This window comes from Microbispora hainanensis, from assembly GCF_006874475.1.
GTDB lineage: Bacteria > Actinomycetota > Actinomycetes > Streptosporangiales > Streptosporangiaceae > Microbispora > Microbispora hainanensis.
Window position 1 is genome coordinate 1 of record NZ_VIRM01000042.1, and the last position, 55,379, is coordinate 55,379.

58 protein-coding genes (1 of these 58 running past the window's edge) are annotated in these 55,379 nt (G+C 71.0%); 26 read left to right on the forward strand and 32 right to left on the reverse strand.

Annotated elements, in window-relative coordinates; translation table 11 throughout:
- The first annotated feature begins 208 nt into the window (after positions 1 to 208).
- Entirely contained in the window at positions 209 to 1,066 is an 858-nt protein-coding gene (locus FLX08_RS27925) for a phosphotransferase family protein (RefSeq protein WP_167530602.1), read from the forward strand.
- Positions 1,067 to 1,123: 57 nt separating this feature from the next.
- Here FLX08_RS27925 and FLX08_RS27930 read toward each other — a convergent pair whose 3' ends face one another.
- From FLX08_RS27930 to pstS, 5 genes are read right to left on the reverse strand one after another with little or no spacing between them, the layout of a single operon-like run.
- Entirely contained in the window at positions 1,124 to 1,828 is a 705-nt protein-coding gene (locus FLX08_RS27930; protein WP_244312934.1) for a response regulator transcription factor, read from the reverse strand.
- A 36-nt stretch (positions 1,829 to 1,864) separates the two neighbouring features.
- Positions 1,865 to 2,641, reverse strand: a complete 777-nt coding sequence (gene pstB, locus FLX08_RS27935) for a phosphate ABC transporter ATP-binding protein PstB (RefSeq protein ID WP_142623023.1) — start codon at positions 2,639 to 2,641, stop codon at positions 1,865 to 1,867.
- A 3-nt stretch (positions 2,642 to 2,644) separates the two neighbouring features.
- Positions 2,645 to 3,529 (reverse strand): phosphate ABC transporter permease PstA, encoded by an 885-nt coding sequence (pstA, locus tag FLX08_RS27940; RefSeq protein WP_142623149.1) that lies wholly within the window; start codon positions 3,527 to 3,529, stop codon positions 2,645 to 2,647.
- A 32-nt stretch (positions 3,530 to 3,561) separates the two neighbouring features.
- On the reverse strand, positions 3,562 to 4,503 hold the full coding sequence (gene pstC, locus FLX08_RS27945) for a phosphate ABC transporter permease subunit PstC (RefSeq protein ID WP_244312936.1): 942 nt from the start codon (positions 4,501 to 4,503) through the stop codon (positions 3,562 to 3,564).
- Between the two features lie 42 nt (positions 4,504 to 4,545).
- Positions 4,546 to 5,658, reverse strand: a complete 1,113-nt coding sequence (pstS, locus tag FLX08_RS27950) for a phosphate ABC transporter substrate-binding protein PstS (protein ID WP_208761707.1) — start codon at positions 5,656 to 5,658, stop codon at positions 4,546 to 4,548.
- Between the two features lie 163 nt (positions 5,659 to 5,821).
- Here pstS and FLX08_RS27955 point away from each other — a divergent pair, with 163 nt between their 5' ends.
- Together FLX08_RS27955 and FLX08_RS27960 are read left to right on the forward strand one after the other, a co-directional pair.
- On the forward strand, positions 5,822 to 6,280 hold the full coding sequence (locus FLX08_RS27955; RefSeq protein ID WP_142623029.1) for a low molecular weight protein-tyrosine-phosphatase: 459 nt from the start codon (positions 5,822 to 5,824) through the stop codon (positions 6,278 to 6,280).
- A complete protein-coding gene (locus tag FLX08_RS27960) occupies positions 6,267 to 7,073 on the forward strand; it encodes a fructosamine kinase family protein (RefSeq protein ID WP_142623031.1) in 807 nt (268 codons plus the stop codon). Before FLX08_RS27955 ends, FLX08_RS27960 begins: the two co-directional genes overlap by 14 nt.
- A 30-nt stretch (positions 7,074 to 7,103) precedes the next feature.
- On the opposite strand, the gene FLX08_RS27965 is transcribed toward FLX08_RS27960, so the two are convergent.
- The gene (locus tag FLX08_RS27965) at positions 7,104 to 7,853 is read right to left on the reverse strand and encodes an NPCBM/NEW2 domain-containing protein (RefSeq protein WP_167530603.1); all 750 of its coding nucleotides are present in this window, start codon (positions 7,851 to 7,853) and stop codon (positions 7,104 to 7,106) included.
- A gap of 253 nt (positions 7,854 to 8,106) precedes the next feature.
- On the reverse strand, positions 8,107 to 8,892 hold the full coding sequence (hisN, locus tag FLX08_RS27970; protein WP_142623035.1) for a histidinol-phosphatase: 786 nt from the start codon (positions 8,890 to 8,892) through the stop codon (positions 8,107 to 8,109).
- Positions 8,893 to 8,973: 81 nt separating this feature from the next.
- On the opposite strand from hisN, the gene FLX08_RS27975 reads away from it, so the two are divergent.
- From FLX08_RS27975 to FLX08_RS27985, 3 genes are all read left to right on the forward strand, one after another.
- Positions 8,974 to 9,417: a DUF4442 domain-containing protein gene (locus tag FLX08_RS27975; protein ID WP_142623037.1), complete on the forward strand. Its 444-nt coding sequence runs from the start codon at positions 8,974 to 8,976 to the stop codon at positions 9,415 to 9,417.
- 114 nt (positions 9,418 to 9,531) lie between these two features.
- Positions 9,532 to 10,128, forward strand: coding sequence for a TetR/AcrR family transcriptional regulator (locus FLX08_RS27980; protein ID WP_142623039.1), 597 nt, complete (start codon positions 9,532 to 9,534; stop codon positions 10,126 to 10,128).
- A complete protein-coding gene (locus FLX08_RS27985; protein WP_142623042.1) occupies positions 10,125 to 11,438 on the forward strand; it encodes a glycosyltransferase in 1,314 nt (437 codons plus the stop codon). Before FLX08_RS27980 ends, FLX08_RS27985 begins: the two co-directional genes overlap by 4 nt.
- A 136-nt stretch (positions 11,439 to 11,574) precedes the next feature.
- Here the strand turns inward: FLX08_RS27985 and FLX08_RS27990 are convergent, their stop codons facing one another.
- Positions 11,575 to 12,933: an aminotransferase-like domain-containing protein gene (locus FLX08_RS27990; RefSeq protein ID WP_244312937.1), complete on the reverse strand. Its 1,359-nt coding sequence runs from the start codon at positions 12,931 to 12,933 to the stop codon at positions 11,575 to 11,577.
- 142 nt (positions 12,934 to 13,075) lie between these two features.
- Between FLX08_RS27990 and FLX08_RS27995 the strand changes: the two genes are divergently transcribed.
- On the forward strand, positions 13,076 to 13,708 hold the full coding sequence (locus FLX08_RS27995; RefSeq protein WP_142623044.1) for a LysE family translocator: 633 nt from the start codon (positions 13,076 to 13,078) through the stop codon (positions 13,706 to 13,708).
- Positions 13,709 to 13,724: 16 nt separating this feature from the next.
- Here the strand turns inward: FLX08_RS27995 and rsgA are convergent, their stop codons facing one another.
- On the reverse strand, positions 13,725 to 14,756 hold the full coding sequence (gene rsgA, locus FLX08_RS28000) for a ribosome small subunit-dependent GTPase A (RefSeq protein WP_142623046.1): 1,032 nt from the start codon (positions 14,754 to 14,756) through the stop codon (positions 13,725 to 13,727).
- A gap of 25 nt (positions 14,757 to 14,781) precedes the next feature.
- Positions 14,782 to 16,176, reverse strand: a complete 1,395-nt coding sequence (gene aroA / locus FLX08_RS28005; RefSeq protein ID WP_142623048.1) for a 3-phosphoshikimate 1-carboxyvinyltransferase — start codon at positions 16,174 to 16,176, stop codon at positions 14,782 to 14,784.
- Between the two features lie 79 nt (positions 16,177 to 16,255).
- On the opposite strand from aroA, the gene FLX08_RS28010 reads away from it, so the two are divergent.
- Both FLX08_RS28010 and FLX08_RS28015 read left to right on the forward strand, forming a co-directional pair.
- Complete coding sequence (locus tag FLX08_RS28010) at positions 16,256 to 17,017, forward strand: SOS response-associated peptidase (protein WP_142623050.1); 762 nt, start codon at positions 16,256 to 16,258, stop codon at positions 17,015 to 17,017.
- A 179-nt stretch (positions 17,018 to 17,196) separates the two neighbouring features.
- Positions 17,197 to 17,529, forward strand: coding sequence for a TraR/DksA family transcriptional regulator (locus FLX08_RS28015; protein WP_142623052.1), 333 nt, complete (start codon positions 17,197 to 17,199; stop codon positions 17,527 to 17,529).
- A gap of 52 nt (positions 17,530 to 17,581) precedes the next feature.
- Here FLX08_RS28015 and FLX08_RS28020 read toward each other — a convergent pair whose 3' ends face one another.
- The gene (locus tag FLX08_RS28020) at positions 17,582 to 18,322 is read right to left on the reverse strand and encodes a class I SAM-dependent methyltransferase (RefSeq protein WP_142623054.1); all 741 of its coding nucleotides are present in this window, start codon (positions 18,320 to 18,322) and stop codon (positions 17,582 to 17,584) included.
- A 318-nt stretch (positions 18,323 to 18,640) separates the two neighbouring features.
- Between FLX08_RS28020 and FLX08_RS28025 the strand changes: the two genes are divergently transcribed.
- From FLX08_RS28025 to FLX08_RS28060, 8 genes are all read left to right on the forward strand, one after another.
- Positions 18,641 to 19,213, forward strand: a complete 573-nt coding sequence (locus FLX08_RS28025) for a sigma-70 family RNA polymerase sigma factor (protein ID WP_239108967.1) — start codon at positions 18,641 to 18,643, stop codon at positions 19,211 to 19,213.
- Complete coding sequence (rsrA, locus tag FLX08_RS28030; RefSeq protein WP_142623056.1) at positions 19,210 to 19,476, forward strand: mycothiol system anti-sigma-R factor; 267 nt, start codon at positions 19,210 to 19,212, stop codon at positions 19,474 to 19,476. The genes FLX08_RS28025 and rsrA overlap by 4 nt, the downstream gene beginning before the upstream one ends.
- 171 nt (positions 19,477 to 19,647) lie before the next feature.
- Entirely contained in the window at positions 19,648 to 20,565 is a 918-nt protein-coding gene (locus FLX08_RS28035; RefSeq protein ID WP_142623058.1) for an NAD-dependent epimerase/dehydratase family protein, read from the forward strand.
- A gap of 60 nt (positions 20,566 to 20,625) precedes the next feature.
- Positions 20,626 to 21,540, forward strand: a complete 915-nt coding sequence (locus FLX08_RS28040; protein WP_142623060.1) for a hypothetical protein — start codon at positions 20,626 to 20,628, stop codon at positions 21,538 to 21,540.
- A 310-nt stretch (positions 21,541 to 21,850) separates the two neighbouring features.
- Complete coding sequence (locus FLX08_RS28045) at positions 21,851 to 23,206, forward strand: HD-GYP domain-containing protein (protein WP_142623062.1); 1,356 nt, start codon at positions 21,851 to 21,853, stop codon at positions 23,204 to 23,206.
- Positions 23,203 to 24,489, forward strand: coding sequence for an HD-GYP domain-containing protein (locus FLX08_RS28050; RefSeq protein ID WP_244312939.1), 1,287 nt, complete (start codon positions 23,203 to 23,205; stop codon positions 24,487 to 24,489). Before FLX08_RS28045 ends, FLX08_RS28050 begins: the two co-directional genes overlap by 4 nt.
- A 133-nt stretch (positions 24,490 to 24,622) precedes the next feature.
- Positions 24,623 to 25,957: an acetyl-CoA carboxylase biotin carboxylase subunit gene (locus tag FLX08_RS28055; RefSeq protein WP_142623064.1), complete on the forward strand. Its 1,335-nt coding sequence runs from the start codon at positions 24,623 to 24,625 to the stop codon at positions 25,955 to 25,957.
- A gap of 31 nt (positions 25,958 to 25,988) precedes the next feature.
- Positions 25,989 to 26,201, forward strand: a complete 213-nt coding sequence (locus FLX08_RS28060) for a biotin/lipoyl-binding carrier protein (protein ID WP_142623066.1) — start codon at positions 25,989 to 25,991, stop codon at positions 26,199 to 26,201.
- Positions 26,202 to 26,259: 58 nt separating this feature from the next.
- Here FLX08_RS28060 and FLX08_RS28065 read toward each other — a convergent pair whose 3' ends face one another.
- Positions 26,260 to 26,637 carry a thioesterase family protein gene (locus FLX08_RS28065; RefSeq protein WP_142623068.1) on the reverse strand — a complete coding sequence of 126 codons (378 nt, stop codon included), beginning with the start codon at positions 26,635 to 26,637 and terminating at the stop codon, positions 26,260 to 26,262.
- Between the two features lie 145 nt (positions 26,638 to 26,782).
- Between FLX08_RS28065 and bsaP the strand changes: the two genes are divergently transcribed.
- Both bsaP and FLX08_RS28075 read left to right on the forward strand, forming a co-directional pair.
- Positions 26,783 to 26,965: a biotin synthase auxiliary protein BsaP gene (gene bsaP, locus FLX08_RS43595; RefSeq protein ID WP_142623069.1), complete on the forward strand. Its 183-nt coding sequence runs from the start codon at positions 26,783 to 26,785 to the stop codon at positions 26,963 to 26,965.
- Between the two features lie 159 nt (positions 26,966 to 27,124).
- Positions 27,125 to 28,849, forward strand: coding sequence for a serine/threonine-protein kinase (locus tag FLX08_RS28075; protein ID WP_244312941.1), 1,725 nt, complete (start codon positions 27,125 to 27,127; stop codon positions 28,847 to 28,849).
- Positions 28,850 to 28,916: 67 nt separating this feature from the next.
- Here FLX08_RS28075 and FLX08_RS28080 read toward each other — a convergent pair whose 3' ends face one another.
- The 5 genes from FLX08_RS28080 to FLX08_RS28100 all read right to left on the reverse strand — a co-directional run bounded on the left by FLX08_RS28080 (position 28,917) and on the right by FLX08_RS28100 (position 34,491).
- A complete protein-coding gene (locus FLX08_RS28080) occupies positions 28,917 to 30,563 on the reverse strand; it encodes an acetolactate synthase (protein WP_142623073.1) in 1,647 nt (548 codons plus the stop codon).
- Positions 30,564 to 30,777: 214 nt separating this feature from the next.
- Positions 30,778 to 31,776 carry a biotin synthase BioB gene (gene bioB / locus FLX08_RS28085; RefSeq protein ID WP_142623075.1) on the reverse strand — a complete coding sequence of 333 codons (999 nt, stop codon included), beginning with the start codon at positions 31,774 to 31,776 and terminating at the stop codon, positions 30,778 to 30,780.
- Between the two features lie 34 nt (positions 31,777 to 31,810).
- Positions 31,811 to 32,533: a dethiobiotin synthase gene (gene bioD / locus FLX08_RS28090; protein ID WP_142623077.1), complete on the reverse strand. Its 723-nt coding sequence runs from the start codon at positions 32,531 to 32,533 to the stop codon at positions 31,811 to 31,813.
- 45 nt (positions 32,534 to 32,578) lie between these two features.
- On the reverse strand, positions 32,579 to 33,307 hold the full coding sequence (locus tag FLX08_RS28095; protein WP_030511441.1) for a GntR family transcriptional regulator: 729 nt from the start codon (positions 33,305 to 33,307) through the stop codon (positions 32,579 to 32,581).
- Positions 33,304 to 34,491: an 8-amino-7-oxononanoate synthase gene (locus tag FLX08_RS28100; RefSeq protein ID WP_142623079.1), complete on the reverse strand. Its 1,188-nt coding sequence runs from the start codon at positions 34,489 to 34,491 to the stop codon at positions 33,304 to 33,306. Before FLX08_RS28100 ends, FLX08_RS28095 begins: the two co-directional genes overlap by 4 nt.
- Positions 34,492 to 34,559: 68 nt before the next feature.
- Between FLX08_RS28100 and FLX08_RS28105 the strand changes: the two genes are divergently transcribed.
- Entirely contained in the window at positions 34,560 to 36,023 is a 1,464-nt protein-coding gene (locus FLX08_RS28105; protein ID WP_142623081.1) for a sensor histidine kinase, read from the forward strand.
- A gap of 250 nt (positions 36,024 to 36,273) precedes the next feature.
- Here the strand turns inward: FLX08_RS28105 and FLX08_RS28110 are convergent, their stop codons facing one another.
- Together FLX08_RS28110 and FLX08_RS28115 are read right to left on the reverse strand one after the other, a co-directional pair.
- Positions 36,274 to 36,528: a WhiB family transcriptional regulator gene (locus tag FLX08_RS28110; RefSeq protein ID WP_030511444.1), complete on the reverse strand. Its 255-nt coding sequence runs from the start codon at positions 36,526 to 36,528 to the stop codon at positions 36,274 to 36,276.
- 286 nt (positions 36,529 to 36,814) lie between these two features.
- A complete protein-coding gene (locus FLX08_RS28115; RefSeq protein WP_142623083.1) occupies positions 36,815 to 37,807 on the reverse strand; it encodes a diacylglycerol/lipid kinase family protein in 993 nt (330 codons plus the stop codon).
- A 99-nt stretch (positions 37,808 to 37,906) separates the two neighbouring features.
- Between FLX08_RS28115 and FLX08_RS28120 the strand changes: the two genes are divergently transcribed.
- Positions 37,907 to 38,308 carry a hypothetical protein gene (locus tag FLX08_RS28120; RefSeq protein WP_244312942.1) on the forward strand — a complete coding sequence of 134 codons (402 nt, stop codon included), beginning with the start codon at positions 37,907 to 37,909 and terminating at the stop codon, positions 38,306 to 38,308.
- Positions 38,309 to 38,458: 150 nt separating this feature from the next.
- Here FLX08_RS28120 and FLX08_RS28125 read toward each other — a convergent pair whose 3' ends face one another.
- The 3 genes from FLX08_RS28125 to sodN form a co-directional block, all read right to left on the reverse strand.
- Positions 38,459 to 39,259, reverse strand: coding sequence for an RNA polymerase sigma factor SigF (locus tag FLX08_RS28125; RefSeq protein ID WP_030511447.1), 801 nt, complete (start codon positions 39,257 to 39,259; stop codon positions 38,459 to 38,461).
- Positions 39,259 to 39,684: an ATP-binding protein gene (locus FLX08_RS28130; protein WP_142623085.1), complete on the reverse strand. Its 426-nt coding sequence runs from the start codon at positions 39,682 to 39,684 to the stop codon at positions 39,259 to 39,261. The genes FLX08_RS28125 and FLX08_RS28130 overlap by 1 nt, the downstream gene beginning before the upstream one ends.
- 212 nt (positions 39,685 to 39,896) lie before the next feature.
- Entirely contained in the window at positions 39,897 to 40,298 is a 402-nt protein-coding gene (gene sodN, locus FLX08_RS28135) for a superoxide dismutase, Ni (protein WP_142623086.1), read from the reverse strand.
- Between the two features lie 18 nt (positions 40,299 to 40,316).
- Here sodN and FLX08_RS28140 point away from each other — a divergent pair, with 18 nt between their 5' ends.
- Complete coding sequence (locus tag FLX08_RS28140; protein ID WP_425280646.1) at positions 40,317 to 40,697, forward strand: S24 family peptidase; 381 nt, start codon at positions 40,317 to 40,319, stop codon at positions 40,695 to 40,697.
- Between the two features lie 43 nt (positions 40,698 to 40,740).
- Here the strand turns inward: FLX08_RS28140 and FLX08_RS28145 are convergent, their stop codons facing one another.
- Positions 40,741 to 41,268, reverse strand: coding sequence for a CGNR zinc finger domain-containing protein (locus FLX08_RS28145; RefSeq protein ID WP_142623090.1), 528 nt, complete (start codon positions 41,266 to 41,268; stop codon positions 40,741 to 40,743).
- A gap of 295 nt (positions 41,269 to 41,563) precedes the next feature.
- On the opposite strand from FLX08_RS28145, the gene FLX08_RS28150 reads away from it, so the two are divergent.
- Both FLX08_RS28150 and FLX08_RS28155 read left to right on the forward strand, forming a co-directional pair.
- The gene (locus tag FLX08_RS28150) at positions 41,564 to 42,727 is read left to right on the forward strand and encodes an NAD(P)-dependent malic enzyme (RefSeq protein ID WP_244312944.1); all 1,164 of its coding nucleotides are present in this window, start codon (positions 41,564 to 41,566) and stop codon (positions 42,725 to 42,727) included.
- A 258-nt stretch (positions 42,728 to 42,985) separates the two neighbouring features.
- Positions 42,986 to 44,422, forward strand: coding sequence for an NsdA family TPR-like regulatory protein (locus FLX08_RS28155; protein ID WP_244312945.1), 1,437 nt, complete (start codon positions 42,986 to 42,988; stop codon positions 44,420 to 44,422).
- A gap of 42 nt (positions 44,423 to 44,464) precedes the next feature.
- Here the strand turns inward: FLX08_RS28155 and FLX08_RS28160 are convergent, their stop codons facing one another.
- From FLX08_RS28160 to FLX08_RS28175, 4 genes are all read right to left on the reverse strand, one after another.
- Positions 44,465 to 45,595, reverse strand: a complete 1,131-nt coding sequence (locus tag FLX08_RS28160; protein WP_244312946.1) for a trypsin-like serine peptidase — start codon at positions 45,593 to 45,595, stop codon at positions 44,465 to 44,467.
- Between the two features lie 187 nt (positions 45,596 to 45,782).
- Positions 45,783 to 46,076: a hypothetical protein gene (locus tag FLX08_RS28165; protein WP_142623094.1), complete on the reverse strand. Its 294-nt coding sequence runs from the start codon at positions 46,074 to 46,076 to the stop codon at positions 45,783 to 45,785.
- A gap of 68 nt (positions 46,077 to 46,144) precedes the next feature.
- Positions 46,145 to 47,326, reverse strand: a complete 1,182-nt coding sequence (locus FLX08_RS28170; RefSeq protein WP_142623096.1) for a trypsin-like serine peptidase — start codon at positions 47,324 to 47,326, stop codon at positions 46,145 to 46,147.
- A gap of 281 nt (positions 47,327 to 47,607) precedes the next feature.
- Positions 47,608 to 48,753, reverse strand: coding sequence for a trypsin-like serine peptidase (locus FLX08_RS28175; RefSeq protein ID WP_142623098.1), 1,146 nt, complete (start codon positions 48,751 to 48,753; stop codon positions 47,608 to 47,610).
- 211 nt (positions 48,754 to 48,964) lie between these two features.
- Here FLX08_RS28175 and FLX08_RS28180 point away from each other — a divergent pair, with 211 nt between their 5' ends.
- Positions 48,965 to 49,528, forward strand: a complete 564-nt coding sequence (locus FLX08_RS28180) for an SSI family serine proteinase inhibitor (RefSeq protein ID WP_142623100.1) — start codon at positions 48,965 to 48,967, stop codon at positions 49,526 to 49,528.
- 148 nt (positions 49,529 to 49,676) lie between these two features.
- Here FLX08_RS28180 and FLX08_RS28185 read toward each other — a convergent pair whose 3' ends face one another.
- Positions 49,677 to 50,858 carry a trypsin-like serine peptidase gene (locus FLX08_RS28185; RefSeq protein ID WP_167530604.1) on the reverse strand — a complete coding sequence of 394 codons (1,182 nt, stop codon included), beginning with the start codon at positions 50,856 to 50,858 and terminating at the stop codon, positions 49,677 to 49,679.
- Between the two features lie 349 nt (positions 50,859 to 51,207).
- Between FLX08_RS28185 and FLX08_RS28195 the strand changes: the two genes are divergently transcribed.
- Entirely contained in the window at positions 51,208 to 52,170 is a 963-nt protein-coding gene (locus FLX08_RS28195; protein ID WP_142623104.1) for a zinc-binding dehydrogenase, read from the forward strand.
- A gap of 49 nt (positions 52,171 to 52,219) precedes the next feature.
- Here FLX08_RS28195 and FLX08_RS28200 read toward each other — a convergent pair whose 3' ends face one another.
- From FLX08_RS28200 to FLX08_RS28210, 4 genes are all read right to left on the reverse strand, one after another.
- Positions 52,220 to 52,960, reverse strand: coding sequence for a helix-turn-helix transcriptional regulator (locus FLX08_RS28200; protein WP_142623106.1), 741 nt, complete (start codon positions 52,958 to 52,960; stop codon positions 52,220 to 52,222).
- Positions 52,961 to 53,024: 64 nt separating this feature from the next.
- Positions 53,025 to 53,846, reverse strand: coding sequence for a DUF4097 family beta strand repeat-containing protein (locus FLX08_RS28205; RefSeq protein ID WP_142623108.1), 822 nt, complete (start codon positions 53,844 to 53,846; stop codon positions 53,025 to 53,027).
- Positions 53,847 to 53,984: 138 nt separating this feature from the next.
- Positions 53,985 to 54,158, reverse strand: coding sequence for a DUF6104 family protein (locus FLX08_RS40870; RefSeq protein ID WP_167530605.1), 174 nt, complete (start codon positions 54,156 to 54,158; stop codon positions 53,985 to 53,987).
- A 93-nt stretch (positions 54,159 to 54,251) separates the two neighbouring features.
- On the reverse strand, positions 54,252 to 55,379 hold the 3' end of the coding sequence (locus FLX08_RS28210) for a multifunctional oxoglutarate decarboxylase/oxoglutarate dehydrogenase thiamine pyrophosphate-binding subunit/dihydrolipoyllysine-residue succinyltransferase subunit (RefSeq protein WP_142623110.1). It continues 2,577 nt past the right edge of the window; only the last 1,128 of its 3,705 coding nucleotides appear in the window; its start codon lies off the right edge, out of view; its stop codon occupies positions 54,252 to 54,254.

Genomic DNA, 55,379 nt, shown 5'->3' on the forward strand with positions numbered 1-55,379 from the left:
GGGGCCATCCCGTTGGGGTGGCCCTTCCGCATTTCCGGGATCTTTTTCCTGGTGGTGGTGGCCCCGGCCGGGTATGGCCGGGGCTTTCGCATGTCCAGGGACCGTTTTCCGGGGGCCAGGCCGGCGCGGTGACGTCCCAATTACAGCCGACCGTCACCCCGGCTCGACGGGCCCGATGGCGTCCCTGCTAATGGCTAGGGTTGCGGAGGTGACCGAGCACATCATCCGGCTGCTGAACCGCCATCTGTCCGGCTACGAGGTCAGAACCGTCGAACGGCTGGGCGAGGGACAGGACAACGCGGCGTACGAGGTCAACGGCGAGTTGGTCGTACGGCAGAGCAAAGCCGACGAGCCCGATGAGCGCGGCGAGGCGGTCGAGCGGGAGGCGGCGGTGCTCGCCGTCGTGAGCGAGCTCTCACCGCTGCCGGTGCCGCGGCCGATTTTCGTGGACGAGGAGGCAGGCGTGCTCGCGTATCGCAAGCTTCCGGGCCTTCCGCTGAACCTTCACCCGGTCAAAGAGCCCGCGCGTCTGGCGGCTCCCCTGGGTGACTTCCTGAGCCGGCTCCATGCGGCGCCGGTGGAGCGGATGGAGGCGTTCGTGCCGCGTGACATCTATCCGCTGGGCGAGCTCCTGGAGGAGGCCGAAGGGCACTACCGCGACATCGTGGCCCAGGTGCCGCCGACCGCCCGGCGACAGGTCGAGGAGTTCCTCGCCGCCGAGGCGCCCCCGGACCCCGAGACGCCGGCGTTCTGCCACAACGACCTGGGCAGCGAGCACCTGCTGGTGGACGTCGAGGCGAGCGCCCTGACGGGCGTCATCGACTGGACGGACGCGGCCATCGCCGATCCGGCGTACGACCTCGCGCTCGTCTTCCGCGACCTCGGGCCCGAGGTCTACGAGCGGACGCTGGCGCACTACCACGGCCGCCACGACGACACGGACCACGAGCGGGTCGTCTTCTACGCCCGGTGCGCGATCCTGGAGGACATCGCGTACGGCGTGCGTACGGGCATCAGGCCGTACGCGGACGCCGGTCTGGCCCATCTCGGCCATACCTTCGCCTAAGGGCTCCTGGCACCGCGGGATCAACCCGGTGACGGCGAGGATCACCCCCCGGTGAGGTCAGCCGCTGAGCAGCCGGTATCCGACTCCTCGGACGGTCTGGATCATCGTGTCCCCCATGTCGCCCAGCCGTGCGCGCAGGCGTTTGACGTGGACGGCGATGGTGTTGGTGGACGTCCCGTCGGACGAGTGCCAGACGTGGCGCATGATCTGCTCGCGGGTGACCGTCCTGTCCGCGTTGCGCATCAGATAGTGCAGCAGCTCGAACTCGCGCAGCGGCAGGTGCACGACGCGTCCGCCGACCTTCACCTGATAGGCCGTCACGTCGAGCTCCACGTCGCCGATCGTCAGCACGGTGCGGTGGCCGTCCTGCCGGCGGAAGGCCGCCTGGACGAGCGGGAGCAGTTCGGGCACGCGGTATGGCCTGGCCACGCAGGCGGTCGCGCCCGCCTCCAGCGCCTGCAGCGCCTGCCCGGCGTCGCCCCCGAAGTCGATGCCGAGCAGGACGGGCACGGCGCGCATGAGCCGTACGGCGCGGACGAAGTCGACGGGGCCGACAATGGGAAGGGAGGCGGAGACCAGCACGGCGTCGGGCCGGAGCGCCCCGGCCTGCAGCAGCGCCTGGGCGCCGTCCGACACGCCGGTGACGTCGACGCCCTCGGCCTGCATGGCCGCCGAGAGCTGCCGCACCAGCCCCGCGTCCGGATCGGCCACCAGGAGCATGGGCGCCGTCCGGGTGTCCCCCTCCACTGCGGGTGCCGTCACCCGGGTCCCTCCAATGCTGTCAGCCTGAAGCGGTCGTCAGCCGAAGCGGCCCGTGATGTAGTCCTCGGTCGCCTTCTCGGCCGGATTGGTGAAGATCTTCGAGGTCTCGTCCATCTCGACGAGCTTGCCGGGCTGCCCCTGCGCGGCCAGGTTGAAGAACGCGGTCTTGTCGCTGACCCGGGCGGCCTGCTGCATGTTGTGCGTCACGATCACGATCGTGTAGTCCAGCTTCAGCTGGGAGATCAGGTCCTCGATCGCCAGCGTCGAGATGGGGTCGAGCGCCGAGCACGGCTCGTCCATGAGCAGCACCTGCGGGCGTACGGCGATCGCGCGGGCGATGCACAGGCGCTGCTGCTGACCGCCGGACAGGCCCGCCCCGGGCTTGTTCAGCCGGTCCTTGACCTCGTTCCAGAGGTTGGCGCCCTTGAGCGACTCCTCGACGATGCCCTCCAGCTCGGACCGTGAGTAACGGCCGTTGAGCCGCAGGCCGGCCGCCACGTTGTCGAAAATGGACATCGTGGGGAAGGGGTTCGGCCGCTGGAAGACCATGCCGATGGTGCGGCGGACCGACACGGGGTCGACGTCCGCGCCGTAGAGGTCCTGCTCCTCCAGGCGCACCTTGCCCTCGACCCGGGCGCCGGGGATGACCTCGTGCATCCGGTTGAGGGTCCGCAGGAACGTCGACTTGCCGCAGCCGGAGGGGCCGATGAAGGCCGTCACCGACCGCGGCTCGATCGTCATCGAGATGCCCTCGATCGCCTTGTGCGAGCCGTAGTACGCGTCGAGTCCCGCGACTTCGATCTGCTTGGCCATTCCTTACCTCCTCCTCGCGGGCGAACGCCACCAGGTGATGAGGCGCGCGACCAGATTGAGCAGCATGACGATCAGGATCAGCGTGAGCGCGCCGGTCCAGGCCCGGTTGATCGCGGTGTCCGTCGGACGGCCGGCCTGATCGAAGACGTACAGCGGAAGCCCCATCTGAGGACCGTCGAACGGGTCGACGTTGATGGAGTCGGTGATGAAGACGGTCAGCAGCAGCGGCGCGGTCTCGCCGGCGACGCGGGCCACGGCCAGCATGACGCCGGTCACGATCCCGGTGAACGCCGTGGGCAGCACGACCTTGACGATGGTGCGCCACTTGGGCACGCCCAGCGCGTACGACGCCTCGCGCAGCTCCCGTGGCACCAGGCGGAGCATTTCCTCGGCCGACCTGACCACGACCGGCATCATCAGGATCGACAGGGCGAGCGCGCCGGCGAAGCCGGAGAACGGCATGCCGAGCACGAGGATCCAGAAGGCCAGGACGAAGAGCCCGGAAACGACGGAAGGGACGCCGGTCATGACGTCCACGAAGAAGCTGATCGTGCGCGACAGCCGTCCGCCTTCGCCGTACTCGACGAGGTAGACGGCGGTGAGCAGGCCGATCGGGACCGCGATGAGCGAGGCCAGCAGGACCTGTTCGAGGGTGCCGACGATGGCGTGGTAGGCGCCGCCACCCGCGTCGCGCGCCCCGATGTTGCGCATCGAGTGGGTGAGGAACTCCATGTCGAAGCGGCCGATGCCGTTCTTGACGACGAGCCACAGCAACGACAGCAGCGGGATGACCGCGAGCGCGAACGCCAGGTAGACGAGCACCTGGACGAGACGGTCTTTGGCCCGCCGGGCCGCGGAGATGGGCTGGATTCCGGTTCTCGTCTTGATGGCGCTTCTTGTGTGGATTCCGGTATGTACGGTCACGCTGCGGCCCTCGCGTACTCCTTGCGGCGGGCGATGACGAATCGGGCGGCCATGTTCACCAGCAGGGTGATGAGGAACAGGACGAGACCCGAGGCGATCAGCGCGCCGCGACCCACTTCGGTCGCCTCGCCGAAGCCGTTGGCGATGTTGGCGGCGATGCTGTTGCCGTACGGGCCGAGGATCTGGAACGAGATCTTGAACGTGGCGGGGAAGATGAGCGCGACCGCGATCGTCTCGCCCATCGCGCGGCCGAGGCCGAGCATGGCGGCGCTGATGACGCCGGGCCGGCCGAACGGCAGGACCGACATCCTGATCATCTCCCAGCGCGTCGCGCCGAGCGCCAGCGCGGCCTCTTCCTGCATCTTGGGGGCCTGCAGGAAGACCTCGCGGGAGATCGCGGCGATGATCGGCAGGATCATGATCGCGAGTACGAGCGACGCGGTGAGCATGCTCTTGCCGACCACGGTGTCACCGCCGAAGAGCGGGATCCAGCCGAGGTAGTCGTTGAGGAACTTGGACGGGCCGAGCATGAACGGCACGAGGAAGGTGACGCCCCACAGGCCGTACACCACGCTGGGGACCGCCGCGAGGAGGTCCACCACGTAGCCCAGGACGGAGGCGAGCCGCCGCGGCGCGTAGTGCGAGATGAACAACGCGACGCCCACCGCCACCGGGGTGGCGATGAGCAGGGCGAGCAGCGAGCTCAGCACGGTGCCGAAGGCGAGCGACGCGATGCCGAAGACCGGCGCGGTGGCGTTCGGCTGCCAGGTCAGCTCGGTGAGGAAGCGGGACGTGTTCGCCTGAAGGGCGGGGACGGCCTTGACGACCAGGAACACCCCGATCGCCGCCATGATCGCCAGAAGGACGATCCCGGCCCCGGTCGAGGCGAAGCGGAACGGACCGTCACCGCGGCTGCGCCGGAAGGCGGACCGGCGCATGGCCGGCCCGCTCTTCCTGGTTCTGGTTGATGTCGCCATCTGTTAGGAAATCGCCTCGACGGCGGTGCGGACCTTCGTGAGCAGGCTCGACGGCAGCGGGGCGTAGCCGAGGCCGGTCAGCGCCTGCTGGCCCTCGTCGCTGCTGGTGTAGGTGAGGAACGACTTGACCAGCGTCGCGTCCTCGGCCGACAGGCCCTTCTCGCAGGTGATCTCGTACGTCACGAGGACGATCGGGTAGGCGCCCGCGGCCTTGGTGGTGTAGTCGATCTTCAGCTTGAGGTCGTTGCCGGTGCCCGCGATCTCGGCGGCCTCGACGGTCTTGCCCGCGCTCTCCGGCGTGAGCTCGACGTACTCGCCGGCGCCGTTGGCGACCTTGGCCTTCTGCAGCTGCGAGTTCTCGGCGAAGGACAGCTCGACGTAGCTGATCGCGCCCTCGGTGCTCTTGATGCTGGAGGCGATGCCGTCCGAGCCCTTGGCGCCCTGGCCCTGCGCCTCGGCCGGCCAGGCCTTGGCCGGCTCGTACGGCCAGCCGGCGTCGGCGGTTGCCTTCAGGAACTTGGTGAAGTTGTCGCTGGTGCCCGACTCGTCCGAGCGGTGGAACGCCTGGATGGCGGTCGAGGGCAGCTGCGCGTCGGGGTTGTCGGCCTTGATGGCCGGGTCGTCCCATTTGGTGATCTTGCTGTTGAAGATGCCGGCGATGGTCTTCGGCGAGAGCTGGAGACCGTCCACGCCCGGCAGGTTGTAGACGACGGCCACCGGGCCGGTCACCATCGGCAGGTTGATCGCCTTGCCGGTCTTGCAGCGGGCGTCGGCCTGGGCGGGCTCGCCCTTCTCGTCGTTCAGCGCCGAGTCGGAGCCGGCGAAGGCCACCGTGCCCTGGATGAACGCCTGGACACCGGCGCCGGAGCCGCTCGGGTTGTAGTTGATGCTGACGCCGGGGTTCGACGACTGGAAGTTCTTCTTCCACTCCGCGATGGCGTTCGCCTGGGCCGAGGAGCCGGCGGCGTTGATGGTGCCCTTCAGCGTGTCGTCGCCCTGCGCGGCGGCGGCGCTGGAGGTGCCCCCCGCGGTGCTCGTGTTGTCATCGGTCCCGCATGCGGCGAGCGAGAGCACGCCGACGATAGTGGCGGCGGCGAGCCGGCCTGCATACTTCACGGTCTTCCTCCCCATGTCTTCTCAACACGAGGGACGGTAGGGAGCCAAGGTGACTTAAAGCCCTGGTAAAGGTGAACGGGCAGTGAACGCCCCCGGTCGCTCTTGTGCGCTCCCGGAAGAGATAACGAGCAGGTCACGGGGGTTATGGGAGAGGATGGAGTTCATGAAGCGTGTATGTCTGGTCTGCATGGGGAACATCTGCCGATCGCCGATGGCCGAGGTCGTGCTGCGCCGTACGCTGGCCGAACGCGGGCTCGACGCGGAGGTGGACAGCGCCGGCACCGGCGGCTGGCACGCGGGGGAGCCGATGGACGAGCGGGCCCTGGCCACGCTGGCCGACCACGGCTACGACGGCTCGACCCACCGGGCCCGCCAGTTCGACCGGGCGTGGTTCGCCGAGCGTGACCTCATCCTCGTGATGGACCACGACAACCTGCGCGCCCTGCGGCGGATCGCCCCGCCGGAGGCGGACATCCGGCTGCTGCGGTCGTTCGACCCCGCCGCCCCCGAGGGCGCCGAGGTGCCCGACCCCTACTACGGCGGACGCGAGGGCTTCGCCGAGGTGCTGCGGATGGTCGAGGCCGCCTGCGAGGGGGTGGCGAAGCACCTTGAGGATCACTAGGGATCTCGGGGGCGGCCACGCCTGGACGCTGCACGAGGGCGTGCTCGACGACGGCCGCAGGGTGTTCGTCAAGAGAAGCCCGGACGCGTCCGCCGTGCTCGGCAGCGAGGCGGCGGGGCTGCGCTGGCTGGCCGAACCGGGAGCGGTCGGCGTCCCCGAGGTGGTCGCGGCGGACGGCGGCACGCTGGTGCTGGAGTGGATCGACACCGTCCCCGCCACGGCCGGGGCCGCCGAACGGTTCGGGCGTGCGCTGGCCGCCCTGCACGCCGCCGGGGCGGACGGTTTCGGCGCCCCCTGGCCCGGCTACATCGCCGAGCTTCCGATGGGCAACGAGCCCGCGCCCGACTGGCCGTCGTTCTACGTCTCGCGGCGCGTGCTCCCGTTCGTACGGCTCGCGCGCGACCGCGGCGCGTTGTCGGCCGTGGACGTGGAGCTGGTCGAGGAGGCGTGTGACCGGGTGGCGGAGGTCGCCGGGCCGGCCGAGCCGCCGAGCCGGATCCACGGCGACCTGTGGAGCGGAAACCTGCTGTGGTCGGCGGACGGGGTCGTGCTGGTCGACCCGGCCGCCCACGGCGGCCACCGGGAGACCGACCTCGCGATGCTGGCGCTGTTCGGGGCGCCGCACCTCAACACGATCCTCGCGGCCTATCGCGAGGCGGCGCCCCTTGCGGACGGGTGGCGCGAGCGGGTGCCCCTGCATCAGCTCCACCCGCTCGCCGTCCACGCCTGCCTGTTCGGCGAGGCGTACCGCGGCAGCCTCCTCACCGCCGCGGGCGACGTCCTCGCACTGTGACGGCCATAGGGGATCAGCCGGGGGATATTGTCAGCTGAAGGCGGGATTTATCCACGCGGACCGGAAAAAGTTGGAGCCCGAGACGCCGCTGCTCTTGACGACCGTCATTTTGAGGCGGATTCGCGGCACTCCCGAGACCCGGGCGGTGATGCTCGCCGCGTTCGTGTACGTCGCCACCTGTTGGGCGAGCACGTTGTCGGCAAGGTCGACGACGGAGAACCGCACCCTCGCGGACGTGTTGGGCGACGCGCGGTCGATTCCCACTTTCGCCGTGAACGTGGTCGCGCTCTGCGGCACCACGTAGTCGATATATCCGGTCACGGCGCCCGGCTTTTCGACGCGGCACGTTATGGCGTTGAACTGCTCGTCCGAACCCGCGAGGGCGACCGAGCGGTCGAGCCAGTCGTTGGTGAACCCTCCCGGCGGGCCGCAGCCCTCGACGTCGACGGCGTCGCGCCGGGTCAGGGACGTCGCGGCGCTCGCTCCTGTGGCGACGTCCGTGGCGCTCACCTGCGGGGAAGGGGCCGGCGGGCTGACGGTGACCGTGGCGGTGACCGTCGCCGTCGCCGTGGCCGTGTGGGTCACCGCGATCCTGTCGCCGACGACGTCCCGCACCGCGTCGGGGGAGGTGATGACGGCGACCGCCACCGCCGATCCGGCGGTGATGAGCGTGCCGGCGAAGGTCAGGATGCCGCTGATCCACGCTATTTTCCGGGCGTTTCTCTGTTCTTTGTCGCCCTGGTCGTCCTGTGCTTTCCCGGGCTTGGCTGGTGCGCTCATCGTCGGTGTTCCGGCTCTATCCATTCGTGGGCTGGGAAGGCCGCTTACGCGTCCGGTATTTCGACGCCATCCACGAGAAGCCGGTTGGCCGTACGGGTGTCACAAGAGGAACACGAATTCCCGCCGAGCCCGGCCGGAATTTAAACTGAAATATCCCGTTAAAAAGGGATTTTTTTGGGCAGTCCCGCCGGGCCGATATGGCGACGGCGGCGACTGCCCGGGAGACACAGGATCAGGAAGGCCGGGAAACGGCTCAGCGGGGGGACAGGAGTTTGAGGACCTCGCCGTGGAGCAGTCCGTTCGTGCAGACGAGGTTGCCGCCGTCGAGGGGCGGAGCGCCGTCGAGCGAGGTGCAGGAGCCGCCCGCCTCCTCGACGATGATCGTGAGAGCGGCCATGTCCCAGGGGGACAGCTCGGGCTCGGCGGAGATGTCCACCGCCCCCTCGGCGACCATCATGTGCGACCAGAAGTCGCCGTAGCCGCGCGTGCGCCAGCACTCCCTGGTGAGGTCGAGGAACGGGTCCAGCCGCCCGGCCTTCTCCCATTCCTCCAGGTCGGAGAAGGAGAAGGAGGCGTCGTCGAGGCGGCCGACCGAGGACACCTCGCAGCGCGTGGCCTTGCTCAGGCTCCGTCCGGTCCACGCGCCGCTCTCCTTGGCGGCCCACCAGCGGCGGCCGAGCGCCGGCGCGGAGACCACGCCCACGACGACCTTGCCGTGCTCCATCAGCGCGATCAGCGTGGCCCACACGGGCACCCCGCGCACGTAGTTCTTCGTGCCGTCGATCGGATCGATGATCCAGGAGCGCATGCCATATCCGGTCATCCCGAACTCCTCGCCCACGACGGAGTCGCGGGGCCTGGCACGGCGCAGCGTGCCGCGGATCGCCTCTTCCACGGCCCGGTCGGCGTCGCTGACCGGGGTGAGGTCGGGCTTGGTGTCGACCTTGAGGTCCACGGCCTTGAAACGGCGCATCGTGATGTCGTCGGCGGCGTCCGCCAGCAGATGCGCGAGGTGCAGGTCGTCGCGGTACTCCGTCACAGGGCCAACGTATCGTGCCGCGACCTGCTGACATCAGAGGAAGAATCACTCCGAACCATACCAGCCGGTAACATCCCGGCCATGGACATCGGCGCCTTCATGCTCGACAGCGTTCCGTTCGCGCGGCTGCTCGGCATCACGTTCGACTCGATCGGCTCCGGCACGGCGGTCGCCCGCCTGGCCGATCGCGGAGACCTGCACAACCACGTGGGCGGCCCGCACGCCGGCGCTCTGTTCACGCTCGCCGAGTCCGCCTCGGGCGCGGCCATGCTGTCGGCTTTCGGCGACCAGCTCTCCCGGGCCGTGCCGCTGGCCACCGAGGCGAGGATCGGCTATCGCAAGCTCGCGATGGGCGAGGTCACCGCCGCCGCCACCCTCCTGGCCGAGCGGGAGGCGGTCGTCGCCCGGCTGGACGCGGGGGAGCGGCCCGAGTTCGAGGTGGCCGTCGAGATCCGCAACGCAGACGACCTCGTCGTGGCGGAGATGACCGTGTCCTGGACCCTGCGCCCCAACCGCAGGGCCTGACACGGCACCCGCGGGGGCGGGCGTGAGCGGGGTGCGGTCCGGGGCTCTGGGGCCTGTGATACGCGTCCCCGTTTTGGCTTGACCCATGGCTCGATTGAATATAGTCATGACTCTATGGAAATTGAGGCCAGGCGTCCGTACCGCATGAACGCCCGCGCCGCGGCCGTGGAGGTCACGCGTGCGCGCGTGCTGGACGCCGCGGCCGCGCTGTGGATGCGGCACTGGTACGACGAGGTCACGCTGCAGCATGTCGCCGACGAGGCCGGGGTGTCGGTGCAGACGATCGTCAACCACTTCGGTGGCAAGGACGGGCTGGCCGACGCCGTCGCCGACCGGTTGGCGTCGCAGACGGAGGCCGCCCGGCAGGCGCCCACCGGTGACGTGACGGCGATCGTGGCCGTGCTCTTCGAGGACTACGAACGGCACGGCGACGCCAACGTGCTCTGGATCGCGCAGATGGACCGTGTCCCGGCGATGGCCCGGGCGGCCGCGTACGCCCGAGAGCGGCATCGGGCGTGGCTGGAACAGGTCTTCGCCGACCGGCTCCCGGCTTCGGGCCCCGCCCGCGAGCATGCGCTGCACCTGCACCACGCCGCCACAGACGTCTACCTGTGGAAGCTGTGGCGGCGCGACCTCGGCCTGTCGCGTGAGGACGCCGAACGCACCATGTGCGACCTGCTGACCTCGATCAATCCCCCGGAAGAGGCATGATGCGTAGGAACTTCCTGTTCGCCACCTGGTCCGGCGGCGGAGCCGTGCCTCCCGTCCTGTCGGTCGCCCGCGCGCTGCGGGAACGCGGCCACGGCGTGCGGGTGCTGGCCGACACGTCGCTGCACGAGGAGGTCGCCGCCGCCGGCGTGGAACCGATCGCCTGGACCACGGCGCCACAGGGTGACGTCACCGATCCGGCCAAGGACGTCATCAAGGACTTCGAGGCCCGCACCCCACTGGGCGCGTTCGCGCGGCTGAGAGATCGGATCGTTTGCGGACCCGCGGCCGGCTACGCCCGGGACACACTGGCCGAGTTGCGGGCCCGCCCGGCCGACGTGCTGGTCGCCGAACACATGCTGCTCGGCGTGTTCACCGCCGGCGAGGCCGCAGGGATCCCCGTGGCCGGGCTGGTGACGACCCTCTACCCGTTCCCCACGCCGGGGGCGCCGCCACCCGGTCCGGGCCTCGCCCCCGCGTCGGGCCCGCTGGGTCGCCTGCGTGACCGGATGCTGGCGCCGCTGGTGCTGAAACCCTGGGGGAAGGGATTGCCGGCGCTGAACGCCGCCCGCACCGCGCACGGACTGCCGCCGGTGCCCTCGGTGGCCGACGCGTTCCATCGCGTCGACCTGCTGCTCGTGCTGTCCCCGCGTGCGCTCGACTACCCCGGAAGGCGTTTCCCCGCCCATCTGCGGCACGTGGGCCCGCGGCTCGACGATCCGGCCTGGGCGGGGGAACTGGAGTTGCCGGAAGGCGACGCACCCCTCGTCCTGGCGAGCCTCAGCTCGTCGTACATGAACCAGCGCACGCAACTCGAGCGCATCGCCGAGGCCCTCGGTACGCTGCCGGTGCGCGGGCTGCTGACCACCGGCCCCGCCGTCGACCCGGCCACAATCCGCGCGCCCGGCAACGTCCTCGTCACCGCGGCCGCCCCGCACAACATCGCGCTGCGCCACGCCGCCGTGACGATCACACATGCCGGTCACGGGACGGCCGTCAAGTCCCTGGCCGCCGGGGTCCCGCTGGTCTGCGTACCGCTCGGGCGGGACCAGACCGAGGTCGCGCGGCACGTCGAGATCGCCGGCGCAGGGATCACCGTGAGCAAGAACGCCTCGCCCCGCACGATCGCCCATGCCGTCGAGCGTGTCCTCGGCGATTCCTCCTACCTGCGGGAAGCGCGGCGACTGGCGGCCGAGATCGCGGCGGAGACGGCCACCGACCGGGCGGTCGCCGAACTCGAGGCCCTCGCCGGAAGGGCGACCGGCAGGGACATGGGTGTCCCCGGGAGGGACACGGCCGCGCCGGCCGGGTAACCGCCGCCGACGCCGGGCCGACGCCGCGGCATCGCACCCCGGGCCGAGGCCGCCGCCCGGCGGGCTCGTCCATCCGCGGGCGTGCCGTCACGCGTCCCCGCCTGCTTTCCGAGACCTCCCGCTCCTTCCCGGGCCGTCACTCGGCCAGCAGGTCGTCCGGTGCGGACCGGGCGATCCCGGCGAGCGTGCCCAGGGCGTGCGCCAGCGTATCGGCCGGGGGTGAGGCCAGGCCGAGCCGTACGGCGTTGGGGGTGCGGTTGTCGCCGACGGCGAAGGCGGCCGCCGGTGTGACGGCGATGCCGTGCCGTGCGGCGGCGGCCACGAACGTGTCGGCCCGCCACGGCGGCGGAAGCTCCCACCAGCAGAAGTAGGACCGCGGATCCCCCCGGACGGCGAACTCGCCCAGGTGGTGTCTCGCGATCTCCTGGCGGGCCTCGGCGTCCCGCCGCTTGCCCCGGCTCAGCGATTCCAGGATGCCGTCACCGGCGAGCCGCACCGCCGCCTCCAGCGCGAACCGCGGCGGCGCGGAGCCTCCCGAATGCAGCGCCGCGGTCATGGCGGGCACGACGGCCCCGGGCACGACGGCGAATCCGACGGTCAGCCCGGGCGCGAGCCGTTTGGAGAGGCTGTCGACGAGGATCGTGCGCTCGGGCGCGACGGCGGCCAGCGGGGGCTGCTCGTCCCGGAGGAACGACCAGATGCCGTCCTCGATCGCGGGCACGTCGAGCCGCGCGAGCACGCCCGCGAGCTCGGCGCGGCGCCCGACCGGCATGGTGAACGACAACGGGTTGTGCAGCGTCGGCTGGAGATAGACCGCTCGCAGCGGGGCCTTGCGGGCGGCGGCCTCCACCGCCTCGGGCACCAGGCCCGCCTCGTCGACCGGCAGGGGCACGAGGGTGACCCCGAGCCGGGCGGCGATCGTCTTCACGACGGGGTAGGTGAGCTCCTCGACGCCCAGCCGCGCACCCGGCGGGACCAGCGCGGCGATGACGGCCGCGATCGCCTGGCGGCCGTTGCCGGCGAAGAGCACCCGCGCAGGGTCGGGGCGCCAGCCGGCCCGGGCGAGCATGTCGGCGACGGCCTCGCGGGCGTGCGGAGTGCCCGCCGCGCCCACCGGCCGCATGGACTCCTCCAGCACGTCGGGGCGCAGCAGTGGTCTGATGCCGTCCGCGAGCAGGCGGGCCTGCTCGGGGATGTCGGGATAGTTGAGTTCGAGGTCGATCCTGGTGCCGCTCGGTTCGGCCAGGGCGGTGCCGGGCCGCCGGGCGGAGGCGCGTACGTAGGTGCCGCGGCCGACCTCGCCGACCGTGAGGCCGCGGCGGGTCAGCTCCGCGTACACGCGCGCAGCCGTGGAGCCGGCGATGCCGCGCCGCCGGGCGAAGTGCCGCTGCGGAGGCAGCCGGTCTCCCGGCCTGAGCCGCCCGGCCGCGATGTCCGCGGCGACCTCGTCGGCCAGCGCACGGTAGTCCTCCACCACCGCGTAGTCCTCCACCACCGCCTCCTCTCCTTGCCACGGATCAAAACACAATATTGCTCCGAGAGCAATATTCAATATTGCACTGATTGTTCGGCATGAAATAGCCTGATGAGGCCGTCCGGACCGGCACTGAGAGGACCTGAGAGGAAAGGGCGGCGTCGTGGTCGAATCGCACGCGGTGCTGGGCGTCGTGTCCGTGGCGCTCGGAATGGTGCTTTCTCCTGGCCCGAACATGATGTATCTCGTGTCGCGGAGCATCAGCCAGGGGCGCCGCGCGGGGATCATTTCATTGAGCGGAGTCGTCGCGGGATTCCTCGTCTATCTGACGGCGACGAATCTCGGCCTGGCGGCGCTGTTCGCCGCGGCCCCGCAGCTTCTCACGGCGATACGGCTGGCCGGAGCGGCCTACCTGATGTGGCTCGCCTGGAAGACGATCGGGCCCGGCGGCGCTTCGGTGTTCACCGTGCGCGACGTGCCGCACGACCCGCCGCCGCGGCTTTTCGCCATGGGACTGATGACGAACCTGCTCAATCCGAAGATCGCCATTCTGTACATCTCCGTGATTCCGCAGTTCGTCGATATCCGTGCGGGAAACGTGCTGGCGCAGGGCATCGTTCTCGGCCTCTTCCAGATCGCGGTGGCCGCGACGGTGAACCTTTCGATCGTGCTGGCCGCCGGAAGCGTCGCGAGTTTCCTGGCGCACCGGTCGGCGTGGCTGCGCACCCAGCGGATCGCCATGGGGAGCATGCTCGGAGCACTCGCCGTGATGCTCGCCTTCAGCCAGAGCGCGTAGCCTTCGCCGGCACGATCTAGTCGTCGTCGGCGGAGCCCTCGCGGCTGGCGAGCAGCCGCCGCAGGGACTCCAGGCGGGCGGGATCCGCGTGCCCCTCCGCGACGTAACGGTCGAGGGCGCAGTCGTCGTCGCCGAGATGGGTGCAGCCCTTGGGGCATTCGGTCGTGGCGTCCACCAGATCGGGGAAGGCGGCGAGCACGGTCTCCACCGAGATGTGGGCGAGCCCGAAGCTGCGCACCCCGGGGGTGTCGATGATCCAGCCGCCCCCCGGCAGTTCCAGGGCGACCGCCGAGGTGGAGGTGTGCCTGCCGCGGCCGGTCACGGCGTTCACGTGGGACACCGCCCGGCGGGCATGTGGCACCAGCTCGTTGACCAGGGTCGACTTGCCGACCCCGGAGTGGCCGACCAGCACGCTGATCCGGTCGGCGAGCGCCTCGCCCAGGTCGTCGACCGGGCCGCCCTTGCGCACGACCACGTACGGCACGCCGAGGGGCTCGTACAGCGCGACGAGGTCGTCGGCCGGGGCCAGGTCGGCCTTGGTGAGGCACAGCAGCGGCTCGATGTCGGCGTCGTAGGCCGCGACGAGCATCCGGTCGATCATCCGGGGGCGCGGCGGGGGATCGGCGAGCGCGGTGACGATGACCAGCTGGTCGGCGTTGGCGACGATGGGGCGCTCGATGTCGTCCACGTCGTCGGCGCTGCGGCGCAGCATCGAGGTGCGCTCCTCCACGCGGACGATGCGCGCCAGCGTGTCGGGCCGCCCGGTCACGTCGCCCACCAGCGCCACGCGGTCGCCCACCACGATGCCCTTGCGGCCGAGCTCACGGGCCTTCATGGCCACGACGAGGGTGCGCTCGCCCCGCCGTTTCTTCGGCGTCGTGGCGCGGGGGACGCCCTCACCGACCAGGCAGGTGTAACGCCCCCGGTCGACGGCCACCACGAAGCCCTCGACGGCCTCGCTGTGGGCAGGCCGGATCCGGGTCCGCGGCCGTGAGCCCTTGCCCGGCCGGACCCTGACGTCGTCCTCGTCGTAATGCCGCTTGCTCAGTGCCCGCGCCCCGATCGCCCGCCGTTCATGCCGTCTCCTCGCCCGGTGCGCTGCCCAGCATCGTGGCCCACATGCGCGGGAACTCGGGCAGCGTCTTGGCCGTCGTCGCGATGTTCTCGACCTCGACGCCCGGCACGACCAGGCCGATGACCGCGCCCGCCGTGGCCATGCGGTGGTCGGCGTAGGAGTGGAAGACGCCGCCGCTCAGCGGCCGGGGGTGGATCTCCAGGCCGTCGCCGGCCTCCCGGGCGTCGCCGCCCAGCCGGTTGATCTCCGTGGCGAGGGCGGTGATCCGGTCGGTCTCGTGCCCCCGGATGTGCGCCACACCCCGGATGCGGGACGGCCCGTCGGCCAGCGCGGCGAGCGCGGCGATCGTGGGGGTGAGCTCGCTGACGTCGTGCAGGTCGGCGTCGATGCCGTGCACCCTGCCCTCGCCGGTGACCCGCAGGCCCTCCGGCACCCGCTCGACCCGCGCGCCCATCTCGGCGAGCAGCCCGCGAAGCGCGTCGCCGCCCTGCGTCGTCTCCTCCGGCCAGTCGGGCACGACGACCGAGCCGCCGGTGACCAGGGCCGCCGCGAGGAAGGGAGCGGCGTTGGACAGGTCGGGCTCGACCGTGACGTCCCTGGCCCGGATCGGGCCGGGCAGCACCCGCCACACGTCGCGCTCGGAGTCGTCCACTTCGACCCCGGCCTGGCGCAGCATCTGCACGGTCATCTCGATGTGCGGCATCGAGGGGACGGGCGGCCCGTCGTGTCGCACCGTCACGCCCTTTTCGAAGCGCGCGGCGACCAGCAGCAGGCCGCTGACCATCTGCGAGGAGGCCGACGCGTCGAGGGTGACCTCACCGCCGGGAATCGGCCCGCGGATCGTGAACGGCAGCGCGTCGTTGTCCACCGACGCGCCGAGCGCGCGCAGCGCGCCCAGGATCGGGCCCATCGGCCGCTTGCGCGCGTGCGCGTCGCCGTCGAAGAAGACCGGTCCGTCGGCCAGCGCGGCGACCGGGGGCACGAACCGCATCACGGTCCCGGCCAGCCCGACGTCCACCGACGCCCCGCCGCGTACGGGATGCGGGGTCACCGACCAGTCCACGCTGTCGGCGCTCTCGTTGGACGGCGTCATCTCGGCGCCGAGCGAGCGCAGCGCGGCCGCCATCAGGTCGGCGTCGCGGCTGCGCAGCGCGAGCCGTACGGTGCCGGGGGCGTCGGCCAGCGCGGCGAGCAGCAGCGCCCGGTTGGTCACCGACTTCGAGCCGGGCAGGCGGACCGTCGCACGGACCGGCTCGGCCGCCACCGGGGCGGGCCAGAGCGGCGCGGCGGCGTTCTTTCCGACCCCGTGCTGATCGACCCCGTGCTGATGGGTGCCGTTCTGATCGATGCCGTGCGGCACGGCGCCGCCGGACGCGGACTGCGGAGAGGCCATGCCGCAAGCTTAGTCGCGCACACTTGTCCGCACCGTCGCGAGAGCGCGGGCGGCCCGCCCGAGTGGCAGTCTTGGGGGCATGTGCGGGAGGTACGCGTCTGCGCGCAAGAAGCAGGAGTTGCTGGAGGAGTTCCAGGTCGAGCTGGACGGGGTGCCCGACCAGCTGCCCGGCGGCGAGCTCCGGCCCGACTACAACGTCGCGCCCACGAAGAACGTGTACGCGGTCATGAGCCGGGTGCCGAAGGACGACGGCGGCGAGCGCCCGGGCGACGAGCCGGTGAGGCAGCTGCGGGTCGTCCGGTGGGGGCTCGTGCCGAGCTGGGCCAAGGACCCGTCCGTGGGCGCGCGGATGATCAACGCCAGGGTGGAGACCGTGGCGGAGAAGCCGTCCTACCGCAGGGCGCTGAAGTCGCGGCGCTGCCTGATCCCCGCGGACGGCTACTACGAGTGGATGCCGCTGGAGGGGAAGAGGAAGCAGCCGTTCTTCATCCATCCCGCCGACGGCGGCGTGCTCGCGATGGCCGGCCTGTACGAGTTCTGGAAGGACCCCACCCGGCCGGACGACGACCCGCTGAAGTGGCTGTGCACCTGCACGGTGATCACCACCACGGCGGCGGACAAGCTGGGGCGCATCCACGACCGGATGCCGATGATGGTCGAGCGCGACCGCTGGACGGAGTGGCTCGACCCGCGCGTGACCGACCCCACCGGCCTGCTCGTCCCGGCGGGCCCGGACCGGCTGGAGGCGTACGCCGTCTCCGACGCGGTCAACAGTGTCCGCCACAACGGGCCCGAGCTGATCGAGCCCCTCGAAGGGGACGACGTCCCGCGCCTGTTCTGACGTACGACGGCACCCGCTACCCGCGCCGGCGGCCGGTGGGCAGGTCAGGGGTGTAAGCGGCGCGCGAAGTGGGCATCCGTTCGAGAAAGCGGCCGCACGGTAGGTGATCGGCCGCGGACCTTCCAGGAGACCGGGGACTCCTGGACGGGTGACTCCCCCACTCCCGGAGGTGCGGATTCGTGGACGTCGCGACCGCGCGTATGCGCCTGGAAAGCATGCTCGCCGAGCTCGACCGGTCGATCAGCGTGCTGCGTGGGGATCCGGCCGCCGGACGCGACAGATCGCTCGCCGACGCGGGAGCCGACCTCACCGACGCCGACCGGACCCGGGCCATGCTCGACGCCGCCTCCCGGCAGCGTACGGCCGTGCTGGCCGCGCTGCGGCGGCTGGACGACGGCGGTTACGGCCGCTGCGTCGACTGCGGCACGCTCGTGCCCGAGGGCAGGCTGGAGGCCCGCCCCGAGGCGGCCCGCTGCGTGCAGTGCCAGTCGCGGGCCGAGCGCCGCCGGTGACGGGCGCCTCACCGCCCGGACGCCCGCCCAGGCGAGCGTCCGGGGGAGACGTTCACAAGGGCTTGCGGGCGCTGGCCACCAGGTGGATGCCGACGGTGTCGTCGCCGTCGGCCTCGGTCTCCAGCTCGGTGCGGACCAGCCACGACAGCGACTTGCTCTCCCCGCTCAGCACGTGGTCGACGGTGGAGGGGGACAGCACGGTGCGCGGGCGCACCCACTCCACCTCCAGGCCGGCCCCCGTGATCAGCTCGCGGATCTGCTGGCTGGTGAAGCAGCGGGTGATGCTGCCGTCGGGCCAGGGGATGAGCATGACCTCGCCCGTCTGGCACAGATGCGCCCAGTAGTTCTGCTCGGCCAGGATCGCCATGCCGAGGACCAGCGAGTCGACGCACAGCAGCGCCCGCCCGCCGGGCCGCAGCACCCGGGCCACGTCCTCGATGACGGACTCGGCCATGATCTCGACCGACAGCACGCGCTCCTCGGCGATCACGCCGTCCACGCTGCCGTCGGGCAGGAAGCCCAGGTTGTCGGCGCGCACCTTCTGTATTCGCTCGGAGGCGTCACGCAACCACGGTTCCGCCGGCCTGCGGAAGTCCATGACCTCGATCACCCGGTGCCCGCCGCGCGCCGCCTGGGCCGGCCACCGTCCCCGTCCGCCGGACAGGTCCAGCAGCAGAGAGGGGCGGCCGGGCAGCCACTGGCGCAACTGTTCGGCGACGACCGCGTGATAAAAGGTCCAGTACGGCCCCAGCGTGCCCGAGCCGTTGAGTTCGTTGGCCGGTATAGGCAGCACGAGCGACTCCTGGACTCTGGCTGCCCCGCGCATGGGCGTGCGACAGCGAAACTCGGTTTCCGGGCTACCAAGCCGGTGCTTACTTTTTTCCCCGCACCGGGTCGTTCGTCACCTCAATCTGCACCGGGAACAGACTCTACGCCCGCCCTGTTGCAGTTGGGCATGAAGACGTTGGTGCTGCCAGAAGGCCTCGACGGGCTGGACGTTGCCGGGCCGGTATCCTCGGCTGGGTACGGTGTCCTGAAGGGGGTGGGTCCGGTCTCCAAGACAGCCGAGGAGACTCTGGAGCAGCGCAGCGAGCGGTTCGAGCGCGACGTCATGCCGTTTCTCGATCAGCTCTACTCGGCCGCGCTCCGGATGACCCGAAACGCAGCGGATGCGGAGGATCTTCTCCAGGAGACCTTCGCCAAGGCCTTCGCCTCCTTCCATCAGTTCCAGGAGGGGACGAACCTCAAGGCCTGGCTCTACCGCATCCTCACCAACACGTTCATCAACAGCTACCGGAAGAAGCAACGGGAGCCCAAGCAGGCGGGCACCGAGGAGATCGAGGACTGGCAGCTCGCGCGGGCGGAGTCGCACACGTCGAGCGGGCTGAAGTCGGCCGAGATCGAGGCGCTCGAGCACCTTCCCGACAGTGACGTGAAGGACGCTCTCGCCGCGCTCCCCGAGGAGTTCCGCATCGCCGTCTATTTGGCGGACGTCGAGGGCTTCCCGTACAAGGAGATCGCCGACATCATGGGCACGCCCATCGGGACCGTGATGTCGCGCCTTCACCGTGGCCGCCGGCAGCTGCGCAACCAGCTTGAGGACTACGCGCGCGAGCGCGGCCTCGTGCGGTCGGACTCCCGCGGCGCGGGTCTCGGCGGGACGCTTGGCGAGGAGGAGCGATGAGCTGCGGGAAACACCACGACACCCCGTGTAGCGAGGTGCTCGACCGGGTGTACACCTACCTGGACGGTGAGCTGGACAACGACCGCATCGCCGTGATCAGGAAGCACCTCGACGAGTGCTCCCCCTGCCTGGAGGAGTACGGGCTCGAGGAGGCCGTCAAGCGGCTCGTGGCCAAGCACTGCGGGTGCGACCCCGTCCCGCACGACCTGCGCAGCAAGGTGCTCACCCGGATCGCGCAGGTACGCGCCCAGATGGTGGAGTAGCACAGGACTGGTCCGGGCTCGTTCGCCGGTTGTGGGAGGCTGAGGCCGGCGCGTCTTTTCGCCGCGCCCTGCCGCCGCCGCCGGCCGTGTCTCCACCGTGGGGGCGTGACCGGGCCGTGCCGGGGCAATGCTCGTTAGGATCTTCCGTTACGGGCGGGGAAGGACGGGGACATGCGGGCACTGATCACGGGCGGGGCGGGGTTCATCGGGTCCACCCTCGTCGATCGGCTGTTGGCGGACGGCCACGAGGTCGCGGTGGTGGACGACCTGTCGTCCGGCCACATGCGCAATCCCGACGCCCCCCTGCACGTCATGGACGTGCGCGACCCCGCGCTGGCCGAGCTCGCGGAGCGCTGGCGGCCGGAGGTCGTCTGTCACCTCGCCGCGCAGATCAGCGTGCGCAGGAGCGTGGCCGACCCGGTGACCGACGCCAGGGTCAACGTCGAGGGCACGGTGAACGTCCTGGAGGCCGCGCGCCGCGCTGGAGCCCGCAAGATCGTCTACGCCTCCTCCGTCGCCGTCTACGGCAGGCCGGCCGTGATCCCGGTGCCCGGCGACGCCCCCGCCGATCCCCGCTCGCCGTACGCCGCCTCCAAGCTCAGTGGTGAGCTGTACCTCGCCACCTACCGGGCGCTGTACGGGCTCGAATACACCACGCTCGTGCTGTCGAACGTCTACGGGCCGCGCCAGTCGCCCGAGGGCGAGGCCGGGGTGGTCGCCATCTTCACCGACGCCCTGCTCGCGGGAAAGCCCACGGTCGTGTTCGGCGACGGCTCCCAGACGCGTGACTACGTCTTCGTGGAGGACGTGGTGGACGGCTTCGCCCGCGCCTGCGGGCCGCAGGGCGACGGGCGCCGGATCAACCTCGGCACCGGCGTCCAGACCACCGACCGCGAGCTGCACCGCCTGATCGCCGCGGCGGCCGGAGCGCCCGACGAGCCGGGCTTCGAGCCGCCTCGCCTGGGCGACCTGCCCGCGATGGCCGTCGACCCCGCCCCGGCGTACGAGGCCCTTGGCTGGCGTCCCCGGCACGACCTGCCCACGGGCCTCAAGGCCACCGTCGAATGGGCCCGCCAGGCACTCGTCTGACCGGCTTCGGCCACCACCGGCCGTGAACCGGCCGTCCACGGCGGACGTCTCAGCGATGTGATGCGCCTGCGCCCGATCGTCGTTCTCGTCGCCGCTGCCGTGTGCGCGGGAGCCGTACTGGCCGGGTGCGCTGCGGAGCCGAAGGCGGTGCCGGACGCGTGCCCGCAGCGCTGGGGCGGGGAGGGCGTCGGCGCCTGGGTGCCGGACGCCGTGGACGTGGACGGCGCGGACGAGTCGCTGGTGCCCGGCTCGCCGGTCCGCGCGCTGGTCTGCGCCTATCCCGGCGTCAACACCGACCCGGGCGGCGAACGGCTGGGCGGGTCGCGGACGCTGACGGACCAGGCGGCGGTGATGGCCCGCGACCTCGCGTATCTGCCGGTGACCACCGGCAAGGCCGATGGTTTGTGCACGCTGATGGGCGGGCCGATGACGAACTACCTGGTCCGGTTCGCGTACGCCGACGGCTCGGCGCTGTGGGTGGGCAGCGCCGAGGAGGTGAACTCCTGCGTCACGACGACGAACGGCACAGTGCGGACCCGCTCGTACGTCGGGAAGGCCCTGACCACCGCCTACCGGGAGGGCGCGTGGCGGATGCCGCGGCCCGACGACCCCTGCCGGGCCGTCAACGACCGCCGGGGCCGGCAGGACACCATGGTCCCGGAGGGTCCGCAGTGGGTCCTGGTATGCCGGGACGAGGGCGAGAAGCGGCCGCCCAGGCGGGAGCACGGCGTGGCGGCGGCCCGGGACCTCGCGGCGGCGCTCAACGACCTGGACACGGAGCCGAGCGAGCACGGGTGCCAGGAGGGAGGCCCGGAGGCGGACCACCGTGCCTACCGGCTGGTCTTCGGATACGCCGAGGGGCCGCCCGCGGGTGTGCACGTCCGGTACGGCTGCACGCCCGGCGTCGACAACGGCATGCTCCAGGCCGAAGTGGACGACGACGTCCGTCGGCTCATGGCCCGGATGACCCCCTGAAACGGCACCGACATACCGGTGCAATTGCACGCGGTGTGATGGCTTGGTTACGGTTTGGCTGCGATGGTCGCGACATCCCGGACCGGCGGTCGGCCCTTCTGTAGCCTGAGTGCGACATCGACGTGGAGGCGGCGCAATGCTTGGGAAGACCGTCGTCAGGCTGATAGTGGCGCTGGCGCTGCTCACTCCGGTGGTGGCTCTGGCCGGTCTCGCGGCCGGCACCCCGGGGATCTCCTGGACGTAGTCACTGCCCGTGGGCCGGTCCGGCAGGATCGGCCCACGGGTCCGAACCGCATTCAAGGTGGCCGCCATGCGGGAACTGCCGTGGCCCGCCAGGGTCTACTTCGTCGCACTCGTCGGAACCGCGGGTCTCGTGATCACGCGTGGTCTTCTCTCGCATCACGGGCTCGTGGCGGAGGACTGGTCGGCGCTTCTCGTCCTGGCGCTGCTCTTCCTGCTCTGCGAGTCGGTGCCGACGCTGCTCAACGTGCCGCACGTCGCGATGTCGGTGAGCTTCTCCGCCGCGCTGGCCGCCGTGGTGCTGGTCGGCCCGGTGGGTGCGGCCCTGGTCGGGCTGGCCGCCGTCGTGAGTGTGCGCCCCGGCCTGCCGATGGTGAAACGGCTGTTCAACGGCGCGCAGTACGCGCTGTGCGGGTACGCCGCCGGGTGGGCGTACGAGAGCGCGGGGGGACGGGCCACGCTGCCGGAGCCCTCCGACTTCCCGGCCATCCTCGTGCCGTACGCCGCGGCGACGGTGGTCTTCGTGGCCGTCAACTTCGCGCTGACCGCGGTCATCCTGCGGCTGGCGTCCGCGGTGCACAGAGACCAGGTGTCGTTCCGCGCGACGGTGCAGTTCCTGAGCTCCTACGTCGGGTTCGCCACCTTCGGCCTGCTGATCGCGGCCCTGTGGTCGACGGTGCAGTCGATCTCGGCCGTGCTCGTGCTGCTGCCGCTGTTCGTGGCGCGGTGGGCGCTGGGGCACTACCACGCCGAGCAGCGGGCGTACGACGCGACCATCGCGGCGCTGTGCCAGGCGGTGGAGACGAAGGACTACTACACGCGCGGGCACTGCACGCGGGTCTCCGCGGCGTCCTCGATGATCGCCGAAGAGATCGGGATGGGCACCGAGCGGCTGCGCGCGATCCGTTACGCGGGCATGCTCCACGACGTGGGCAAGCTCGGCGTGCCGACCAAGGTGCTGCAGAAGGACGGCCGCCTGACCGAGGAGGAGTACGCCGCGATCCAGCTCCACCCGATGCGCGGGCTGGAGATCGTGCGGGGCATCGACTTCCTCGACGAGGCGTTCGCCGGGATCATGCACCACCATGAACGACATGACGGCAAGGGCTATCCGATGGGCCTGGCCGGCTCGGAGATCCCCGAGTTCGCCCGGATCATCGCGGTGGCCGACGCGTTCGACTCCATGACCTCCGACCGCTCCTACCGGAAGGCCAAGTCGATCGAGTTCGCGGTGGCGGAGCTGCGCAAGAACGCCGGGACCCAGTTCGACCCCGACATGGTGTGCGCGTTCGTCAAGGCGCTCGACCGGCACGGCTGGGACATGGCGCAACCGGTGCCCGTCCCCCTGGACGACGCCGCCGTGGAGACCACCGTGAAGGACCACGACGACCCGACGACGCCCATCCAGGTGGTGTCGGAGCGGTGAGAGAGCGTCGGCTGACGGCCAGGCCCGGGGGGCTCGACTCTGGCCAGCTCCTGCTCATCTGCGCCGCCGGGATGCTGACCGTGGCGGGGATCGCTCACACCGCCGCGGTGGGCCTGAGCGACGCGCGGGTCGCCATCGGCTTCGGCGCGCTCATCGCGGCCGGGGAGCTGGCCCGGCTCACGATGCCGGGCAACCGCGAGGTCGCCCCGATCTCGACTGCCGCCTCCCTCGGATACGCCCTGCTGCTCGACGTCGGCGGACGGCCGGCGAACCACTCGGCCCTGCAGGTCGTGGCGGTGATGGCGGTCGGCATGATCGCGGGCGGGCTGCCGCACCTGGCGGTCGGCCGGCCGCCGCGTCTCGACGCGATGGCCCGGCGCCTGCTCGCCGGGTCGTTGCTCGCCTTCGCCTACCGGCCGCTCAGCGGCCCGCTGGGGGAGCTCGCGCGGGACACCGACCGGCACGGCAACTGGTGGCCGGCGCTCGGCGTGATGGCCGTGCTCGTGACGGTCATGCTCGTGGCAGACGTGGTGATCGCGGCCATGCTCCGGGCCGACCAGGTCAGGACCGCGTTCGGCGTGGCCGTACGGGACGAGATCAGGATGGGCGCGCCGCTCGGCGCCGCCGTCGCGGCATCGGGCATCCTGCTCGCGCTCGCCTCGCACAGCATGGACATGACCGCGCTGCCCGCGTTCGCCGCGCCGCTGCTCGTCACCCAGGTGGCGTTCCGCAAGTACGCCGGCATCCGGGCGACCTACCTGCAGACCGTGCGCGCGCTGAGCCGGGTCACCGAGGTCGGCGGCTATGTCGAGCCGGGCCACTCGCGCCGCGTCAGCCAGCTGTCGGTGGCCATCGGCCGGGAGCTGGGCATGGCCGAGCCGCAGTTGCTGGAGCTGGAATATGCCGCGCTCATGCACGACATCGGCCAGTTGTCGCTGCGCGACCCGATCCCCGGCGGCGCGACCGTGCTGGCCGACCCCGCGCAGGCGCGGCGGATCGCCGAGCTGGGCGCCGAGGTGATCAGGAAGACCGGCGTCCTCCACGGCGTCGCGGAGATCGTCCGGCGGCAGTGCGAGACGCTCGGCGAGTCGCCGCCCATCGCCAGCCGCATCATCAAGGCCGCCAACGCGTACGACGACCTGGTGGGCGGATCGACCGACAGGGACCGCGCGGCGGCGGCGCTGGAGCGGCTGCGCCTCGACGGGGGATCGGCCTACGACCCCGGCGTGGTGGAGGCGATGGCGCGCGTCGTCGACCGGCTCGTGCTCGTCACACGCTTGTAGCAGACGTTGCATCGAAACGTCTCCAGCGGCGCGCCGGGCCCGTCGTCGTTGTGGCGACCCTACAGATTCGGCCCCCGCGTTCAGTCGGAAGGGGCGGGGGGACGGAGCGGGGGATCACCCTAGAGTTGAGTGCGTGCTCGACTCAGTTCTCGTCGCCAATCGTGGTGAAATCGCCCGCCGGATCATCCGTACGGTGCGGGGCATGGGGCTGCGCGCCATCGCGGTCCACTCCGAGGCGGACGCCGACCTGCCGTTCGTGCGTGAGGCCGACGACGCCGTGCTGCTCGGTCCCGCGAACCCGGCCCAGAGCTACCTCGACGTCGACAAGGTCCTCCAGGCCGCCCGTACGACCGGCGCGCAGGCGATTCACCCCGGATACGGGTTCCTCGCGGAGAACGCCGCGTTCGCCCGTGCGGTGATCGACGCCGGTCTCGCCTGGATCGGCCCGGACCCCAAGGCCATCGAGCAGATGGGCGACAAGATCAACGCCCGCAACCTGATGGAGTCCGCGGGCGTGCCGGTCGCCGCCGGCACCAGGGAGCCGGTCTCCGACCTCGCGCAGGCCGAGCGGGCCGCCGAGGAGATCGGGTTCCCCGTGATGGTGAAGGCGGCCGGCGGGGGCGGCGGGATCGGCATGGGCGTGGCGCGCGACGCCGAGTCGCTGGCCAAGGCGTTCGAGCAGGCCTGCAGGGCGGCGGCCCGCTTCGGCGGCGAGCCGGCCATCCTGCTCGAGCGCTACATCGAGCGGGCCAGGCACGTCGAGGTGCAGATCCTCGGCCTCGCCGACGGCACCGTGGTCGCCCTGGGCGAGCGCGACTGCTCCGTCCAGCGGCGTCACCAGAAGGTCGTGGAGGAGAGCCCGTCCCCCGGCGTGTCCCCGGAGCTGCGCGAGCGGATGCTCGCGGCGGCCGTACGGGCGGGCGAGGCCGTGGCCTACCGCGGCGCGGGCACGGTGGAGTGCCTGGTGGACGCGGACGCCCAGGACTTCGTCTTCCTGGAGATGAACACCCGGCTCCAGGTGGAGCACCCCGTCACCGAACTGGTCACCGGTCTCGACCTCGTGGAGCACCAGATCCGGATCGCGGCCGGTGAGACCTACTCCCTCGAACCGCGCGTCAACGGCCACGCGATAGAGTTCCGCGTCTACGCCGAGGACCCCCGCAGGTTCCTGCCGGGTCCTGGCAAGATCGGCGTGTGGGAGGAGCCGGCGGGTGAGGGAGTGCGCATCGACTCGGGATATGCGGCGGGCAACACCGTCACGCCGTTCTACGATCCGCTGATGGCCAAGCTCTGTGTCGCCGGCGCCACCCGCGAGGAGGCGCTGGAGCGGGGCCGGGAGGCGGTCGCCGCGTTCCGCATCGAGGGCCCGAAGAACAACCTGCCGTTCTGCGCCGAGTTGCTCGACCATCCCGAGTTCGTGAGCGGGAACTACGACACCGGGCTGGTCTCCCGGATGAGAAAAGCCTGATCTGCTGAATTACGTTGAGGGGAGTGCCCGGGTGGCCGAGGTGCGCGCCGAAATGGTGGCGAACGTCTGGAAGATCCTCGTGAGCGAGGGCGGGGTCGTCGAAGAGGGCGACACCCTGGTGATTCTGGAGTCGATGAAGATGGAGATCCCCGTCGTCGCCGAGGACGCCGGGACCGTCTCGAAGCTCCACGTGAACGAGGGTGACGTCGTCCAGGAGGGAGACCTGATCGCCGTCATCGAGTAGCGCGGGCCGGGCGTTCGGAGACGGGATGTTCGGAGACGGACGTTCGGAGACGGGATGTTCAGAGACGGGAGAGGAACCGCTCCCGGTCGACGACGACCCGCTCGATCGTGCCCGTGGCGACCAGGGCGCCGGTCTTGTCGACGGCCCTGACGGCGAAGACGAGCCGCCTGCCGTCCACCTCCGTGAGCTCGACGCCGATCTCGACGTGCATCCCGACCGGGCTGGGCAGCCGGTGCTCGATCAGCACCCTGGTCCCCACCGTGGTCTGCCCCGGCTCCAGCTGATGCTGGACGGCCTTGACCGTGGCTCCCTCGGCGAACGACAGCAGCCGCGGCGTGCCCAGCACCGGCACGTCGCCGCTGCCGACCCGGATCGCCGTGTCCGAGCGCTCCACCATGATGAGGACCTCGGCGCGCAGACCTGGAGCAACACTCATGCGGGTCAGCCTATTGGGTCGTCGCTCCCCGGTGCCTGCGGAGGCCGGAGGCAACTAAACGGGGCCCGGAAGCGTCTTAGATGGCAGCGGGGACTCCATTTGCTTTCCGGGCGGCCGAGGCGGGCAGCGGTTAAGGTGGTGCACTGTGGACCTCTACTGCGATCACTGCGGCCGTCCGGCCTGCAGCGGTGATCACGCGGCCTGTCTGGCCGCCAGGGCGATGGAGCCACCGCGTTACTGCCCGCACTGCCGCCGCCGCATGATCGTCCAGGTCACGCCCAGGAACTGGACGGCACGGTGCTCGGTGCACGGTAGTACGGGCGGGTAACAGGTAGGCTCGACCTTCGATCCCCCGAGCCTGGATCCCTTACGCGTACAGGGTTCCGTGAAGTTGTCGTTATCAACCCGCGACACGAACCTGCTTTGTTGGACACCTTCGGGGGTCGATTGACTTAGGGGGTACGGGGCGCAAATGGTGGCCCAAGGTATGACCCTGGCTGGGCGTTACCGGTTGGACGCCCGGCTCGGCGCCGGGGGCATGGGCGAGGTATGGCGTGGTGAGGACACCGTCCTCGCGCGTACCGTCGCCGTCAAGGTGCTTCTCCCCGGTCGTCTCGACGACCCTGGATTCGCCGTCCGCTTCCAGGGCGAGGCGCGCGCGATGGCGACCATCAACCACCCCGGTGTCGTCGACGTCTACGACTACGGGGTCACCGAGGTCCCCGGCGACGGGTCCACCGCGTACCTTGTCATGCGGTTCGTCGACGGCGAGCCGCTCGACCGCCTGCTGATGCGCCTCGGCCGCATCGGCGCCGAGCCCGCGATGGAGCTCATCGCGCAGGCGGCCTCCGCCCTCCAGGCCGTGCACGAGCGGGGGATCGTGCACCGGGACGTCAAGCCGGGCAACCTGCTGGTGCGGTCCGACGGCACGCTGGTGCTGACCGACTTCGGCATCGCCCGCGCCGACCAGGGCAGCCGCCTCACCGACGCCGGAATGGTGCTCGGCACCGCGGCCTACTGCGCGCCGGAGCAGGCCGAGGGCGCTCCGGTCACGCCCGCCGTCGACATCTACGCGCTGGGCGTGGTGGCGTACGAGTGCCTGGCCGGGCAGCGTCCCTTCGACGGCGACTCGCCGGTGACGATCGCGCTCAAGCACATCCGCGAGGAGCCGCCGCCGCTGCCGCCGGACGTGCCGCCCGCCGTCCGGGCCATCGTCGAACGGGCCATGTCGAAGGATCCGGCGCGCCGCTGGCCGTCCGCCGCCGCGATGAGCCAGGCCGCCCGGCAGTCGGTGCTGCCTCCCGGTGCCGCGATGCCCGGCGCCGTGCTCCCGGACGCCGCGCCCGGCTATGGCCCGCAGGGTCTCGCCGGAGGGGGATACGGCCCGCAGGGCGTCACGGGGGCCCCGGCCTCCACCGGCATGGGGGCCCTGCCTCCGCCCACGGGCGCGGCCACCCAGGCACACCCCTACCAGGGCGGGCAGGAGGCCGTGCCGGCCACCGGCGCCACTTACCGCGTCACGCGGGAGTCGTGGAACGACGCCCCGGCCGTGCCGCCGACGACCGTCGCCTCCGCGCAGCAGCAGGGCTCCCGTACGGCGCGGCGCGCGGCGCAGCGGTCCAAGAGCGGCAAGGGGCTGCCCGTCGCGGCCGGTGTGGCCGCGTTCGCCGTCGTCGGCGGTCTGGCCGTCCTCGGCATCAACATGGCCTCGGCCGGGCCGGGCGTCGCCGAGTCGCCCGCTCCGTCCCTGACGGTGGCCACCACTGACCCGTCCCCGAGCGCGACACGGACCCGCAACCCGCGGCCCTCCGCGAGCCCGTCCCACGAGGTGCCGGTGACGCAGCCGAGCCCGCCTCCCAGGACGAGGAAGCCGAGCCCCACGCCGAGCCCTACTCCCAGCCCGACACCGAGCCCCACCGCCTCCCCGACGCCCTCGCCGAGCCAGACGAAGGGCCTCGTCAAGGTGCCCGATCTCAAGGGCCTGCCCGAGAGCTCCGCGCTGGCGCGCCTCAACATGCTGGGTCTCAGCCCGAAGCCCGCCTACGACGGCGAGGGGGACTGCAAGGGAACGGTCGTCAACCAGAAGCCGGCCGCGAACACGATGGTCAAGGAGGGCACGGCGGTCACATTCACCGTGAAGAAGGACTGCCCGCCCCCCTCGCCCAGCCCGTCGCCCAGCGTGGGCGGGAGCCGCTCTCCCGCGGCGTCCTGAGGCAGGCCGGACGGGAGCCCCGCGCGACGGACGTACGCGGGGCTCCGCCGGTGGTCACACCCCGTCGTTACACCCCGGTCGTGTTGCGCGGGTAGGCGATCGCCGGGTCGGTGGCGATGTTCACCAGGTAGGGCACGCCGGAGTCGAAGGCGCGGCGCAGCGCCGGGCCGATCTCGTCCGGCGACGTGACGAGCTCCCCGCCGCCGCCGAGCGCGGTCACGACCTGGTCATAACGGCACTGCGGCTGGAGCTCGGCCGCCACGTCGTAGCCGTACAGCATCTGCATGGGGTGCTTCTCCAGGCCCCACATGCCGTTGTTGCCGCAGATCATGACGACCGGCAGGCGGTGGCGGACCAGCGTGTCGACGTCCATCAGTGAAAAGCCCGCCGCGCCGTCGCCGAGCAGCAGCACGACCTGCGACGACGGCCGCGCGAGACGTGCCGCGATGGAGTAGCCGAGCCCGGTGCCGAGGCAGCCGTACGGGCCGGGGTCGAGCCAGTTGCCGGGCCTGCGCGGCTCGACGTACTTGCCGGCGTAGGAGACGAAGTCGCCGCCGTCGCCGATGACGACCGCGTCGTCGGCGAGCACCTTGTTCAGCTCGCCATAGATGCGCATCGGGTGGATCGGGTCGGCGTCCGACTCCAGCAGGGGGGCGTCCCCGGCGATCGCCGCCGCCGCGGCCTCGCTCAGCCTGCTCACCCACGGCTCGTACGCCTTGGGGTTCACCCCGGCGGCCCCGCAGGCGGCCGACAGGCCCCAGAAGATGACCGACAGGTCGCCGGCGGCCGAGCCGGACAGGCCGGTGTGCGTGGCGAGCTGCGAGGGCGCGTCGGCGATGTGCACGACCCTGGCGAGCGGTGCGCCCTCCTTGCCGCCGAACCAGCCGTACGCGAGCCGGAAGTCGAGCGGGGTGCCGACGACGATGACGAGGTCGGCCTGGCCGAAGGCGACGCCCCGGGCGCGGGTGACCAGCAACTCGTGCCCGGAGGGCAGGATGCCGCGGCCCTGGCCGTTCGGGACGACGGGCAGGCGCCACTCCTCGGCGAAGTCGCGCGCGGCCTCCTCGGCGCGCTCCATCCAGACGTCGGAGCCGAGCACGAGCACCGGGCGCTCGGCCTCGGCGAGCAGCCGCGCGATGCCGGCGAGGGCCTCGGAGTCGGGCTCGAGGGGCGACGGGGTCAGCGTCTCCGACATGTACTCGGGCGACGGGGAGAACAGGTCGTCCATGTAGACGTCCAGGAACACCGGGCCGCGGTGCGGGGCCAGGGCGGTCCTGAAGGCCATCTCGACGTCCTGCCCGATGGAGTCCGCACCCGACCCGGTGAAGGCGAGCTTGGTGATGGGCGCGAACAGCGGCGGATGGTCCATCTCCTGCAGCGCCCCGGAGCCCCAGCGGGAGCGCGGGGCGCGCCCGCCGAGCACGACGACCGGGGAGCCGTTGAAGTGGGCGGTCGCGACCCCCGAGACGCCGTTGGTGACGCCGGGGCCGGCCGTGAGCACGGCGAGGCCGGGCTTGCGGGCGAGCCGGGCCGTCGCCTCGGCCGCGAACACCGCGCTCTGCTCGTGGCGCACGTCCAGGATGCGCATGTTCTGATGGACGGCCCCGTCGTACAGGGGGAAGACGTGCCCACCGGACAGCGTGAACATCGTGTCCACGCCGTAGGCCTGGGAGACGGCGACGGCGATGTCGCCTGCGTGTTTGGGGGACTCCATACGGTGAAACCTACCAGTCGGTCACTTTGGGGGTGTTTCAGAAGTCATGCCCTGTCGCGCGCCGGGCAGCACCTCGACACTCCCTTCGGAACAGGGGACGGCCGATGCCCTCCAGCCACAGGAGAACCTCGGTCACTCCCGCTGATGCCCGGTGTCGCCGCGGCTACTCCGCCCCCGCAGGCTGGGATTCCAGCCGGTCGCCCGCGAGTGGGCGTCAGAGGGTCTGGGAGAGCGCCTTGATGGGCATCCTGAGGCCGGCGAGCAGCTCCAGGTCGCGCTCGGGCGCGCGGCCCAGGGTGGTCAGGTAGTTGCCGACGATGATGGCGTTGACGCCGCCCAGCATGCCGTCCCTCGTGCCGAGGTCGCCCAGGGTGAGCTCGCGGCCCCCGGCGTAGCGCAGGATCGTACGCGGCAGGGCGAGGCGGAACGTGCCGATCGTCTTCAGCGCCTCGGTGCCCGGTAGGAGGGGCTGGTCGGCGAACGGCGTGCCCGGTCGGGGGTTGAGGAAGTTGAGCGGCACCTCGTCGGGCGCCAGCTCGCCCAGCTGGGCGGCGAACTCGGCCCGCTGCTCCAGCGTCTCTCCCATGCCGACGATGCCGCCGCAGCACAGCTCCATGCCCGCCTCACGAACCATGAGGCAGGTGTCCCAGCGCTCCTCCCAGGTGTGCGTGGTGACCACGCGGGGGAAGTGCGACCGGGCGGTCTCCAGGTTGTGGTTGTAGCGGTGGACCCCCATCTCGGCCAGTTCGTCCACCTGCGCCTGGGTGAGCATGCCGAGGGAGCAGGCCACGTTGATGTCGACCGCCTCGCGGATCGCCTTGACGCCCTCGCGCACCTGGTCCATCAGCCGCGGGTCGGGTCCGCGTACGGCCGCGACGATGCAGAACTCCGTCGCCCCGGTCGCGGCCGTCTCGACGGCCGCCCGGACGAGCGAGGGGATGTCGAGCCAGGCCGCGCGCACCGGCGAGGAGAACTGGCCGGACTGCGAGCAGAAGTGGCAGTCCTCCGGGCAACCGCCGGTCTTCAGCGAGACGATGCCCTCCACCTCGACCTCGGGACCGCACCACTTCATCCGCACCTCGTGCGCCAGCGCGAGCAGGCCGGGCAGGCGCTCGTCGGGCAGCGTCAGGCACTCGAGCGCCTGGGCCGCGTCGAGACCCCTGCCCTCGTCCAGAACCCGAACGCGGGCGATCTCCAGGATGTCGGTCGTCACGCGGCACTCCCCTGGGTCCTCGGCGTCACTCCTGTCACAGGGGCAGCTTAAAGGTCGAGCGGAACGCGGCCGGGTCGAACATGCCGCCGAGGGTGGGCGCGAGCCCGGCGTGGGCGGTGCGGGCGAACGCCTCCCGGCCGAGCGTGCCCGCGCCCTCCGGCAGCGCGCCCGACAGCGGCCGGGCGGCGAGCATCTCCAGGTCGGCGACGTTCGACCGCTCGGCGAGCCCCGGATCGGCCGGCCACGACCCGATCACCACGCCCGCCGGGTCGAGGCCCCGGCCCGCCATGGCTTCGAGCGTCAGCGCCGTGTGGTTGAGCGTGCCCAGGGCGGCGCGCGTCACCACGAGGACGGGGGCGTGCAGCCGCCGCGCCAGGTCGGCGAGCGTGCCGCCCTCCTCGTCGTAGCGGACCAGCAGGCCCCCGGCGCCCTCGACGAGGACCAGCCGGTGCGACTCGGCCAGCTCCTCGATCCGCGCCGCCGCCGACGTGAGCGACAGCGGCGGCATGCCGGAGACGCGGGCCGCCGCGGCGGGGGAGAGCGGATCGGGATACCGCGCCATCTCGAAGGTCGTCGTCACCCCCGACAGGCGGATCACCTCGTCGAGGTCCCCCGGTTCCCCGGCCGCCACCCCGGTCTGCGCCGGCTTCACCACCGCGACCGTAGCGCCCCGCTCAAGGGCCAGGACGGCCACCGCGGCCGTCACCACCGTCTTCCCGACCCCGGTGTCCGTCCCTGTCACAACGAGAACACTCATGCCCGCGAGGGTAGAGCCTGACCGCCCGCGAGGCGGGAGACATGATCAGGGGCGGCGGAGGCGGGTGACGAACTTGTAGCGGTCGCCGCGGTAGAGCGACTGGGCGTACTCGACCGGGTTGCCGTCGGCGTCGAAGGCGTGCCGGGTCAGCAGCAGCATGGGCAGGCCGACGTCCACGCCCAGCACCTGGGCGTCGTACGGCGTGGCGAGCACGGTCTCTATGACCTCCTCGGCGTCGGTCAGCCGCACGTTGTAGGCGTTGTGCAGCGTCTCGTACAGGGAGGAGTGCACCTCCAGTTCGCGCCGCAGGCGGGGGAACCTGCGGGCGGACAGGTGCGTGGTGTCGATGGACATCGGCTCGCCGTTGGCCAGGCGCAGGCGGTGGATCCGCAGGACCCGGCTGCCGGGGTTGATGGCCAGCCGCCGCCCGAGCGCCTCGTCGGCCGTGATGTAGCTGATGTCGAGGATCTTGGTGTCCGGCTCCAGGCCGACCGTGCGCAGGTCACCGGTATAGGAGGTGAGCTGCAGGACCTGGGCGACCTTGGGCTGGGCGACGAACGTGCCCTTGCCCTGGATGCGCAGCAGCCTCCCCTCGACCACGAGCTCCGAGAGCGCCTGCCGGACCGTCGTCCGGGATGTCTCGAAGCGCACCGCCAGGGCGCGCTCGGGCGGGAGCGCGCTGCCCGCGGGCAGGCTCTTGGTGAGCTCCAGAAGACTGCGCTTCACGTCGTAGTACTTCGGAACCCGGGGAGAGTCCTCGCTGTGCTCCGTCACCTGTCCACCCTCAACTCGGCCACATCGCCCAACTCAGGCAACATCGTCAACTGGGCCACAGCGGTGAGCGCACCCCGGACCACCGCGAGATCATCGGACCCCAAATCGGCCCTCGCGGTCAACCGCAAACAGGACCGGCCCCGAGGCACCGACGGTGGGCGGAAGCATCCCACGCGGACCCCGAGTTCCGCACACAGGGCTGCCGCCGACAGGGCGAGCCCGGGCGAGCCGAGCACGACCGGCACGACGGCGGCCGCCGGATCGGCCGTCTCCAGGCCGAGCTCGCGGGCCAGCGCGGCCAGTTCCCCGGCTCTCGAACGGGCGCGTCCGGGCAGGTCAGCGGCGCTTTCCAGGATATCGACAGCGGCCAGGGCGGCACCGGCGCAGGTCGGGGCGAGGCCGGTGTCGAAGATGAACGACCGGCCGGTGTCCACGAGCGTGCCGATCACCTCGGGGGCGCCCAGAACCGCGCCGCCCTGTGATCCGAGAGACTTCGACAACGTGACGGTTCTCACAATGTCCGCACAGCCGGCGAGGCCCGCCGCGTGCACGGCGCCCCTGCCGTGGTCGCCCACCACGCCGAGCGCGTGGGCCTCGTCCACCACCAGCAGCGCGCCGTGCCGTACGGCGGCCTTGTGGAGGGCGCGCAGCGGCGCGAGGTCGCCGTCGACGGAGAAGACGGCGTCGGTGACGACGAGGGCGTGCTCCTCGGCACGCCCGGCCAGGGCCTTGTCCACCGCCTCCGCGTCCCCGTGCGGCGTCACCACGACCCGCGACCGCGACAGCCGGCAGGCGTCCACGATCGAGGCGTGGTTGCCGGCGTCCGAGACGATCAGACCGCCCCGCCCGAGGGCGGCGACCGCCGCGAGGTTGGCGAGATAGCCCGAGGAGAACACCAGGGCCCCGGCCGCTCCGGTGAACGCGGCGAGCCGGTCCTCCAGCTCGGCGTGGAGCCGGGTGGAGCCGGTGACCAGACGTGACCCCGTCGAGCCTGCTCCCCACTCCCTGGTGGCCCGTACGGCCGCCTCGACGAGCCGCTCGTCCCGCGAGAGCCCCAGATAGTCGTTGGAGGCCAGGTCGAGCAGGCCGTCGTGGCCGGGCGTGCGCGGACGGAGAACGCGGCGCAGGCCCGCCGCCTCCCGCTCGGCGGCGGCCGCGCGCAGTCTGTCCAACGGCCCTGTCATGAGGTGCATCTTGCCAGGTGGCGATGGTCGATTCGCTTTCGACCCGGACGGCGGCGCATCATGCAGTCGTGCCGACTCTCAGCGACCTGGTGTCGCGTCACACCGCACTCGATCCCGCCGGCGTCGACTGGATCCACTCGCTGGTCTCGGACTGGCAGTTGCTGGCCGATCTGTCGTTCGCCGACCTCATTCTGTGGGTGCCCGACCAGGGCGGCACGAGGTGGGTGGCGGTGGCCCAGATGCGGCCCACGACCGGGCCCACCGTCTATCACGACGACGTCGTGGGCATGTCCATCGCGGTCGGGGAGCGGCCGCTGATCGACGTGGCCTGGACCGAGAACCGCATCTGCAGGGAGGGCGACCCCGACTGGTCCAGCGGTGTTCCGGTGCGCGAGGAGACGATCCCGGTGCGGCGCGACAGGGACGGCCCGATCATCGGGGTCATCCAGCGCTCGACCAACCTGTCGTCGGCGCGCACGCCGTCCCGCCTTGAGCTGACCTACCTGCAGAGCGCGTCCGATCTGGCGCAGATGGTCGCCGAGGGCAGGTTCCCCTTCGCGGAGGCGGAGCCGATCCTGGTCAGATCGCCCCGGGTGGGCGACGGCCTGCTCCGCCTGGACAAGGCCGGGCGGGTCACCTACGCCTCGCCCAACGCGCTGTCGGCCTACCGCAGGCTCGGCCTGCACGCCGATCTGGTGGGGGCGGACCTGGGGAAGACGACCGCCGCCCTCTGCTACTCCGACGAGCCGATCAACGAGGACCTGATGCTCGTCGCCAGCGGGCGGGCCCCCCGTGAGACCGAGGTGGAGAACGGCGGCACGGTCGTGCAGCTACGGGCGATCCCGCTGATCGTCGGCGGGGGCCGCATCGGCGCGCTGGTGCTGATCCGCGATGTGACCGAGCTGCGGCGGCGCGAGCGGGAGCTGCTCACCAAGGACGCGACGATCCGCGAGATCCACCACCGGGTCAAGAACAACCTGCAGACCGTGGCCGCGCTGCTGCGGCTCCAGGCGCGCCGGCTCAACAACCCCGAGGGCCAGGAGGCGCTGAACGAGGCCGTACGGCGGGTCGGCTCGATCGCGATCGTCCACGAGATCCTCGCCCAGATGCCGGAGGAGATGGTCGAGTTCGACGACATCGCCGACCGGGTCATCGCGATGACGGCGGAGGTGGCGCTCGCGCAGGTGGCCATCAAACGTGTCGGCAGCTTCGGCGTGCTGCCCGCCGCGGTCGCGACCCCCATCGCGATGGTGCTGACCGAGTTGCTGCAGAACGCGGTCGAGCACGGGTTCGCCCATTCCTCCGGGAACGTCCAGGTCGTCGTCTCCCGGGACGCCGACCGGCTGGAGTTCGTGGTGGCCGACGACGGCAAGGGCCTGCCCGAGGACTTCGACCTGGAGGCCACGGGGAGCCTCGGTCTTCAGATCGTCCGCACGCTGGTCGTCGGCGAACTGTCGGGCCGCCTTGGTGTGGCCGGGAGAGACGGCGGAGGCACCGAGGTCAGCCTCAGCATTCCCGTGCAGCCGAGCTGATCCCCGGTTGATTCCCCTGGGCCTCGATCTCCCGCGGGCCGCGGGGCCCTCGGGTGCGCGGGCGGCTCCACAGGGGGTCCCGCCGTGCGGCACCCGTGTGGGGGATGCCATAGTGGACGCGATGCGTTGGTGGACAGACGGCCCTGTGGGCGGGAGGCTACGCGGCAGTCCCTGCCCGGCTCCGCTGCCCCGCGATCCGGTGAATGCCGTGACAGGCATTCACCGAAGGCGTTCGCGTGCGGCGGGGGAGTCAGACGGCGGCGCGGGCGCGGGCGCGAGCCGTACGACGCTTCAGGGCGCGACGCTCATCCTCGCTGAGCCCGCCCCAGACTCCGGCGTCCTGACCCGACTCGAGGGCCCACTTGAGACAGGACTCGGCGACCGTGCATCGCCGGCATACCTGCTTGGCCTCTTCGATCTGCATGAGCGCCGGACCAGTGTTCCCGATCGGGAAGAACAGCTCGGGGTCCACGTCACGGCAGGCAGCGCGGTGGCGCCAGTCCATGCGTTCCACTCCTTCGTAAGGCGGAGCCTCCGTGGCTCCTCTGGCCGTCAACTTTGTGAACTCTTTCACTAGCTGATGCGAACGATCACCCGGATCCAGGGTGGGGGCCGGGCTTGTCCGCGTGCTCGCCGGGGCACCTTCCGGAGGCTGTGGTCTCCGTAAAGGTCCTACGTTCCGACGTCGTAGTTCAGCTTTTCAGCCGTTCCAACACCACACAAGAGGTTTGGGAGAAGGTTTTGCCCCTTGTGGCTGTCGGATGCGTCACACTATGACTACATGTAACAAGCTAGACGAGGACTTGTAATGCGTCCGGGATAGCGCGGAAGATCACCCACTCGTGTTCTCCCAGGTAGTCGCCGTCGAGCTGGAAGGCGACCGGGCGGGAGGCATGGAGCGTGAACTCGGCCTCGTCATGCAGCTGAACGAGGTGTTTACCCCGCGGCAACCCCCGGTGTTCGCCGATGATCTGCCGGACGAGCGAGAGCACGGCCGGCAGGCCCATCCTGCGGAGCCCCAGCATGTCGAGCCCCGTCTCGAAACCGGCCCACGGCGTCGGGTTGATCGGACGTGTGCCGGCGTACGTCCACGGTGACGTGTTGGACACGATCGCCATGAAGATCCCGTCCTCTGCCGGCCGGCCGGGACGCGTCAGCCGGATCGCCGGCTGCCGCCGGTCCGTCACGAAGAAGTGGCGGACCGTCGTGTTCACGTAGAGCGCGGGCAGCGCGCGATGCCCCGCGCTCCGCAGGCCCTCCACGGCTCGGACGACTTCGGCGTCATATCCCAGCCCAGCACAAAATGTGAAATATCTAGACCTTTGCTGGTCAGGTGGCGCCCCTGCCCCCGGATCCGGACCTGAAACCTCGTCGTGCCAAATCGCCTGCCCCAGACCGATGGTGCGGCGGCGTCCTTCGCGTAGCGCCTCCAGCACGGCGCCGGTCGCCTCGACCGGGTTGTTGGGCAGCCCGAGTGCGCGGGCGAAGACGTTTGCGCTGCCCCCGGGGATCACGATGAGCGCGGGCCGCTCGTTCGCGCCGCCGTCGGGCCGGGCGTTCAGCAGGCCGTTGACGGTCTCGTTGATCGTGCCGTCGCCGCCGAGGACCGCCACCGCGTCGAAGCCCTTGGCGTGCGCGGTGGCGGCGAGCGCGGTCGCGTGGCCGCGGTAGGCGGTCTCCTCGACCGACAGGTCGACGGCGGCGCCGAGCGCCCGGATCAGCACGTCCCGCGTGCGCCGGTGCGTCGAGGTCGCCTTGGGATTGACGAGGAGGAGTGCCCGCATGCCTGAAGGTTAACGAACGGTTTACCGCTCGTGCGGGGTGACGCCTCCCTGGTGCCTCACCGGCGGAGGCGCGGGTGTCTGCGGGTAGGGTTGTGCGGTGTGATCAGCAGTTCCGCCGACCGCCCCGCCACCCTGACCGTGGCCGCCGTCGTCCTGGCCGCGGAGGGCCTGCTCGCCCTCGCTTTGGGCGGTTATGTCGGCGTCGAGACCGTGATCGGCAAACCCACCGACCTGGTCACCAGCATCGCGGTGGCCGGCTTCGGCGTGCTCGGCGGCGCCCTGCTGCTCTGGGTGGCCTGGGGCGTGTGGCAGGTGCTGCGCTGGAGCCGGGGCCCGGCCGTGGTGACGCAGATATTCGCGCTTCCGGTGGCGATCAGCCTCATCCAGTCCGCGCAGTATGGGTTCGGCGTGCCGCTCATCGCCGCGGCGGCGGTCGCTCTGGTCGCGCTGCTCGCGCCGGCCTCCACCCACGCCCTCATGGGCGAGGACGGCGCACGCTGAACAGGCACCAAGCGGGCAGCGGGGCGGCAATTCGCCATTGACCGGGCGCCGCCGGGGGGAGCGCGGCGTCGCGGTCGTCCGTCTCTGATCTTTCCGGCCTTCCGAGGCTCCCGAGCCTTCCGAGCCTTCCGGGCCTTCCGGGCCGGACGATCAGTCCTCGGCGGTGAGGCCCTCGCGGAGCTGGGCCAGAGTCCGGGCGAGCAGCCGGGACACGTGCATCTGCGAGATCCCCAGCTCGGTCGCGATCTGCGACTGCGTCATGTTGCCGAAGAAACGCAGCAGCAGGATCCGCTTCTCGCGCGGCGGCAGGCGCTCGAGCAGCGGCTTGAGCGACTCCCGATATTCCACGCCCTCCAGCGACTCGTCCACGATGCCGAGCGAGTCGGACACGGCGGGCGCGTCGTCGTCGCCGGAGTCCGGCGCGTCGAGCGACACGGTGGAGTAGGCGTTGGCCGACTCCAGGCCCTCCAGGACCTCTTCCTCGCTCATGCCCAGGTGGACGGCGAGCTCGGCGACCGTGGGCGCCCGGCTCTCCCGCTGCGAGAGCTCGCTTATCGCCTTGGTGAGCGAGAGCTTCAGCTCCTGCAGACGGCGCGGCACGCGGACCGCCCAGCCCTTGTCGCGGAAGTGCCGTTTGATCTCGCCGACGATGGTCGGGGTCGCGTACGTGGAGAACTCCACGCCGCGTGCGAGGTCGAAGCGGTCGATCGACTTGATCAGCCCGATCGTGGCGACCTGCGTGAGGTCGTCGAGCCACTCGCCCCGGTTGCGGAAGCGGCGGGCCAGGTATTCCACCAGTGGCAGGTGGAGCTCGACCAGCTCGTCGCGGATGCGCTGGCGCCTCGGGTCGTCCGGCGGGAGCTCCGACAGCTCGGCGAAGAGTGTGCGCGCGCGTACGCGGTCCGGCACCGCCGAGTCGCCGGAGGTCATCGCACTCGTCCTTTCCGTCATCACGACGGCCTCGCCGTGCTCCGGCGCTTACGCAGCACGATCGCCAGGTGGTCGGCGTGATCGGAGATGGCGTCCACGTCGTCCGCCAGCGCGGTCAGCACCATCCAGGCGAAGTCCTCCCGGTTGGGCGAGCTGACGCCGATCGTGTTGACCTCGACGCGGACGGTCATCTCCTGGCCCGTGAGCTCGAACTCCGCGAGGAGGTCCGTTCCGGGCACAGCGTGCCGCAGCAACATGGCGCACGCCTCGTCGACGGCGATGCGCAGATCCTCGATCTGATCGAGGGTGAAGTCGAGCCGCGCGGCGAGCCCGGCGGTTGCCGTGCGCAGCACGGACAGGTAGGCGCTCACGGCGGGCAGCCGGACACTCACAGCATCGCGAATCCCGGTCAGATCCACCGCAGGCGTCTCGGTTTCCTCGGTCACGTTCCTCCTCGCCCCTTCAGCCGGCTGAGTGCCGCTGACTGCAACCTACCGCCACTCGCGCGGTGCTGCCCCGGCTGGACGCGCTGATTGTGGCGATCCTTGGAGGTAACTGCACGTAAATTCCGTACTACCGAATATGGAGTTTGTATGGGCCTTGAGATGATCTGGCCCCGCGCGGCCGTGGAGGCCGTGCGGGGCCGTGATTCCGCGGCTCAGGCGGCCTTGGTCTCCCAGAAGATCTTGGCGATCTCGTCGATCTTCGCGAGGAGGTCGTCGGCCAGCGAGGGGTCGACGGTGCCCTTGGCCCCGGCGGCGCCGGCGAGCTTCGTCGCGTCCCAGAAGAGCTGGTGAAGCTGGGGGTACTGCTCCAGGTGCGGGGGCTTGAAGTAGTCGGTCCACAGCACCCACAGGTGATGCTTGACCAGCTCGGCCCGCTGTTCCTTGATGAGCAGCGCGCGAGTCCTGAAGACCGGGTCGTCGTTCTCGGCGTACTTCTTAATGATCGCCTTCACCGACTCGGCCTCGATGCGGGCCTGCGCCGGGTCGTAGACCCCGCACGGCAGGTCGCAGTGGGCGGACGCCTCGTGCCTGGGTCGCAGCAGTCGTGCGAGCATCGGAATCCTTCCTTAGGAATGCTGGTGACAGCACTGTTCCAGGACCGACCTTACTCGTCTCGAAATCACTGTGCGGAGGGGGATGTGCTCACAGCGGTGTGTGTCTCGGGTGACTCGATGCTGCCCGTGTTGCGCCCGGGAGACTGGCTGCTGGTACGGCTCGGCGCCCCCGTACGCCCGGGCGACGTGGTGGTCGCCAGGCGGCCGCACGGGCTGATCGTCAAGCGGGCCTTCCAGCACACCGGCGACGGCTGGTGGCTGGAGAGCGACAACCAGTCGGCCCCCGGACGCCGCGACAGCTGGGACTTCGGCGCCGTGCCCGAGGAGGACGTCGTCGGCAGGGTCGTGCTCCGTTACTGGCCCAGGCCCGCGCTGCGCTTCCCGGCACCCGCCTCCTGACCGGGCCGGCCCCCCCGCTCGGTCGAACTCGGGCGGGCTTCGGTCAGGCGCCCCGCTTGCGCGCCCGGTAGGCGGCCACGTTGGCCCGGCTGGCGCACCGCTCGGAGCAGTAGCGGCGCGACCGGTTGGAGGAGGTGTCGAGGTAGGCGTTGCGGCACGGCGTCGCCTGGCAGATGCCGAGCCGGTCCACACCGAGCCGGGTCACCACGCTGGCCAGGCCCATGACCGACCCGACCGCGAGGGCGTCGGCCACCCGGCCGCCCTCGGTCAGGTGCAGGTGCCAGGGCTGCCCGTCGTGCCCGGAGATCTGCGGATGCACGGGATGGCGCACCAGCAACCCGTTGAGCCGCTCGACCACGTCCGCGTCGTCGCCCTCGGCGGCGGAGGCGAAGACCCCCGCCAGCTCGTCGCGCAGCTCGCACAGGGCGTCGATGTCACGACGGGTGAGGCGGGCGGCCGCCTCCGTGCGGCCCGTCTCCTCCAGCAGGGCACGCAGGGAGAAGGGGTTTTTGAGCTCGTCGCCCATGTTGACCAGCTGAACGGCCAGCTCGGCGTAAGACGTCAAGTCCACTGGGGCGCCCAAATGAGTAAGAGATCACTGGCAAAGCCGAGTATTACATGCCCGATGGCCTGGGGGAACACCTGGGCGTACAACGTTGTGTGACCCGATCCGGCAGAGGCGCTTGTCACTTCGTGTGGCACAATCAGGGAACGGGTGACCCCCGTACCCCCCTCAAGAGACGACCGTCAACGACGACGGCCCCCGGCGGCTACCGAAGCCAGGGCTCTCGTTCTCTTGACGGCGCGCTACCGAAGGAACTCGTCCTTTCGACACTGGGGTCGCTGTGACCGTTACGCCTGTTTCCTTGGAATCTCTCGACCTGGATCCCGCTTTCGCGCTACACCGTGGCGGCAAGCTGGAGGTCCGCTCTACTGTTCCGGTTCGCGACGCCGACGACCTGTCGCTCGCGTACACCCCGGGGGTCGCCCGCGTCTGCACCGCCATCGCCGACAACCCGGACCTCGTCAACGACTACACCTGGGTCTCCAATGTCGTGGCCGTGGTCTCCGACGGCACCGCCGTCCTGGGGCTCGGGGACATCGGGCCGGCCGCGGCCATGCCCGTGATGGAGGGCAAGGCCCTGCTCTTCAAGCAGTTCGCCGGCGTCGACGCCGTGCCGATCTGCATCGACTGCACGGACGTGGACGCGATCGTCGAGACCGTGGTCAGGCTCGCGCCGTCGTTCGGCGGCATCAACCTGGAGGACATCAGCGCCCCCCGCTGCTTCGAGGTGGAGGAGCGCCTGCGGGCGCTTCTCGACATCCCCGTCTTCCACGACGACCAGCACGGGACCGCGATCGTGGTCCTCGCCGCGCTGCGCAACGCGGCCCGCCTCACCGGGCGCTCCCTCGGCGAGCTGCGCGCGGTGGTGGCCGGCGCCGGCGCCTCCGGCGTCGCCGTGTCGCGGATGCTGCTGAACGCCGGGATCGGCGACATCGCGGTCTCCGACTCCAAGGGCGTCATCCACGCCGGCCGCGAGGACCTGAACCCGGTCAAGCGGGCGCTGGCCCGCGACACCAACAAGGCGGGGCTGTCCGGGTCGACCGAGCAGGCGCTCGCCGGCGCCGACGTCTTCGTCGGCCTGTCCGGGTCGACGGTCTCGGAGCAGGCCATCGCCGGGATGTCGCCGGACTCGATGGTGTTCGCGCTGTCCAACCCCACCCCCGAGGTGGATCCCGCGGTGGCGGCGCGGCACGCCCGCGTGGTCGCCACCGGCCGGTCCGACTATCCCAACCAGATCAACAACGTGCTGGCCTTCCCCGGGGTTTTCCGCGGCGCGCTCGACGTCCGCGCCACGACGATCACGGAGAACATGAAGGTGGCGGCGGCCGACGCGCTGGCGGCCGTGGTCGGGGACGACCTCTCCGAGAGCTACGTCATCCCCTCGCCGTTCGACACCCGGGTCGCGCCCGCGGTGATCGCCGCGGTGGCGCAGCAGGCCCGCCTGGACGGCGTCGCCCGCAAGTAGCCGCCTGAGGCAGGCGGCCGCGTGGGCACAGAACGTAGCCGCCGTAGACGCGACCGTAGATCGCGACCGTAGACACGGACCCCGGTGGGGCCGCGCACCGCGTGACAGACGTGGGGCGCGGCCCTTCGTCGTGCCTTGTCAGCGGCCCCCTTGCCAGGGCGTCAAACATTTGGGAATCCCTTTAGGTCCTCACGGTTAGTGCTATAAAGAAAGCTCTCCGTAACCAACTCGGCTATTGCCTGTCCCGGTTGGAGAGCGATGCGACGTGACCCCAACCGCCTCCTCCAGCAGCACCTCACCGAAGCCGGACTGTCCCGCAAGGGCCTGGCCCGGCGGCTCAACGGTCTCGGCTCGGCCCGGGGATTGCTGGGAATGCGGTACGACCACGGCTCCGTGCTGCGCTGGATCGGCGGACGCCGCCCGCGCGAACCGGTGCCCGGCCTGCTGGCCGAGATCTTCTCGCTGCGGCTGGGGCGGCAGGTGTCCCGGGAGGACATCGGCATGCCGCGCGGAACGGTCCCCGCCGACCTGGGACAGGAGTTCCCCCATTCGTGGGAGGAGGGTGTGGCAAGCGTGACAGCACTGTGGAGGGCCGACGTCGAGCGGCGCAGGTTCCTGCTCGACTCCACCTTCGCCCTGGGAGCGGGCTCGGCGGGCATGTTCCGCTGGCTGGCGGCGCCCGACGGGGAGCGGCTCTCCGCGAACGGGCCGCGCCGGGTCGGGCCCTCTGACGTGGCCGCGATCCGTGAGGTCACCCGGTCGTTCAGCGAGCTGGACAACCGGTTCGGCGGCGGCAGCATCCGCGGCCCGGTCGTGCGCTATCTGCACACCGCCGTGACGCCGCTGCTGCGCGACGGTGCGTACGGCGAGGCCACCGGGCGTTCGCTCGCGACCGCGGCGGCCGAGCTGACCCGGCTGGCCGGATGGATGGCCTACGACCTGGAGCAGCACGGGCTGGCCCAGCGCTACCTGATCCAGGCGCTCGGCTTGGCGCGCGGCGCGGGCGATCACGCCCTGTGCGGCGAGATCCTGGCCGGGATGAGCCACCAGGCGGTCTACATCGGGCATTCCCGGCACGCGCTGGAGCTGTCCAGGGCGGCCGTCGCGGCGGCCCGGCGCTCGGGGGTCGGCACGCTGCTGGCCGAGGCCCGGGTGCTGGAGGCGCACGCCCTGGCCCTGCTCGGGGAGCACAAGGCGTGCGGCGGCGCGCTCCACGAGGCGGAGGTCGCCTTCGACCGGCGCAGACCGCAGGACGAGCCCGGCTGGATCGGCTACTTCGACGAGGCCTATCTGGCCGCGAAGTCGGCCCACTGCCTGCGCGACCTCGGCGACGGGACGCGGGCCGTACAGCAGGCCCGGCGCTCGCTCGTGATGGACGGGCGCTACGTGCGCGGCAAGATGTTCAACCTCTCGCTGCTCGCCACCGCGCTCATCCAGGAGGGCGAGCTGGAGGAGGCGTGCCAGGCGGCGTCGTCGGCCCTCGACCTGGCCGAGGGCATCCAGTCGGCGCGGACCCGGACGTACGTGGCGGACATGTGCCGCCGGTTCGCGCCGTACGCCGCGGAGCCGCGGGTGGCGGAGCTGCTGGAGCGCGGCCGGGGCCGTGCGAAGGACACGGCAGGTGCGGACAAGGCGAGCGCGGGCAGGCAGGGCACGGGCAGGCAGGGCGCGAGCAGGGAGGCGGTCGGCGTCTGACCGGACGCCGCCGTCCTCAGCCGGCGCTCCCAGCCGCCGTCCTCAGCCGGCGCGCCGGGCGGCGCTGTAGACCTGGAACAGCTCCCCGTCGAAGTACGGCGACAGGCCGGTCCCCGGGCCGGAGAGGCCGATCGTCAGGCCGTTCAGATATCCGAGGCCCCGTACGCCGTGGTAGGCGGCCAGCCACGGCGACCCGGAGGCGGCGGTGAAGGCCGAGCGCACGGCGATCAGCTCGTTCGCCCTCCTGGACAGGTCCTGGGCCAGGAAGGGCCTGCCGTACGCACGGGTGAGCCGGCTGTGCCCGCTCGCGTGGCCCTCGGCGGTTCGCATCGGATAGCCGAAGATGGCGAGCGGCCGGTCGACCGGCAGGTTGTAGGCCAGGCCCTGCCCGCCGACCTTGTCGCCGAGACGCCCCGCGGGCAGCAGCCTGACGCCGGTGTAGCCGGTGGCGGTGCGATATTTCGGCCCGGCGGAGAACGCGGCATAGTGCGCCGCGTCCCGCAGCGTGACGTGCTTGGGCAGCAGACCGGCGTGGACGCTGACGAACGCGTAGTCGCGGTCGAGGTCGCGATATCGGGTGAAGTCGCTGTGGGCGAAGGCCCGGGCGCCGACGTAGACGCCCCACGGCGTGCCGCCGCCGGCGTACCCCGGAATGAAGATCCAGTAGCGGTAGGGCGCCGGGGCCGGCTCTGCCGTGCCCTTTGCCGCGCCCTCTGCCGGGGACCCCGTCGCGTACACGCAGTGCCCGGCCGTCGCCACGAGGTTGCGGTGATCGGACTGCACGGAGGTGCCCGCGCACCAGTGGGGACGTCCGTCCGAGCCGACGAAGAAGACCTTGCCCGTCGTCCTCGGCAGGTTGACGTTCCTCGACGGACCGGAGGCCCGCTTGACCCCGGCGGAGGCCGGCACCACGCCTCGCACTCCGCTGGGGGAGCCGCTTTCGGGCGTGACGGGAGTGGCCTCGATCCCGGCAGGTGCGGAAAGGGGAGTGGCCGCCGTGAGCGGGCGTCCGTCGTCGCCGAGCCAGTAGGCGATCACGTCCGCCGCCTTCTCACCGGAGACGAGGGGTGTCGTCACGGTGATCTCGTAGGCGTGAGCGGCCACCGCCGTCCCGCTGACGAGCAACGCGGCCGTCGCCGCCGCACCCCACAGCGGGGGGAGGATGCGCTTCAACCGGATCTCCTTGCTGTGGAACGTCTCCCTCGCCCCGTGGCGCCCTCGGGAGTGCGGTGTGAAGGGGCTGCGAAGGAAGATACAGCGACGGGGATCAAGTCGGGAAAACAACGCGGATGGAGGGCCGTTCCGCCCGGAACGCCGAAGTGCCCCACCGCGGTGCGGCGGGGCACTTCTGAGGGGGTGCTCAGGCCTGTGGCGTGAGACCCGGGGCCTCTGCGGCCTCCTGGGCGAAGGTGATGACGATGTCGCGGCCGTTGGCGTAGCTGACCACCGGCCGGCGCAGCGTCTCACCCACCCTGCGGGCGACCGTCTGCCACAGGTCCACCATTTCCGGGGTGTCCGCGGTGATCCTGAACCGCCCCTGGGTGGTGAGGTGGTGGGTGACGAGCTGCGAGAAGGCGATCTCGCTGCGCGCCCTTTCCTCCGCGTTCAGGGGGGTGCGCCGGAAGGCGGGCCGCGTGCCGGAAGGGTGGGTCATCCTGATCTCCTCGTGATCGCCGTCCACTCAGCATCTCACTCGCGGACGGGCGACGGAGCGTCCACGACTCAGGCGATGGAGCCGGACCAGTTGTTGGCGGCGGCCTTGTAGACGCCGTAGGTCTCGCCGTCGAAGTAGGGGGAGACGCTGGTGTCGATCCGCTGGTTGCCATCGGTGTCCGAGACGCCGCTCGTGACGCCGTTGAGGTAGCCGAGCCGCTTGGAGCTGCTGTACCTCAGCAGCCACGACGAGCCCAGGGAACCCTCACCGGTGAAGGACGACTTGACGCCCACGAGCTCCTCGCCCTTGACCGAGGGGGCCTTGGCGGCGAAGGTCTTGCCGTACGACCACTTGAGGGTCTGGCCGGTGAAGGCGTGGTTGCCGTCCGGGTGCGACCCGCTCGGGTAGCCGAACACGTAGACCGAGCTGCCGACCTTCTGGTTGTAGGCCAGGCCCTGCGCGCCGACGTTGCTCTCGAGCCGGCCGGCGTCGGTGAACTTGATGACGTAGTACTTGCCGCCCTTGCTCCTGCGGAGGAAGCGGTCGTGGCCGGCGTAGGTCTTCCTGTCGACCTGCTTCCAGCTCCACTCGGCGACGTTGCGCAGGTCGCCGCCGCGCCCCGCCTTGATGCCGTTGTAGACGGTCACGAAGGCGTAGTCGCGGTCGCCGTCCTCGTAGACGTCATAGTCGTAGTGGGTGTAGGCCGTCTTGCCGACGTAGATGCCCCACGGCGCCTTGCCCTCGTAGTAGCCGGGGATGAACACCCAGCGGTCCATGGTGGCCCGGTTGCTCTTGGTGTCGTAGACGCAGTGCCCGGCCGTGGCGACCAGGTTGCCGTACTTCGAGTGCACGGAGGTCGCGCTGCACCAGTGCGGCCTGCCGTCGCCGCCGCGGAAGAAGACCTTGCCGGTGGTGCGCGGCAGGTTCACGTTCTTCAGCGAGCCGCCGGACGACCCGCCGCCGATGGGGGAGACGATGCCGGGCTTGCTGTCGGCGGACGGCCCGCCGCTCGAGATGTGCTTGGCGCTGACCTGGCTCTCATACCCGTACGGGGTGGCGTTGAGCAGGTTGGAGGCCTTCTGGTTGAGCCAGTAGGCGATGACGTTCTTCGCGGCGAGGCCGCTTCCGGCCAGGGTGTCGTGGGCCGTGTCGCCGGCGGCCTGAGCCGGCGCCGCCATCGAGGCCCCGACGAGGCCGGCGACGGCCACGCCCCCGATGGGCAGGATCAGGCGCTTGACTCGCGTGTTCATGAATCTCCAGGTGCTGTCGGGGCAGGTCACATGCGTCCCACCCGTCAGTAAAGGGATAGTAAAGACAGTACCCCGCCTCTTATCCGTGTTTCGGGAGCTTTTCGGACCGATGCTCGCGTGACCTTTTCGTGATGTTCGACGGCGCTTGTCAGGAAAGGGGGCGCGCCGGGCGATCAGTGCAGGTCTCTTCGGCTGCCGTCCGTGTCAAGCCGAGCACGGGCCGCAGCCGAGGGGGGCATCGCAGTGTGACGCACATCACATGGTGACGCGCCCGGAGAGGGTCAGCCCGTGCCCTGCTTGCTCGCCTGGGTGTACACCCGCTGGGTGAGCTGGTTGAAGTAGGGCGTGGACACGGCGTCGAGGCGTCCGCCGCCCTTGAGGTTCCAGGTCAGGCTGGTGATCCCGGCGAGATAGCCGGTCCGCGTCGTGGCGTTGTAGCCGATCACCCACGGGCCGCCGCTCGCGCCGGCGGTGAACGGGCACCCCGCCAGCCGCACCCCGTGCTCAAGCTGCCAGGTCGGGGCGCTGACGAACTTCTTCTCTGTGGTGCCGTCGCAGGACTTCACCGTCTGCCCCGTGTACGGACGGGTGCCGTCGGGGTGGGCACCCGCCGGGTAGCCGAAGACGTACGTCGGCCGTCCGAGCGGCTTGCCGGAGGCGAACCGGAAGGCACCGACCTTGTCCTCCAGCCGGCCCACGTCGACCGAGCGATACTTGAGCCTGCCGCCCTCCACGTACGGCTGCCAGGAGAAGCCCCGGTGCACGGTCACGAAGGCGTAGTCGCGGTCGAAGTCGCCCTGGCCGGCGAAGTCCTCCTGCATATAGAGCGTGTGGCCGACGAAGATGCCGGAAGGGGCGACGCCGTCGTGGTAGCCGGGGATGAAGACCCAGTTCTGCACCGGCTTGTCCTGCGACAGCGCGTACGCGCAGTGCCCGGCGGTGGCGACGAGGTTGCGGTGGGCGGAGTGCACCGCGGAGGCGGAGCACCAATACTCCTTGTCGCCGACCTTGAAGAACACCTTGCCCACCATCGGCGGGGAGGCCACGGGCGGGGGCGCCGCGGCCCGCGGGGTCCTCGTACGCGTCCTCGCGTCTCCCGGGCCCATCTCCACGGCGGAGGTCGTGCTCTTGGTCGAGGGTGACGGCTTGGTGCTCGGCACGTAGCTGCTCGCCTGCTTGAGCCGCTCCGGGCTCCAGTAGGCCGCCACCCGCTGCTTGTCCGCCTGGCTGGGAGCGAGCGGGAAGGCGCTGACCCCGTTCTTGTTGACACCGGTGTTCTTGTTGACGCCGGTCACGGCGGAGACCGGGGTCGTGGCCACGCGGGACGCGGCGGTCGCGGGAACGGCCGGCCCCTGGCTCCAGAAAACGGCGACCGCACTCGCGGCGGCGACGACGCCACCGATGGCGAGTGTGAGCTTCCTGGTCACCGTGAGCCTCTCGGGGCGGAGATATGGTCAGTAAGGGGTGATTTTTCCAGATCCATACGGTTGTGGCACAGCTTCTTGTCCACCTCGTTATGAATCGAGCGGAACCGATGTGATCTGTGGTACGCCACGTTTCCGCTGAGGTCCGGAGTGGACGCTTGCCCTGGAGGTCTCCTGTGAGAACGCTGGTCAGCAGCGGAAACGGGGGGATCGCATGAAACCGCTGCTTGTCCTACTGGCCGGTGCGGCGCTGGCCGCCGGCCCCTCTGCGCAGGTCTCTGCCCAGACCACTGCCGAGACCACTGCCCAGACGACTGCCCAGACCACTGCTCAGGCCCTTGCTCGGGCTCCTGCCCTGGCGGGTGTCTCCGGCGACGGGGCGACGTCGGTCCCGGCGTGGGCCGGCACCCTGCCTGCTCCACCGCCGCCCGAGGTCGCCCTGCGGGCGTCCCGGCCGTCGGCCGCCCAGGTGCGGGCGGTGATCCTGACCGTCGCCCAGGGCGAGCAGGCGGAGCCGCCGGCGCGGTCGGTGTTCCTGAACTGCTCTCCGGTGGGCGGCTCGCACCCTTCCGCGGAGAAGGCGTGCGCGTGGCTGAACAGGGCGGGCGTCGACCCGAGCGCGCTGCGGGTGAACGCGGCCGAGCCCTGCACGATGATCTACGCACCTGTCACGGTCACCGCCAGCGGCATATGGGACGGGAAGTACTTCCAGTTCCGGCGCACCTTCGGCAACGACTGTGAGCTGAAGTCGGCCGCCGGGGCGCTGTTCGACTTCTGACGATCCCAGTCGACCGCACGCGGCGTACGGGGAACGTAAAAGGTGGATCGGGGAGCCGTGACACGAGGAGGCCCGGCGGGACGTCCCGCCGGGCCCCCTGCCTGACCGGACGGGCCGTACGGTCAGGCGTGCGCGATCCCATGCGCGATCACTGTGTCCACCGGTTGGCGGCCGCCTTGTAGACCTCGTAGGTCTCGCCGTTGAAGTAGGGCGAGGAGATCCGGTCGTACCGGTCGTTGCCGTCGCTGTCCCACGCCACGCTGCTGATGCCGTTCAGATAGCCCGTGCGGGTCGCGCTCTGGTAGCCCGTCAGCCAGGGGCCGCCGCTGGCGCCGGATGTCATGGCGCATTTGATCCCGAGATGCTCCTGGATATCGTGCTTCGGCACGGCCGGTGTCGGGGCCGACCGGCCGTAGCACCACTTCATCGTCCGCCCGGTGAAGGGGCGGTCGCCGTCGGGGTGCGGCCCGGCGGGATAGCCGAACGCGAACACCGTGACCTTGGGGCTGCGGTTCCAGGTGAAGCCCTGGCCGCCCACGTTGTCGCCGAGGCGGCCGGCCGGGGTGCGTACGTAGCGGGTGACGCCGCCCTCCTTTTTGGGGGCGAGCCTGAAGCCCGACGACACGTTCACGAACGCGTAGTCGTAGTCGTAGTCCGCCCTGACCACGAAGTCGTCGTGCGTCTGGAACCACTTCGCCGGATAGATGCCGTACGGCGCCTTCCCCTCCCATGCCTGATCTCCGTCCCAGTAGGACGGGACGAACACCCAGTTGTCGTAGAACCGCTCGCTCACCGGGTCGAAGACGCAGTGCCCGGCGGTCGCGACGACGTTGCGGTAGGCGCCCTGCACGGACGTGCCGGAGCAGTACTTCCAGCTCGCGGGGTCCAGGGGGTTCCTGCCCGGCAGGGTGAAGAACACCCGGCCGACCGTGCGGGGCAGGTTGACCCGCTTGCTGATCGTGCCGCCGGATCCGCTCTTGCCGGCCCTGCTTTGGTCGGCACTGGCCGGCGGGATCGTTCCCGCCTTGCCGTCCCTGACGGCGGTGCCCGCCTTGCCGTCCGGGACGGCGGCGCCGGTCCTGCCGAAGCCTTTGACGGAGTTGCCGAGTTCCTCGGTGTAGTCCGTGGCCGCCCGCAACCGCTGGGGTGACCAGAAGGCGGCCGCCTTCTCGGGTGCCTGGGACGCGGCCTTGGCGGTCACGTCGCCCGGGGCGGCCTGTGCCGCCGCGACGGCCGCGGCCCAGGAGGCCGACGGGATGGCGCCGGCCGCGCCGGCCGCGAGGAGCGCGCCGGTGAGGGGGACGGCCAGACGCCGTGTTCGGGGGATCATGGAGCTCCTTTCCCTGGGACGGTGAGGGTGCGTCCCATTCCGCAGGAAAACGCTCCGAGATTAATAGCCGGATCGTGCGGATTGCTGTGGCTATAACCAGAACAATCGGCACTTTGCTCTATCTGTTATCCATGCCAAGCGGTTATGGGGTGAGTAGTCCCTGGTCATGGCGCCTCTGTCGTACGGCGTCGCATGGCGGTGCCTACGGGTTTACGCGTCATTCTTGACCGGTCTTGTTTGATTTCCGGCGCTCTGTTCCCAGTGATGGTGCCCCGTATCAAAAGGCGTCGGTGGCGAGCCGTACGGGGGGTGTCCGGGCCGGGCGCGAGGGCCGGAGTAATGTTCTGGCATGTTCGCCGTCACCGCCACACAGTTCGATCCGGACGACCCGATAAAGGGCCTGACAATCGGGGAGCACCCCGAGCCCGTCGTGCCGGAGGGATGGACGACCGTCACGGTCCGGGCCGCCGCGCTCAATCACCACGACCTGTGGACCCTCAAGGGCGTGGGAATCAGCCAGGAGCGGCTGCCGATCGTGCTCGGCTGCGATGCGGCGGGGGTGGACGAGGACGGCAACGAGGTCATCGTCCACTCCGTGATCGGCACCCCGGTCGACGGGGACGAGACCCTCGACCCGGCGCGTTCGCTGCTGTCGGAGAAGTACGACGGGACGTTCGCGGAGAAGGTCGCGGTGCCCCGCCGCAACCTGGTGCCCAAGCCCGCGGCGATCTCCTTCGAGGAGGCCGCCTGCCTGCCCACGGCCTGGCTCACCGCCTTCCGCATGATCTTCGACAAGGCCGGGCTGGAGCCGGGCTCGACCATCCTGGTCCAGGGGGCCGGCGGCGGCGTGGCGACCGCGCTGATCGCGCTCGGCCGGGCCGGCGGCTTCCGCGTCTGGGCGACGAGCCGCTCGCAGGACAAGCGGGAACGGGCCCTCGCGCTCGGCGCCGACCGGGTTTTCGAGACCGGTGCGCGGCTGCCCGAGCGGGTGGACGCCGTCATGGAGACGGTCGGCGAGGCCACCTGGAAGCACTCGCTCAGCTCCCTGCGCCCGGGTGGCCGGATCGTCACCTGCGGCGCGACGAGCGGCATGGTCGCCGCGACGCAGCTCGCACAGGTCTACTTCCTGCAGAAGTCGATCATCGGATCCACGATGGGGACGCGTGAGCAGCTCGCGCGGCTCGCGGTGTTCCTGGAGCAGACGGGCGTCCGGCCGGTGATCGACCGGGTGCTGCCGCTGGCCCAGGCGGAGGAGGGCTTCACGGCCATGCACCGCGGCGAGGTCTTCGGCAAGGTGGTCTTCACGCTCTGACGCATACGGCCGGGGCGCTGACGACGCGTCCCGGCCCGGGACCCGTCGGTCAGGGGTGCAGTGCCCGGCGGATGCGCTCGGCGGCCTCGTCGAGGGCGGCCCGGCACTCGGCAAGGGCCTGTTCGCCGGGCACGCCGGCGCCGGAGGACCGGTGGACGTCGGCGACGAAGTCGGCCAGCATCCGGCTGAGCGCGGCGTCGTGGTCGCCCTGCCGGCCGCCGCCGAATCCCCAGGACTCCTCCCAGATCCGGCGCCACTCGTGCTGCCAGCGCTCGCTCTCCTCCTGCCAGTGGCGCTTGTGGCGGCGCCACTCCTCCTTCTGCCTGCGCCACTCCTCCTTGGCGTGGTCGCGCTGCCGCCGCCACTCCTCCTTCTGCTCACGCCGCAGGTCGCGGTTGTCGTGGCCGATGTCCCTGGCCATCTGGGTGAGCTCCTCGCGCAGGGAACGCACGGTCTGCCGCACGTCCTCCTTCACCTCGCGGGCGATGTCCTGCACCGAGGCGCTGATCTCCTGCTCCAGGTCGGCGAGCTCGTCCATCCGGTCGTTGATCTCGGCCCGCCCCTTGTCGGTGAGGGTGAAGACCTTCTTGCCGTCCACGACCTCGTGGGTGACCAGGCCCTCGTCCTCCAGCCGGGCCAGCCGGGGGTAGATCGTGCCGGGGGAGGGGGAGTAGACGCCGAGGAAACGGTCCTGCAGCAGCCGGATGATCTCGTAGCCGTGCCGCGGGCTCTCCTCCAGCAGCTTCAGCAGGTACAGCCGCAGCCGGCCGTGCCCGAACACGGGACTCATCGCGTCTCCTCGCTCTCGGCTCCGAGCGGCAGCCGCCCGGCGCGGTGTTGCCTCGTTCGCTCGCTCACGCTCTCTCCTCTTCTCGCCTGCCGGCGGGCTGGCCGCTGAGCAGGGTGACGGCGCCGGACACCGTGATCGCCGAGAGGGACGCCATGCCGCCGCCCAGCCGGCCGCTGAGCGAACGGGTCCCCGGGGCCGAGGTGACGTGCAACTCGGGGAAGGCCGACTCGATCCTGCCGGAGGTCGAGCGGACGGACACGTCGGCGTCCACGTCGTGCGGGAGACGTACGACGATCGAGCCCGACATGCTGTTCGCGGTGACGTGACCGGTGGGCTCCAGTTCGAGGTCGGCGGTGACGCGGCCCGACACGGTGTTCGCGCGCAGCCGCCGCGGCCGGCCCGCGGCCACAGTGAGGTCGCCGGAGACGCTGGAGAAGGACAGGTCGCCGGTCAGGCCCCGGCTCTCCACCGAGCCCGAGACCGTCTCGGCGTGCACCTCGCCGCTGACGCCGTCGAGGACGACCTCGCCCGACACGGCCTTCACGCCGGTGATCCCCTCCATGCCCGTCACGACGGCGGAGGCGGAGACGACCCCGGCCTGCACGGGGCACGTCCTCGGCACGGTCAGCGTCAGCGTCGTCCTGCGCGGACCCGGGCGTAACCACCCGAGGACGCCGTCCCACGTCAGGTCCTTGTACGCGACGGTCAGGCGGCCGTCGTCGTCGTGGGTCACGACCAGCGGCGCGCCGTCCACCTCCGTCACTTCGAGAGTCGGCGGCCCGTCACTGGCCAGCACCGCCAGCCGACCGGCCACGACACGCACGTTGAGCGCGGTGACCGCGCCGAACGTGAGCCGTCCGGGAGAGTCGATCGTCCATTGGGGCATCGCTCAGGCCCTTCCACGCGAAGTCCTGCGCCCGCACGGGTCGGCTTCCGTGCGGACGAACCATCCACAAACACGATATATCGCGTCTGCGCAAAGTCAAGATGTATCGCGTTTCCGTGCCTGCCCCGGAGTCTCCTGTCAGTCGTCCTCGTCCAGGCGTGCGAGCCAGGTGGCCAGGCGCTCGACGGGCACCTCGAACTCGGGGTTGAGGTCCACGAACTCGCGCAGCCGCTCCGCGAGCCAGCCCACGCTGACCTCCTCCTCGCCGCGACGCTCGACGAGCTCCTCGATCCCCCTGTCGGTGAAGTACATACCTCGCTCCAGTGAGCTCCAGTGAATGACCTGATCATGGAGAGAGGTCCCCCACGGGCGTGGGGGACCTCCTCAGTGGTGCGGGATCCTCGCTCAGCCGAAGATCTCGTCCAGGATGCCGTGCAGTTCCTCGTCGTGCTTGGCGTGCGAGCCGACGGCCGGCGAGGAGTTCGGCGTACGCGAGACCCGGCGGAAGGTGCGGCCCCCGAGCAGGTCGGGCTTCTCCACCATCTTCAGGCTGAGGTAGGGCCACGGGCCCATGTTGACGGGCTCGTCCTGCGCCCAGAGCAGCTCCACGTCCGCGCCGTAGCGGGCCAGCTCGGCCTTGAGCGGGTTCTCCGGGAACGGGTAGATGCGCTCCAGACGCACCAGCGCCACGTCGTTCCTGCCCGACTTCTCGCGCCGTGCGAGCAGGTCGTAGTAGATCCTGCCGGAGCAGACCACGACCTTGCGGACCGCGGACGGGTCCACCGTCGAGTCGCCGATGACCGGGCGGAAGGCGCCGGAGGTGAACTCCGAGGTGGCCGAGGCCGCCGCCTTGAGCCGCAGCAGCGACTTGGGCGTGAACACGATCAGGGGCTTGCGCCGATCCGACAGCACCTGCCAGCGCAGCAGGTGGAAGTAGTTTGCCGGGGTGCTCGGCTGCGCCACCGTCATGTTGTCCTGCGCGCACAGCTGCAGGTAGCGCTCGATCCGGGCGGAGGAGTGGTCGGGGCCCTGGCCCTCGTAGCCGTGCGGCAGCAGCAGCACGACCGACGAGCGCTGACCCCACTTCTGCTCCCCGGACGAGATGAACTCGTCGATGATCGACTGGGCGCCGTTGGCGAAGTCGCCGAACTGTGCCTCCCAGGCGACCAGGGCGTCCGGGCGGACCACGCTGTAGCCGTACTCGAAGCCCATCGCGGCGAACTCGCTGAGCAGCGAGTCGTACACGTAGAACTTCGTGGTGCCGTGGTTGAACGTCTTGAGCGGGGTGTGCTCCTCGCCGGTGACGCGGTCGACCAGCACGGCGTGACGCTGGCCGAAGGTGCCGCGGCGGGAGTCCTGACCGACCAGGCGCACCGGGTGGTCGTCGATGAGCAGCGAGCCGAACGCGAGCAGCTCACCGGTCGCCCAGTCGATCGCGTCCTCGGCGACCATCGCGCCGCGGCGCTGGATCACCGGCGCGAGACGCGGGTGGATGGTGAAGCCCTCGGGCAGGCTGAGCTGGGTGTCGATGAC

Coding starts and splice junctions, on each gene's coding strand:
- pstB (WP_142623023.1), bottom strand. CDS start 2,641: ATGGCCAAGCAGATCGAAGTCGCGGGACTCGACGCGTACTACGGCTCG.
- pstC (WP_244312936.1), bottom strand. CDS start 4,503: ATGCGCCGGTCCGCCTTCCGGCGCAGCCGCGGTGACGGTCCGTTCCGC.
- FLX08_RS27955 (WP_142623029.1), top strand. CDS start 5,822: ATGAAGCGTGTATGTCTGGTCTGCATGGGGAACATCTGCCGATCGCCG.
- FLX08_RS27965 (WP_167530603.1), bottom strand. CDS start 7,853: ATGAGCGCACCAGCCAAGCCCGGGAAAGCACAGGACGACCAGGGCGAC.
- FLX08_RS27975 (WP_142623037.1), top strand. CDS start 8,974: ATGGACATCGGCGCCTTCATGCTCGACAGCGTTCCGTTCGCGCGGCTG.
- FLX08_RS27980 (WP_142623039.1), top strand. CDS start 9,532: ATGGAAATTGAGGCCAGGCGTCCGTACCGCATGAACGCCCGCGCCGCG.
- FLX08_RS27985 (WP_142623042.1), top strand. CDS start 10,125: ATGATGCGTAGGAACTTCCTGTTCGCCACCTGGTCCGGCGGCGGAGCC.
- aroA (WP_142623048.1), bottom strand. CDS start 16,176: ATGGCCTCTCCGCAGTCCGCGTCCGGCGGCGCCGTGCCGCACGGCATC.
- FLX08_RS28010 (WP_142623050.1), top strand. CDS start 16,256: ATGTGCGGGAGGTACGCGTCTGCGCGCAAGAAGCAGGAGTTGCTGGAG.
- FLX08_RS28025 (WP_239108967.1), top strand. CDS start 18,641: ATGCCGTTTCTCGATCAGCTCTACTCGGCCGCGCTCCGGATGACCCGA.
- rsrA (WP_142623056.1), top strand. CDS start 19,210: ATGAGCTGCGGGAAACACCACGACACCCCGTGTAGCGAGGTGCTCGAC.
- FLX08_RS28035 (WP_142623058.1), top strand. CDS start 19,648: ATGCGGGCACTGATCACGGGCGGGGCGGGGTTCATCGGGTCCACCCTC.
- FLX08_RS28040 (WP_142623060.1), top strand. CDS start 20,626: ATGCGCCTGCGCCCGATCGTCGTTCTCGTCGCCGCTGCCGTGTGCGCG.
- FLX08_RS28045 (WP_142623062.1), top strand. CDS start 21,851: ATGCGGGAACTGCCGTGGCCCGCCAGGGTCTACTTCGTCGCACTCGTC.
- FLX08_RS28065 (WP_142623068.1), bottom strand. CDS start 26,637: ATGAGTGTTGCTCCAGGTCTGCGCGCCGAGGTCCTCATCATGGTGGAG.
- FLX08_RS28075 (WP_244312941.1), top strand. CDS start 27,125: ATGACCCTGGCTGGGCGTTACCGGTTGGACGCCCGGCTCGGCGCCGGG.
- FLX08_RS28080 (WP_142623073.1), bottom strand. CDS start 30,563: ATGGAGTCCCCCAAACACGCAGGCGACATCGCCGTCGCCGTCTCCCAG.
- bioD (WP_142623077.1), bottom strand. CDS start 32,533: ATGAGTGTTCTCGTTGTGACAGGGACGGACACCGGGGTCGGGAAGACG.
- FLX08_RS28100 (WP_142623079.1), bottom strand. CDS start 34,491: ATGACAGGGCCGTTGGACAGACTGCGCGCGGCCGCCGCCGAGCGGGAG.
- FLX08_RS28110 (WP_030511444.1), bottom strand. CDS start 36,528: ATGGACTGGCGCCACCGCGCTGCCTGCCGTGACGTGGACCCCGAGCTG.
- FLX08_RS28115 (WP_142623083.1), bottom strand. CDS start 37,807: ATGCGGGCACTCCTCCTCGTCAATCCCAAGGCGACCTCGACGCACCGG.
- FLX08_RS28125 (WP_030511447.1), bottom strand. CDS start 39,259: ATGACGGAAAGGACGAGTGCGATGACCTCCGGCGACTCGGCGGTGCCG.
- sodN (WP_142623086.1), bottom strand. CDS start 40,298: ATGCTCGCACGACTGCTGCGACCCAGGCACGAGGCGTCCGCCCACTGC.
- FLX08_RS28140 (WP_425280646.1), top strand. CDS start 40,317: ATGCTGGTGACAGCACTGTTCCAGGACCGACCTTACTCGTCTCGAAAT.
- FLX08_RS28155 (WP_244312945.1), top strand. CDS start 42,986: ATGCGACGTGACCCCAACCGCCTCCTCCAGCAGCACCTCACCGAAGCC.
- FLX08_RS28165 (WP_142623094.1), bottom strand. CDS start 46,076: ATGACCCACCCTTCCGGCACGCGGCCCGCCTTCCGGCGCACCCCCCTG.
- FLX08_RS28170 (WP_142623096.1), bottom strand. CDS start 47,326: ATGAACACGCGAGTCAAGCGCCTGATCCTGCCCATCGGGGGCGTGGCC.
- FLX08_RS28180 (WP_142623100.1), top strand. CDS start 48,965: ATGAAACCGCTGCTTGTCCTACTGGCCGGTGCGGCGCTGGCCGCCGGC.
- FLX08_RS28185 (WP_167530604.1), bottom strand. CDS start 50,858: ATGATCCCCCGAACACGGCGTCTGGCCGTCCCCCTCACCGGCGCGCTC.
- FLX08_RS28195 (WP_142623104.1), top strand. CDS start 51,208: ATGTTCGCCGTCACCGCCACACAGTTCGATCCGGACGACCCGATAAAG.
- FLX08_RS28200 (WP_142623106.1), bottom strand. CDS start 52,960: ATGAGTCCCGTGTTCGGGCACGGCCGGCTGCGGCTGTACCTGCTGAAG.
- FLX08_RS28205 (WP_142623108.1), bottom strand. CDS start 53,846: ATGCCCCAATGGACGATCGACTCTCCCGGACGGCTCACGTTCGGCGCG.
- FLX08_RS40870 (WP_167530605.1), bottom strand. CDS start 54,158: ATGTACTTCACCGACAGGGGGATCGAGGAGCTCGTCGAGCGTCGCGGC.